Raw genomic sequence first — 57,671 nt, forward strand, 5'->3', positions numbered from 1 at the left:
CCACCGTAAATTCTTCCGTAGCGCTCCATTGACCTTCCTCATTTGGATTGGTTACCATGGATACATAGGTGTACAAATCTTTGTTGTACTTCCGCTGAATATCCGGGGAAGAAATAAGGCCCATGCGGGGATTGATCTGCGCCCGGGGAAAGAGCGTGAATACTTTTCCGGAAGGCTCACGGTATTCGATTTCGTAGTAGAAGTTTTCCGGGTAAATTTCGAGCGTATCACCGGATTTGTAGTACGTTTTATCATTCACTACAATATCTCTCAGCGCTACCGCATGAAAATCATTCTCAATAATTTCTACCCAACTCTTCGGAATGTACTCAGGAATATGCCGGGGTTCTACCCGAATGTCGCGCCACGTAAGCAGGTAGTCGCCCATTTGTAGCGGACGGTTGAGCCACAGCGTGACGTGTTCTTTGTTCTCTTTGTTGTCATTTTGGGTAAATTCTTCTGAACGTGAAATCATTAACCCAGAATTGTTCAGAGAAACAACGTTGGTATAGCCCGAAGAAAAAAGAATACCGATCAACATTAAAGCTACCCCGATGTGCGTAACAGCACCGCCGGAGAGTTTGTAATTGCCTCTGAAAATATTGAGCAAGATCGTTCCGTTTGCTACAATGGCAAACGTAGCGGCGGTGAGTAAAACTATGTAAGAAATAGAACGAACGCCGCCAACAGTTATGAAAATAGCACTCAGCAAAAGTGTAATGAGTAGGGGAGGGTACAGCGTGTGCAGCCGTCCTTCACCCGTACGTTTCCACCAGAAAAACTGCCCGATTCCGGTCAGAATGGTAATAAGTGCAAAAAACCAAAGCTGAAACTTGTTGTAATGTCCAATGGAATCCGTAGGCAACGCGAGATTCAGAACCATACCAAACGACTCAGCCAAAGCATTATACACCGGAATAGAGGTAGTTGCCAGAATCTGAAAGCCGGAAAGGCAAAGCAGGGTGGCGCCAATAAAAATCCAGAATTCCTGGGAATAAGTAGAAACTTCTTCTGCATCCGAAGGAAGATCTTTCCAGCGGTAAATCAGAAGTCCTACCGAGACAACTACGAACGTCATGAGGTAAATCAACAACTGTCCTGACAGCCCCAGATCCGTAAACGAGTGTACGGAGGCATTGCCCAACACGCCGCTTCGGGTCATGAAGGTAGAGTATAAAATCAGGACAAAGGTCGCAATAGAAAGAATAAAGGAAGTTTTGAGCGCCGTAGCGTTTTTGCGTCCAATGATCATGGTATGAATCGCTGCTACGAGAATTAGCCACGGAACAAACGAGGTATTTTCTACGGGATCCCAGTTCCAGTATCCGCCAAAGTTTAGAGTTTCGTAGGCCCAATAGGCGCCCATCAAAATGCCTACTCCCAAAATCAACGCTGACAAAAGTGCCCACGGTAAAGCCGGACGAATCCATTCTTTGGTTTTTTTGAGCCAAAGACCAGCCATTGCGAAAGAAAAAGGAATCAGCGTAGAAGCAAAGCCCAAAAATAACGTAGGAGGGTGAATGACCATCCAGTAGTTTTGAAGCAGGGGGTTAAGCCCGTTTCCATCTTTGGGGATAAAATCCGGATTTGTTTTCCACACCGGCAGTTCAGGCATTGATTCCCGAAGCAAAAGGAACGGGGTAGAACCGATTTTTAAATCTAACCCAGGAATCACCACTCCTAAAACCATAGAAGCAAGAAAGACCTGTACGAGTGCAAAAATCGCCATGACGGGCCCTTCCCATGAGCGGTTTGTAAAAATCAGGATCAAACCCAAAACTACATTCCAGAAAATCCAAAGGAGAAAACTTCCTTCCTGATCTTGCCAAAAACTCGATATTACAAAACCCGTAGGAAGCGACAGCGACGAATTATCCCAGGCGTAGTGGTACTCAAAATAGTGATTGCCGATGATCCAGTATAAACAAAAGACCACCACTCCAACGGAGATAGCGTGCAGAAAAAAGGAAAGGCGGGCAAATTTTTTCCAACTCGTGGCTTCGTCCAGGGGCGTGGAGGATAAGGCCGATTTGAAGTAGGCAAACGTAGCGACCATTGCCGATACAAATGCTACAATAACAAAAAAGTGCCCGGTATTTCCGTATGCGGTATGAATCATAGTTTAGAAGCTTGATATTCAGTGGTTTCTAGTTTTTCATTGTTATATTTGGAAGGACATTTCAGCAGAATTTTTTCTGCTTCAAAATGATCTTTTTCCATTCTGCCAATCACCACCACTTGCTCTGACTTTTCGAAGTCCTGTGGTTTTGGGCTACGATAGACTACTTTTTGTTCGCGGTTATTGTTGTCCAAAAGTGTAAAAACGAAATAATTCGGGTCTAATTCAGGCTTATAGGCCATGTCCAGAATTTGTCCCTGCTGATCTTTTTTCAATTTACCAACCACATGTATGCTCCCGTTGCTGCCATTCATGGCAAGTTCCTCGGCCTGCGAGAAATTAACATAAGTACTTGCGTCACCAGCCGTAGATACGATGATGGCAATGGCAATGGCAATGACGGCAATTCCGAAAATATGTATCTTTTTCATGATAACTAATTGATATTAAGTTCTTTTTCGATTTTTGAAAGTTTACTATCCAAACGGATTAAGTAAGTAATAATTCCTGCAAATATAAGCGCAATTACGCCCACAACTACCCAAATTTTCCCATCGGCCCGCATTTGATCGGCCATAGCTACGTCCGAGTCAACGGGCTGTTGGGCCAGCAGGTTTAGAGAAACCAGGAAAGTGAACAGGACACTGAGCAACAAAAAACGTTTCATATTCTATAAGGTAATCAATTGATCCGTAAAAAATCAGGTAAAAGTGTAAGATTTGGTTAGCTATTTATTCTTTCCAGGGGGCGTTCGGCCAGATTTTCCAGCTGCTTGCGATGCACCGCTTTCAGCCGATACCGAAGTTGAGTGATCCATAACCCTAACAGAATCCAACCGATACTAGCCGGATAAAATACCAAACGCATTTGGTTGTCCAAATCGTACGAACTGAACGCCGGGTTGCCACCGTTGCCAGGATGCAGCGAATCGGTGAGGCGGGGCAGAACAAAAATCAGGGGAACAAAGACAGCAAAAGCAAAAATATTGTAAACCGCTGAAATCCTGCCGCGCCGCTGCTCATCCTCAAAGGAGTTTCGCAGCAGTAAGTACGCAAAATAAATCAGCATTCCGACGGCTGCACTGTTGAGTTTAGGGTCGTTGGGCCACGGCTCACCCCAGGTAAAATTGGCCCAAAGGGATCCTGTAACACAGCCCAATACGCCAAAAAGAATTCCCGTTTTGGCAAATTCAGCACTCCGTTCATCGTCCTGAATGGCGTTTGATCGCAAATATCTTACTGAATAAATAACAGACAGTAACAACATGCTAATCATGGCAAACCACATAGTTACATGAAAATACAGGTTGCGGATACTTTCATTGAGGATAGGCTGCCGGGGGACTGTGCCGAGCAACCCCTGAAAAATAACGTAAAACATTACGATTACTGTCAGGATTTTCCACCAGTTCTTCATACAACTTTATCTGATATTCAGAGGTTTGGAGTTTTTGTATTTATTTAACTGCTTCATTTTTTTGACTATTTAGCTTCTCCACAAATAGGGAAAAAGTAAATAAGACAACATAATCACGATAGTATCAATTGCCAATAGCGTACTGATTTCGTCCATACTTACACTTCGGTCGAGTCCGTCCAGAGCATTTTTTGATAATTTTATAATCATTAAAAGCATGGGCAAAATGATCGGAAAACTCAAAACCGCCATCAGTGTACTACTATTTTCAGCTTTTGAGGCAATGCCCGCTACCATCGTGAGGGTGGAAGCAAAGCCAATTGACCCTAAGACAATACTCAGTAGATACATGCCGAGATCAAGGACCGGGTTCCCCATTACAAACACGTAGAAACCAAAACCAATTCCCGCCAATAAAAGCATCAATAATGAATTATAAATGATTTTTGACAAAATAATGGCTTGCGGATTTGCGAGTGTGTAGTAGTAGAGCAGCCGCCCGAGGCGCTCCTGTGCAAAACTTTTGGCGATGGCATTTACGGCCGTAAACAGCAGGATGATCCAGAAGAGCGTATTCCAAACGATTGGCGTCAAAAGATCGGGTCTTGCGTTAAAACTCAGGTAACACACGGTAATTGTACTGACAATGTATAGCAGCATTCCGCTTAAAGCATACCGTTGTCGCCATTCCAGCGCTATTTCCTTCCAGAGTAAGGTTCGTATTTCGTTCAATTGATGCCGTTCTGATTAGTAGTTGGGCATAAGCCCTGCCGAATTTTTTACACAAAAGGTTCTGATTTTTGTACAAAAGTACGGCATAAAGCCTTATGGTCTGAAAGAGTTGCTCAGCTTTTTATCAGACTTTCATCAGGAATAAAAAAACATGACCCAAATCATTTGATAATATCACGGGTATGCGCTTAATTTGTGTTTAATTATATTAAATCTAAATAAGAAATGGTAACCTCCCGGAACGTAGCTGACTTGAAAAAAGGCGAGATAGGCATCATTAAATCATTTAGTGATCGAGAAATGTCGCTCAAATTGCTTGAAATGGGTTTTTTGCCCGGCTGTGAAGTGCGTTTGGATGCGGTTGCCCCCTTTGGCGATCCTATCTGTGTACGCGTGGGAGGATGTTACTGCCTTTCTCTTCGCCGCAATGAAGCAGCAAGCATCGTGGTGGAGTAAATAAAGTTCTCCTTATTTTTATTTTAACTGGTCGCTCAATCACTTGAAATCCTCCCAAAATAAAATTGCCCTGATCGGCAATCCTAATTCAGGGAAATCTACCCTTTTTAATCAATTGACGGGTCTGCGTCAGAAAACCGGAAATTTTCCGGGTGTGACGGTAGAGAAAAAATTTGGTACTCTACGATATACTTCTCCGGATGGAAAGCAGGCCGATGCCACACTAATTGATTTGCCTGGGATATACAGCATTTATCCAAAATCCCGTGACGAACAGGTTGTCGTGGATATTTTGGCTAATCCCCAACATCCCGATTATCCCGATGCAGTCATCGTGGTGGTTGACGCATCTAATCTTCAACGAAACCTGCTTTTATTTACAGAAATCGCGGATTTGGGCTTGCCTATCGTTCTGGCTTTGAACATGCTGGATGTAGCCGAAAGCATGAATTTGCAGGTGAATGCCGTACAGCTTGCTATGCCCTTTGCCGTGCCCGTGGTGCGTATCAACGCCCGAACTGGCGAAGGAGTGCCAAATCTTAAAGAGGCGATCAATCGGGTATTGGGGCAGGAACAGGTTGCCATGAGTTATTTTTTGGATCCGTTAGAAACACAGGAAGGGCTGGTAGAAGAAGTAAAGAAAACCTATGCGCTTGAAAATAATTATCTGGCGATGCAGTACGTGTGTCAGCACGATGAGTTCACATTCCTGAATCGGCCTGAGCGGCAACAACTCGATGAATTGATTGAGAAATATTCTTTTGATAAAACAGATTTTTTAACCCACGAAACCATCACGCGCTACGAGCGTTTGCGTCCAATTGTCCAAAAAGCCCAAACCGTAAAAGGAGCAATTGATCAGCCAGCCTGGACCCGACGTCTCGACCGTTTTTTGCTACACCCAATCTGGGGCTATGTAGCTTTTTTGTTTGTATTGTTGGTTATTTTTCAAGCCGTTTTTGCCTGGGCACAATATCCCATGGATATGCTCGATATGGCGACGGCGGAGGCAATTGACTGGACAAAAAAAACATTGCCGGAAGGTGTTCTAAATGATCTGCTGACCGATGGTCTCATGGCTGGCATTGGCGGAGTAATCATATTCATTCCTCAAATCGCCTTTTTGTTTGGCTTGGTCGGGCTTCTGGAAGAATCCGGTTATATGGCCCGAGTGATGGTCATCATGGATAAACTGATGCGTAAGTTTGGCCTTAATGGCCGAAGCGTAGTGCCGCTAATTTCGGGGGTAGCCTGCGCAGTTCCGGCCATTATGACGACCCGGAGCATTAACAACCCGTACGAACGATTGCTCACGATTCTGGTTACGCCGCTCATGAGTTGTTCGGCACGACTGCCTATTTACACCATCCTGATTGCTTTGGTAGTTCCTGACGAAACTGTTTTGGGTATATTGAACTTACAAGGGCTGGTTTTGCTGGGGCTTTACCTGCTGGGTCTTGTGGGGGCTTTGGCCTCGGCGTGGCTCTTTTCGCTCTTCATTCCCCGCCGTGAGCCCAGCTATTTTATTTTGGAAATGCCTACCTACAAGCTTCCCCGATGGAGTCATATTGGGTATATTATGTTTGACAGTGTGAAATCGTTTGTACTGGAAGCCGGAAAAATTATCGTCGCCATTTCCATAATTTTGTGGGTGCTGGCTTCATACGGCCCCGGCGACCGAATGGATGTTGCGGCTGAACAAGCTTTACAAACGACAAGCAGCGCATCTGCTTCTATACAGGAAGCAGCCGTGGCCTCAGCCCGGCTGGAAGCTTCGTATGCCGGGCATTTCGGCAGATTTATTGAGCCCGCCATTCGTCCGCTGGGCTATGATTGGAAAATCGGAATTGCATTAATTACCTCCTTCGCAGCACGTGAGGTTTTTGTAGGCACAATGTCCACAATTTATAGCATCGGTGCCGAGGCAAGCGAAGACGCACTAACCATCCGAAAGCGCCTACAGCAAGAAAGGAACCCGCAGACAGGTGGACCTATGTACACCCCGGCAGTTTCCTTTTCTTTATTGATGTTCTATGTTTTTGCCATGATGTGCATGAGCACAATGGCAGTGGTCTATCGTGAAACACATGGCTGGAAATGGCCCATCATTCAGCTGATTTACACGATGTTTCTGGCGTACGGATCGGCATGGGCCACGTATCAACTGCTAAGTTGAGACATCAGTTCTACCACAAAACCCCTTTATCAATCAGCGGGTAAATAAACCGAAGGATAATGTAAGCGAAAATAAGTATGGCCAAACCGCTTAATAGCGTAGTTTGATCAAGGCTAAACCGTTGAGTCTTTTTGCTGGGAGCAAGGCCGCCCCAACTTTTGTGCGTAAGTTCTTTCATACGTGTTGATGTGTTAACATGGTGCTTGACTGTTTTTCATACTCTACAAATTTCGTGCTTAGCTCCCTGAAAAGCATGAGGGAAAGTACCTGTTTACATAAAACAGGTGATTTTACCTACACAAAACATGTACGAATAAAAGAGAAGCCTGGTTGCAGAAAGGTTGGAAGTATTTAAGAAAAAAATGGATTTGTATAAAAATGTGTACTCATTTCTACACCTGGTAAGCTACCATCCTAAATATTCCACAATATCAGAAGCAATCATCGATACCTCACAGCGGGCAGCAGCTGCTCTGTCGCCGGCTAAACCATGCTGATATACTCCAAAGCGGGCGGCGTCCTCGGGTAAAAAACCCTGCGCCAGTAAAGATGTAAGGATTCCGGTCAGTACATCCCCGCTGCCTCCGGTGGCCATGCCTGCATTGCCGGTAGCATTGAAATGAACCATTCCATCGGGAAGAATAACGGCAGAATGCGCGCCTTTAAGACACAGGACTAGCTGATGGGATTGGGCAAAATCCCGGGCAAGAGCTAATCTCTCAAAATCATTTTTGCTGGCCCCCGCCAATCGTTGAAATTCTTTGGGATGCGGGGTTAAAATAGTTTTTTCAGGAAGGTTTTTCAAGAGATCCGGATATTCCGACAAAATATTCAGCGCATCAGCATCCCACACCATCGGGATAGCCGATTGTCTACTCAGCGTTTCGAGCGCACGTACGGTTTGTGGATCTTTTCCCAGACCTGGCCCTACGCCAAGGCTGCTATATGGTTCCAAAGCAGGTAGGGTGGTCATACACTGTTCGTGAAGATCAACCGAGGTCATTGCTTCGGGAAGAGTAATTTGCATAATCTCGTAGCCGCAGCGAGGAGTATGTACGGTCAGGAGCCCAACCCCTGATCGGAGGCAGGCTTTACCGGCAAGAATTGCAGCGCCCATTTTGCCATAACTTCCCGCCAGCATCAGAGCATGACCAAAAGTACCTTTGTGCGAAAATTTTTGCCGATGCCGATTCAGTAATTGAGCTGCCGTTGCGTCAGTAAAGTAGTACTGCGTTGGCTCTTTCTGGATAAATTCAGGCGAAAGCCCAATATCCACGACCTGCCAATCGCCAACAAAAGGCGCATTTTGCGGCATCATGAAGGCTAATTTGGGCATTTGAAAACTAACCGTATGATCTGGACGGACGATAAGATCGGTAGGCTCATTTGGCGCATCGCAATAGAGCCCACTGGCGATGTCTACCGAAATAACCTGTGCCGGGCTGGTATTCAGGGCTTTGATTGCCTCTGCCAGGATTCCTGCCGAAATCGGCCTGGACAAACCCGTACCCAGCAAAGCATCCAAAAGCAAAACCTGAGTGGGGAGTGGGGGTATATCTTCTTTTTGTTTAATTACTTTTACAGAAAGAAATTCTTCCAATAGTGTCCGGTTTTTTTGAAAATCCACAGAGGCTGTTTCGGAGTATTCAACAACAAATACTTCTACGGAATACCCTTTTTGGGAAAGGATTCGGGCTATGGCCAAACCATCCCCGCCGTTATTTCCCTTCCCGCAAAACACAATAAATTTTTGACGATTATCATAGCGTTCGCAGATCCAGCGGATCAACGCGCGCGCAGCTCTCTCCATCAATTGGAAAGAAGAAATACCTTCATTCTGAATGGTGTAGGCGTCTAAGGCGCGGATTTGGGCGGCATTAAGAATTTTCATAGATGTAAAAATAGTGAATCCTTTTTTATACGGGAAAGTACTTTTATCTTTGCACTCGTTTTTTACAAAGCTGTTTTGAATGAAGGGGCGTCACCCCGTCCGCTGAAAATTAGCTATCATCATTTTTATACAATTCATATCGTCATGAGCGAACTTATTAAACTCGTTGAAGCTACGGTCGAGAACCGTAAAGCAGAGTATCCCAACTTTAAGGCGGGCGACACAATTAACATTCACGTAAAGATCAAAGAAGGTGCCAAAGAGCGGATTCAGTTGTTTCAGGGAACTGTGATTCAACGCCGTAACCTAAGCACTACCGGAGAAACTTTTACAGTGCGGAAAATCTCTAACGGAGTTGGTGTAGAGCGTATCTTCCCAATCCTATCTCCTTCCATTGCAAAAATCGAACTTATTCGTCGTGGTAAAGTACGCCGTGCCCGTTTGTTCTACCTGCGTGGTCGTCAGGGTAAGGCTGCACGTATTAAAGAATTGAAAACGACAAAGTAAACATACCTACTGTCCGTACGATTCATTGAATGGCCCTGTTCGGATTTTCCTGACAGGGCTTTTTTATTCCAACCAGCTTTCAAAAAACTTCCGCTCCGATGTCGACTACCATTCAATTTGTAAAATATCAGGGAACCGGCAATGATTTTATACTCCTTGATGACCGAAATGAAACCTTTCCGGTCTCTAAGGAACTAATAGCTCATCTTTGCCACCGACGCTTTGGGATTGGCGCCGACGGTCTCATTTTGCTTAAAAATGCCGAAGGATACGATTTTCGGATGGTTTATTTCAATGCCGACGGAGCCGAGGGGAGTATGTGCGGAAACGGTGGACGATGTACCGTTCGTTTTGCTCATGACCTTGGAATATTTGCCGAAAATACCCGATTTATAGCCGTTGATGGTGCGCATGAGGCAGTTGCAGATTCGGAGGTAATCAAACTCAAAATGAGCCCGGTAAAAGGCTTGCAAAAGCAGGAATCCTATGACTTTCTAAACACAGGTTCTCCTCATTACGTAACTTTCGTTGATGAAGTTGCCAAAACCGAAGTAGTAACCCTTGGACGAACGATCCGATACGGTGATATTTTTGGACCTTTGGGCGGTACGAATGTGAATTTCGTGGAGGTTGTTTCGGATAATCACCTGAAAGTCAGAACTTATGAGCGTGGGGTTGAAGACGAAACCTACTCCTGTGGAACCGGCGTCACGGCTTGTGCGCTATCCTCTCATGCACATTTTGGATGGCAGGGTCCGGTGACAATCGACACACCCGGCGGATCGCTATGTGTTACTTTTCAAGAAATTGCCCCGGAGGTTTACGATTCAATTTACCTGATTGGGCCGGCAAAACGGGTATTTAATGGCGAAGTGCAGGTTTCCTGAACCTTTCAAAATTTTTATTCTGCTTCCAGAATCCCGCCTTTCACGTGTAAAATAGTTTTGTCGCTCCATGACGCCACCCGTGTGTAATCCATAGCGGCTACTTTACTTCTAACGCCATTGGTACAAATCACAACAATGGTTTGGAACGGTTCCAGCTCGTGCCTCCGTTGCCGGATCTGAGAAAGCGGGATATTAATTCCACCTTCATTAAACTCTTCGAATTCCCAGGGTTCACGCACATCCACCAAAACTGTGTGCGGCTGGGTCAGAAGCATCTTTATTTCGGGAAGCAGGATGTCCAGATAAGTATGTTTATTCACGCAGAAGGTAATTTAAAGCTTCAATTTTTTTACTTCCTCACCGAATCTGAGAACTAAGGTATTCTTGTCAAATTTGGTGAATTAAAAACAAAAATAGCGCTTTCTCAGAAAGCGCTATTTTTTTCTACATATGAAACCTTAAACTTCCTTTTTTCTTATTGAACCGTCAAGATTTTAAACTCGGTTCTGCGGTTTAGCTGATGCTCGCTTTCAGTGCAGTTCTCTCCATCAGCGCATTCATTGACAGGTTGACTTTCGCCGTAGCCTTTGGCAACCAAGCGCATCGGACTCACACCGCGCCGCACCAGATAATCATAGGCAGCACGGGCACGACGTTCAGAGAGTTTGTTGTTGTAGTCATCACTTGCCCGGCTATCGGTGTGCGAGCGAAGCTCCACCGCCATTTGTGGGTATTTTTTTAGTAAAGAAACCACCCGATCCAATTCTTTGGCAGCGTCAGGACGGATGAAAAATTTGTCGAGATCGTAATAGATATTATCCAATCTGAAAACGTCTCCCTCGCCATAAATTCCGACATTATTTTCAACAATTTCTCCTTTTTTTCGGGTCCGAATCTGATTTTGATCGCTTGCGTAGCGGTCTTTTTCAGTTTTGATGGTATAATTTGAATTTGGATCCATGTCAAATTCATAGCCACCATCAGGTCCGGTTGTTACAGTTTTTTCCGAATTTTTCTTTTCATTTCTCAACGTAACTTTCACACCATCAGCGGGCTGTTGATCTACTTCCCGACGAATGACTCCTTTTACGATAGAGGTGTTTTCGTTGCGTTCAAGGTAAATAGCCAATCCCATGGTAGGGTTTGATGACTGGGTAAGCGTTGAGAACCTGAGGCTATTGGCTGCGTATCCTTCTTTTATGGCTTTAAATTCATACTCAGCGCCTGCGTCGAGGCACATACGAATGCTGCCATCCATGCCCGTTTGCTGCAATTCCTGATTTACTCCCCCTTTAACCACTCGTACATCAGCAGTTTCAATTGGCTCCTTTGTTTTGGCATCATAAACATAGATATTCAGCTGTTTACAAATGCGGCGGAAGCTGTAAATATTATCGTCAGAAGCCCCTCGCTTACGGTTAGAACTAAAATAACCGGACGTACGGCTTGCATCAGTAATAAACCCAAAATCATCCCGCTCGGAATTGATAGGAGCCCCCAGGTTTTGTACTCCCTGAAGAGCGATGTCGTCCTTCAATTCAGCCATGAAAACATCTAATCCCCCTAATCCTTCATGCCCGTCAGAGGAGAAATATAACAGGTTATTGGAATCTACAAAAGGGAACATTTCATTTCCTTCGGTATTAATTTCGCGACCCATATTGACAGGTGTTCCCCACTGACCATCTTTATAATCAACCACATACAGGTCTGTGCCGCCGTAGCCGCCTGGCATATCAGATACAAAATAAAGCTTGGAATCATCTGCCGAAAGAGCGGGATGACCACATGAATAGTCTTTGGAATTGAAGGGCAACTCTTTGATATTGACCCATTTGCCTTTATCATCCTGTTCAGCATAGAATAATTTCAATTTGCGAACACCTTCATTACTTTTCCCCGATTTGCCTTTGTCATCGTTGTTTCGGGTGAAAATGATGCGTTTTTGGTCCTTGAAAAATGTCATCGGACCTTCGTGATATTTAGTATTTAGTGTACGACTGAAAACCTCCGTTTTTGTAAGCGTTGCAGGTTCAGCAGTTGCAGATTTAGCATCTGTTTTGTCAAGATCACCGCCACCAAGTGTTGCTGTTTCGCTGGTTGGTTCGGGAGTACCTTTGAGCTGTGCCGTATCCGGGTGGAAGTACAGGTCTAAAAACGGTGTCTGATTGTAATTAAATACACGCTTCACAACTCCGGTCTCATCGCGGGCAGATACAAACACGAGCCCACTCTGATAATACATTGGGCTAAAATCAGCCTGACGCGAATTAAGTGGCAGGTAATCGACTTTGTAGGACGAAGAGTCCTGATAAAATCGGTCGACATCCATGTACGAAACCGTAAACTTTCGTCCCCTGAGGTCTTCCGCCTGCATTTCACCGTACTTCGCATACATTTTTTGCGATTCACGATATTTTCTATTGGCGGCAAGAGATTGGGCATAATACAAATATACCTCACTTGGAATATCGGTATACTTATTAATTAGCTCCCCGTACACGCGTTCTGCGTTGCGGGTATCCTGCAAGCGCCGGTAACTGTATCCAAGTTTTACGAGAGCTTCCCGGTTTTCCAAAGGGTCATTCCGCTTGTCGAGTCTGAGAAAGTCTTCATAAGCGCGCACGGCACTAATGTAGCTCATGTTATCAAACTGTTTGTTAGCGGTTCGAAGACGTGCGCTTTGTGCCATTGCTCCTAACGAAAGTAGTAACATGGACACTGCCAAAAGCAAAGTTTGTCGGCAGGTTTTCATAGTATAGTGTAGTTTCAAAAGGAAAACGTTTTTTATCTTTTCTTAAAACAGCAATTAAAATGCCAAAATTTATTTTCAGATAAAAATCCAGAAATCTTTATTTGAAAATACACCATTTCCTGAAATTGAATTTTATTAAATGTCTTACAATCAGGCATTTATAAATTTTATTTCAAGGATTTTTTTTGTATTTTTATTCACTTTAAATCGTTCATCTGACCGAAATCCAAGCACCCAAAGCACATCGCCCCGGTTATTTGTAAGTAGAAAACAATCCCTCTTGGCTAGAAGTGGTACGCGGCTGTCAATCAGTAAGTCGCTCACTTTCTTTCGCTTACCTTTCATGCCTAGCGGACAAAACCAATCGCCCGTTTGCCAGGGCCTGATCGTTAGTGGGAAATCAAGGAGTGAACGATCAAAGTAAGCGATCGACGGATCAGGATCAAAATTGAATGAATCTGAATAGGTATGCTCCTGCATATGAATTGTAAACTTTTCGGGTATCGATAAGGACGTCAATTCGCCTAATTCATAGGCTTCCTCATTGTATTTTCCCTTGCTTAATGTGTTGATAATTAAATATTTACGGTCTTTGATGAGCACATGTTCCGGGCTTAGAAATTTTTTGCCACTTTCTCCTTCGAGCGATGCCACAATTTGCTCAGTTTGGGCGTAATTAAATCCAAACGGTTCCAGTAAATAGTGCAGCTGAAAAATCGGTTCAGAAGCCTTTAAAAGTTCTGGTATAGGAATGTATGTAGTTCTATTTACCTGTTTTACTACATTCTTTTTCCACTCATAAAGTGATTTATCCAACAATCGATGCGCTGCCTGCAATCGCTGAGATGTTCGCTGAAATGTTTCTTCGAGCGACGGATTAATTGATTGTAGAACGGGTAGTACCTGATGCCGAATCAGATTTCGGCGGTAATGATCCGTGGCGTTTGAGCTGTCTTCGCGCCAGGAAATATTTTGCTGCTGAGCATAAGCAAGAATCTCCTGCCTTGAAGCAAAAAGCAATGGACGGATGGTGTGGCCCATGACCGGCGCTATGCCCGTCAAGCCGGCTAAACCTGTTCCTCGTGTGAGATTCAGAAGAACGGTTTCGATGGCATCGTCGGCATGATGAGCAGTAGCGAGATACTGATACTTAATCTGCTGCCGGAGTTCTGAAAACCAGGTGTACCGCAGGTCTCGCGCGGCCATTTGAATGGAAATTCCCTCTTCTTTTGCTTTGAGCTCAGTTTCAAAGTGAGCGACAAAAAGTGTGACACCGTGTTTATGAGCCCACTGCCTGACAAAAATTTCGTCGTCGTCCGATTCTTTTCCTCTAAGACCGTAGTTGCAATGAGCCAAAATGAATGGCAAATTGGCCTCTTTAAACAAAGTTGCCAACACTACCGAATCGACTCCGCCACTGATGGCAAGCAGTGTGGGAGCAGCGTGTAGCTCTAACTTTTGGGAGTTAATAAAAGTTAAAAAATCGTTTAGCATAGGCAGTGGCGTAGCGAACACCTAATTTTGTACGCAACCTGAAAGGGTATGCAAAGGTAGACAGAATCTATTAGTGGCAGAATCGATTAAAATATTTGTCAAATCAGTGCAACCCTTTTAAACTGGAAGTGCTCTTTATTGTCAGAAGTACAAAATGAAAAATACATATTTACTAATTATCGGCTTGTGCCTTAATTCGTTGCTTACTTGGGCGCAATCAGCCAATGAAAAGGTGGAATTACTGCCGGGCGCTGATAGCCTGACTTTGCTGAATGAAAACGGCATGGAAATCCGGCGGGTCATAAATAACGTACGTTTCCGGCATAAAGGCTCGATTTTGTATTGCGACCTTGCGGTCCAAAATGTGGCAAGTAATATGATTGAAGCCTATGGAAATGTGAAAATTGTGCAGGGAGACACTATCACCGTGACGGGCGATACTCTGTTTTACTACGGAAATACCCGACTTGCCATCATGAGTGGACGAAAGGCCGTCCTGACCGATAAAAAACGTACCCTGACTTCTTCCCGATTGGAGTACGACATGGCAAACGGATTGGCCTATTACCGAACTCCCGGCCGTACGGTTGATGCCGAGAGTGTATTGACAAGCAAAGAGGGAATTTATAATACGAGAACAAAAATATTCGATTACTATCAGAATGTTAAATTGGTTAATGAAAAATACACCTTAACAACGGATACACTTGTATATAACTCGTTGACGAAATGGTCCTATTTTAATGGGCCAACAAAAATTGTTAACAAAGACGGAACTTTGCTTGCGAAGCGTGGACAGTATAACACCGAAACCGGAGAGTCGAGTTTTAGTACCCGGACCACTGTTCAAAATGAAGGGTATACATTAACGGGCGATACGCTGTTTTACGATGGTCAAAAAAAGCGAGGTTTTGCACGGGGAAATGTAGAAATTTTTGCAGTAGAAGATCAAACGTTGCTTACAGGTGACGAAGGAGTGTATCGGGGAGAAGAAGGGTTTTCAAAAGTATATGGGCATGCGCTTGTCCGAAGTGTTGTTTCACTTGATACCTTATATATCCGGGCGGACACATTGTATTCAATTGAAAATAAGGTAGATAGTACAAGAAAATTGATTGGAGATAAGAATGTATATATTTTTAAATCCGATTTTCAGGGTAGGTGCGATTCGGTTTACTACAATACGGCGGACTCCACCATACAGTTTTTCAGGGAGCCGATTCTGTGGGGAGAAAGTTATCAAATGGAGGCCGATTCGATTAGCGCTTTTTTGGTAAATAATAAGATAAACAGAATGCTGCTGAAAGGAAATTCTTTTGTGATTTCAGAAGATACACTAATCAAGCAGTACAATCAGGTGAAAGGTCGGACGATTCAGGCGTTTTTGAATGACGCCGGAAAATTGAAACAGGTTTTAGTCGATGGTAATGGGGAAAGCGCCTATTATGCCATGGATGAAGAGGAAAAACTGATTGGTTTGAACCGGGTTGAAAGTGGAAAAATGAACCTGCTTTTTAAAAATAGCAGAGTGTATAGAATCACTTTTTTGGGTAGACCGGATGGACGTTTAATTCCACCACAAACCATTAAGCCTGCCGAAAGGCAATTGGAAGGTTTCAATTGGCGAGGTGCTGATAAGCCAACGTTGGAGCAAACCACCTGGAAAAAAGAAGAAGCCAAAGCAATTGAGAGTCAGAAAGATACTCCAAATGAAAAATCTCAAAGCCCGACAGTTGATGCGAAGCAGGTTTTAGAAAAACCTAAGCCTGGGAAATAAACCTTCTAGCATGATTTTTGTTAAACAAATACTTAAAGACGAATGGGAAAATAATCCGTTTAGTCAATTTTGAAAAAAAATAAAGATTCGTACACAATAAATTTTGAAAGTCTTATTTTTATTGTATATTTTTGTGTTAATCAGTCAGATTTAGACGAAATTCTGCTGAGCAAATCCTAGATTACCGCCATGAAGAGAACTATACTTTTTACATATATTTTATTAACACTGGGCTGGGGAGTTGCCCATGCACAAGCGCCTGCGAATCGCAGCCGATTGAACATGGCCTACCAAAAGCAACCTGCCAGCCTTGATCGTCCGGCATTGGTTCAAAAACCAGCTGTGATCGAATATAAGCCACTTGCCCTGCAAAAACCTTTGGCCCTGACCAATTATTACCGGGCTTTACTTTTTACCAATCCTGCGCAGTTAGCGCCCGCTTCGGCCGATAGTCAGGCATCTGCAAACAGTGCCCTGGTTGAGCGTTCAGAGCGCCGGACTCTTGGTTTTGAAGAAAAAAGCCGGGGAGTTGAAGAGCAATTATACAGCAGCGATCGAATCAACGTCTCGAATATTTACCCAAATCCTGCCAGTGAATATGCTGAAATTGATTATGCCGTTACTGCGCCGCTTCGTGATGCCAAAGTGATCATTTATAACGTCTTAGGTTCACAAGTTGCAGAGTATACGCTCGACAAGTCTGATCGTAAATTGCGGGTCAATACGCGAGAAATGCCAACAGGTGTTTACTTTTATCAACTATCAATCGAAGGTAAAAAAGTAGCCACCAAGAAAATGCTGGTTCGTCATCAGCAATAGCACGTATTCAGATACTTTACAGGCTACACTTTCGTTATGATTCGTGTAGCTTTTTTATTACCTTTGCGGCCCTATGCGACAAAAAACATCTTCCCTATATTTCCTCCTGTTACTTACTGTTTTGCTTGTTTCTTCCTGTGGCAAATTTTCGAAATTGCAAAAATCCGGGACGGACGATGAAAAGTACAAAGCAGCTCTTGACTATTATAAGGCAGCTGATTTTTACCATGCCGGTTTGCTGTTTGAGGAACTCATTCCACTACTGAAAGGCAGTACCGAATCAGAAATGGCTCAGTTTTACTACGCCTACACGCAGTATCATCAGCAACAGTACAACATGAGTCAGTATCTGTTCAAAAAATTCTATGATACGTATGCCCGAAGCGACTATGCGCAGGAAGCTTTTTATATGCATGCATTCTCGCTCTATAAAGATTCTGCTCCACACACGCTCGATCAGACAAGTACATTGACGGCTATCTCGGCTTTACAGGACTTCATCAATACGTACCCTGAAAGCGGTTTTCGTAAAGAGTGTACAGAATATATACTGGAATTGAGAAAGAAGCTGGAATTGAAAGCCTATGAAAAAGCCAAATTGTACTATAAAATCAGTGATTTTAACTTAGCTTCTCTTAAATCAGCCGTTATTTCAATTGATAATTTTAAAAGAGATTTCCCTGATTCTCAGTACAGTGAAGAGCTTTCCTACCTGCGAGTCGATGCGCAGTATACACTTGCCAAGAGTAGTTTTGCCGAAAAGCAAAAGGAACGTTACGAGGCAGCAGTTAAGTACTATCAGGAATTCGTGGATAAATATCCTCAGAGTGGGTATTTGCGGGATGCCGAAAAATTGTACAGCACGAGTCAGCAGGAACTGGAACGTATAGCTGTGCTTGAAAAAGATAGACAAATCAGGTTAGATAAAATACAGAGTAAAGAATCTAAGCCTGCTAAGGTTACTACTTCCGGAATTCAGAATTGAAAATTAAAATATAGCATTCATCAAATTAATACATAATCAGATAGTATGGCAACAAATCCGTCAATCATCACGCGTGACACCGACAAGATAGCCGCCGTTACCGGTAATTTATACGAATCGGTATCCGTAATTTCGAAACGTGCCCGTCAGGTTTCCAGCAAATTGAAAGAAGAATTGAATAATAAACTTGCGGAGTTTGCTTCTGGTGTAGATAACCTGGAAGAAGTATTTGAAAACCGCGAGCAAATAGAAATTTCGAAATTCTATGAGCGTATGCCCAAGGCAGGAAGCATGGCTATTGATGAATTTCTTGAAGGAAAAACATACCGTGCTTATCGCGAGGTTGAAGAAGGTAAATAACTTTTTTGCTGATGATCAATCAGAATAGCCATACAAACATTATGTTTTGTATGGCTACATTTTTTTTAAGCAGGTAGTAAATTTCAATCAATTTTTTAGCCGTGTATTTAAAAGGTAAGAAAGTTCTTTTGGGTGTAACAGGAAGCATTTCGGCCTATAAGTCAGCAATATTAACGAGATTGTTGGTAAAAGCAGGTGCCGAAGTTCAGATCGTTATGACCACTGCTGCTAAGGATTTTATAACTCCCTTAACGCTCTCAACCCTTTCCAGGCGTCAGGCACTGTCGGCTTATGTAGGTTTAGAAAATGACACCTGGAACAACCACGTAGAACTTGGCTTGTGGGCGGATGTTATGCTGATTGCGCCGGCTACTGCCAGAACTCTGGCCAAATGCGCCAACGGTCAGTGTGACGATTTACTTACTGCGGTCTATTTGTCTGCCCGGTGTCCGGTGTTTTTTGCACCTGCCATGGATGTTGACATGTACCTGCATGGGTCAACCCAGAAAAATATTCAGCAGTTGATGTCTTATGGAAACCAAATTATTTTACCCGGAGTTGGAGAATTAGCCAGTGGCCTGACCGGCGAAGGACGGCTACCGGAGCCCGAAATACTTATACAGGAACTCGAAAAATATTTTGCCGCAAAGTCGGTTGCTCGGGGAAAACGGGTGATATTAACGGCCGGACCAACGCAGGAAGCACTTGATCCCGTGCGGTATATCAGCAATCATTCAACCGGTAAAATGGGCTACGCCATTGCCCATGCTTTTGCGTTGGCAGGCGCAGATGTTACGCTCATTTCCGGTCCGGTAAGTATGCCTGCACCCGATTCGTCCATCAGGTTGATCAAGGTGCGTTCCGCGCAGGACATGTATGAAGCCTGCGAGGAACGTTTTGAGGCCTGCGATCTTGCCATTTTTTCAGCCGCCGTTGCCGATTATACCCCAAGGATGGTTTCGGATCGAAAAATTAAGAAAAAAGAAACGGAGTTTCAGCTGCAACTCACCAAAACCGTGGATATTGCGGCAACTCTGGGGCAGCGCAAAAAAGAGCATCAACTGCTCGTTGGCTTTGCCCTTGAAACAGACAACGAAATGGCTAATGCTGCCGATAAACTGCACCGTAAAAATCTGGATTACGTAATCTTGAATTCCATGAATGATACGGGCGCAGGATTTGCGCACGATACCAATAAAATTACCGTTATAGAAAAATCTGGCGTCATTCGCCAGTTTGAATTGAAATCCAAACAGGAAGTTGGGCAGGATATTCTTGAAATAATTCTTGAAAAATGGAGTGAACTATGAAAAAGTACGGAATAGTCTATGCGTGTATTTGCCTGATTTTTCTGGTGACCGAAGGGAAAGCACAGGAATTGAATTGTACAGTAAATCTCAATTTTGATCAATTGATCGCACAGCAAAAAACGGATGCGCAATCAATGGATCAGCTCAAAACCTATATCAGCGAGTTTGTCAATAACACCCGCTGGACCAATGAACAATTTGCCCCGGAAGAACGGATCAAATGCAGACTCAATATCAATCTTATACGCTCGTTAACACAGGGAAGTTACGAAGCCAATGCACAGTTGATCATCACCCGTCCGGTTTATAATGCAACCTACGAGACAGTTTTGTTTACATTCGTTGACCGGAATTTTAATTTTACGTTTCTTCCCAACAACCCGATGTTCTTTAATGAGAACAATTATACCGACGAGCTACCTTTTACTCTGGCTTATTATGCCTACATCGTGCTTACGCTTGACTACGATTCGTTTGGAAAACAAGGGGGAAATCCATATTTACAACGGGCATTTAACCTGGCAAATTTGGCTCGAAATGCATCGTCTTTTCAAAAAGCATGGAGTACTACCGGAGATTCGCGCAACAGATATTCGCTCGTCGAGAACCTGATGAGTCAACAGTTTATACCCTTTCGCGAGGGAATGTATACCTACCACCGCCTGGGGCTTGATGTCATTACGGTAACTCCCGGACTTACCCGAAAAAAGGCCATGGAAATGCTCACTACCGTAAAACAAGTGGCGCAGTTAAGGCCGGGTGCGGTGGTGATTAATTCTTTTTTTGATGCTAAATCCGAAGAGTTGTATAATCTTTTTCGGGAAGCTTCACCCGACGAACGTCAACAGGCCTATACGATGCTTTCATCGCTGGATCCTACCAAAACAGAACTTTACCGAAAACTGATTCAATAGGTTTTTGAATACAAAAATTTCATTTTAAACTCTTTTCCAAATGAGCAAGCGTTTGGTTCGACTGTTTTCTGCCCATTTACCGGATCAAATCAATACACTGACTGGCATTGACCTCCACGTGGTATTATATGATGGAAATACTGCTTTTGGACGATTGAAAAACCATACTCCTGAATCGTTTAATCTTGTTGATTTGCGCGGTTATATCCACAGTTTTGAATATGCCGAAGTTGAAGTAGTCATCTTTGAAAAGAGTAGTAAAAAGGAGCAACTACCCATGCTCTGAAATTTAACCTTGGTTTTTCCAGATAGCTGTCTGTGCAACGAACCACCTTCATTTCTGATTTGTTGAATTGTTAACTACCTTCGCAAAGCAATGTTAGGTAGCTCGAATCTATGCTCGCGAATCTTCTTATAAAAAACTACGCTCTGATTGAGCACCTTGAATTATCACCTGATTCTCAGCTCAATATAATTACCGGGGAAACCGGAGCCGGCAAGTCCATCATGCTGGGAGCAATTGGCTTATTGCTGGGAAATCGGGCCGATACAAAGTCTTTATACGATCCTACCCAAAAATGTATCATCGAAGGGGTATATGATGTATCAGGGTATGCACTTGAACATATTTTTGAAGAAGAGGAACTCGACTTTACAACGCATTGCATTGTCCGGAGGGAAATTAGCCAGGCTGGGAAATCCAGAGCGTTTGTCAATGACACACCGGTAAACCTTGAAACTTTACGCCGGGTTACAAGTCAACTTATGGATATTCACTCTCAGCATGATTCTATCATGTTGGGGAATAATGAATTTCAATTGACCGTAGTAGACGTTTACGCCCAAACCGAAGCGCTGTTGAAGAAATATCGCAGCGATTACAAAACATACAAGCAAAGTAAGGAAACCTACGAAACGCTCAAACAAGAAGCTGATCGGCTGCGGAGGGAATTTGATTACAATAATTTTTTGTATCAGGAACTTGCCGAGGCAGCCTTGCAACCGGAGGAGCAGGATCAGCTGGAACGTGAGCTTAATATTCTTGAAAACGCCGTTGAAATAAAGGAACGTCTTCAATTGGCCTATGAGTACCTGGATAATCCTGAGCAATCGGTACTTGATATGCTCAAAAGTGCCGTTGGAAGTCTTAGTCAGGCGAGCAGACTGGTGTCAGAATATGAGCCCCTGCGCGAACGCGCTCAAAGTACCTTGATTGAACTTCGGGATTTGGCCAATGAAATTCAGTCTGCAAGTGGTCAGGTAGAACTGGATGACGACCGCACAGTTTTGGTAAAAGAAAGGCTGGACCTGATTTATCAACTCCTGCAAAAACACCAAATGAAATCGATTGCTGAGCTGTTGACCTTGCAGCAGGATTTGGAAAACAAGGTGAGTAAGGTGATGAACCTGGACGAAGATCTGGCCAAAGCACTCCTAAAAACCGAACGAGCGCAGGAGAAGATGCTTCAAAGTGCCAAAAAACTTTCAGCAGTGCGACGATCGGTGACGACTTCTATTGAAAAAAATATTTGCGAAGGATTATCTGAACTTGGCATGCCCAATGCCTCACTCCGAATTGATGTAGTCGAAATTGCGCCTACGGCTGATGGAATCGATTTTATTTCATTCCTGTTTAGCGCCAACAAAGGCATTCGTCCACAGGAATTGCGAAATGTTGCCTCTGGTGGAGAGTTTTCGCGGTTGATGATGGTCATTAAGTATATTCTGGCGGATAAGCGCAGATTACCAACGATTGTTTTTGATGAAATTGACACCGGCGTATCGGGCGAAATCGCTATAAAAATGGGAAATATGATGCGGCAAATGGCTCATAATCATCAAATTATTGCCATTACTCACCTGCATCAAATTGCAGCACAGGGCGAAGCGCATTATTTTGTTTACAAAGATCATTCGTCGGAAAAGACTGTAAGCCGGATTCGTAAATTAACTTTTGAAGAACGCGTTCACGAAATTGCACAGATGATTGGCGGGAATAAACCCTCTGAAATTGTGATTCACAATGCCCGCGAAATATTACTTGGAACAGCTGACCAATCGAAAAAAAAGAATCAAACTAATTTATTTTAACCCTCAATAATAACCCCTCATGAAATTAAAAACCGGACTCAGCAGCTTGCTGATTTTCGTGGCAATGGCCTGCAATCAGGAAGCTGAGCAGGTAGCTTCGCTGGAAAAAGAAGTGTTGGCTATTCACGATGAAGTGATGCCTCAGATGACTGACATCATGAAACTGAAAAGACAGTTGTCTACCAAAATAAATGAGCTTGACAGCCTTCAACAGGAAGGTGTGAGCAGTACTACTTTCGCCGAACAACGCCTGAAAGCCCTCGATCTGAGCCGTAATCTGATACTTGCGGATAGCCTCATGATGCAGTGGATGTATACATACCGTGGCGACTCAGCAAAGGCTTTGCCCGCCAAAGATGCTTTGGGTTATTTTCAATCGGAAAAAGAAAAAATCTCAGAAGTAAAACTAAAAACGGATCAAAGCGTTCAGGCTGCAAAGGAGTTTTTAAAATAATAGTATTTTCATTATCAATAGATTATCATGCCCAAATCAAGAATAAAACATTCTTTATATTTACTCGTCTTCACTGGAATTATTTCCTGCCAAACATCCCCAAACAAACTACCAATTTTAGGCGAACGAGAGCCGATTACCAAAGAAGTGGATGGTAAAACGGTGGTTGATACGCTGTATCATACAATTCCGGATTTTGCTTTTGTGAATCAATTGGGGGATACCGTAACTCAGAAAAATGTAAAAGGTAAAATTTATGTTACTGATTTTTTCTTTACTACCTGTCCGACGATTTGCCCGGTGATGAAAAAACAGATGGTGAAAGTGTATGAAAAATTTAAAGGAAATGAGCAGGTAATGATTCTTTCACATACTATTGATCCCGACCACGATACGCCCGAAGTTCTGAAAACGTTTGCGGCTGACCTGGGAATTGAAGGTACGCAGTGGCAGTTTTTGACCGGTCCCAAAGAAAAAATTTATGAAATAGGGCAGGGTAGTTATCTCGTAACCGCCAAAGAAGATGCCGAAGCCGAAGGCGGCTATATTCACAGCGGAGCCTTTATTTTGATTGATAAAGAGCACCGCGTACGTGGCATGTACGATGGAACCACCGAAGAAGGAGCAGAGAAGTTGATGAAAGATATTGATATTTTATTAGCCGAATACAAATGAACAACGTTTGGAAAATCGCTACGGGACTTGTGTTCTTGTTGATTTTGGTTGCAGGATGTCAGGATTCGGAAAAACTTAAACGGGATCAATATTATTCGGAAGGATATCAATTGTATACGGTCTATTGTGCCAATTGTCATCAGACCGATGGAAAAGGGATGGCCAATTTGTATCCGCCAATTTTACCTTCCCTAAAATCCTACACAAAGAATGAGCTAATTTGTACCATCAAAAACGGTATGAAAGGGGAGTTGGTCGTTGCGGGTAAAACCTATAATCGCCCGATGCCTGCAAACCCAAAGCTAGCTGATATTGAAATTGCCGAAATTGTAACGTATATGTACAATACGTGGGGTGAAGAAACCAACTATACCCCGATTGATTCTGTAACAGCCGCGCTCAATGCATGTTCGGTTAAACCTTGACTTTGGTATTTTATAAATCAGGTTCAAAATCAAACGTTCCATACGGTTTCCGAATGCTCATATAGGAAAAATCCTGACTTGCATCAAGTCCTTTTCCTTTGGTGTAGGAGCCGGTAAGCAAATTTTCAATCAATACATCTTTTTCCGTAAATACCTTTTGAGTAGTAGGATTCCAGTATAATTCAGGAGTTTTAAGCCGCCGTCTTTCGATTTTGTTAACCACAATAACGTTGCCCTTTACGATGTATAAATTTTTCAATTGATCAAATCGGCCGGAATCTGACCGAAGCGTGGTCACAATTTGCTGACTCAAAGGGTCAAAAAAATTGATATTGACCGTATCCGGAAACGTTTTGTCTTCATTTTGATACCTGAGCTGAACAGGAGTTTTTACTTCAACACGCAATTGTCCGGCTTCACTATACAAAATCCTGACATCGTGAACTTCCTCAATCGGGCCCTTATAAAGTTCAGGATCTGCTTTTTTGTCGTCTTCACAGCTCCATAAAAAAACGACCAGTAAAAACACCCCCGTAACATTTCCTAACCAGGAAAAGCCACAGGTATGTGCAAAGCGGAATTTGAAGCCCTGGACCATACGAGTCAACCAAACGACAATTAGTTTAGATAGAAGAATCAGAGAATGTTTAATCAATTTTTTGTTTCTGAAACCAGATATCAGCCAATGTCAACCCAAGGATAAAACGCCCGTAGCGTTCTTGAATTGATTTGTTGCTCACCACGCCCCGCTGCCCGCCAATGACGGTTAAGGTAAAGGAATTTCCCCCCCGACCAATTGGAAAGGAGCCACCAAAGCTAAAATTGGTATCGTTCAATTCCATTCCATCCGGACTGAAAGGCATCTTTCCATGGCTGAAACCTGCCCGATAAGCTGCGAGGTCAAAGTACCTTGTTGACGTGATGCGGGGGATAAATTCAAGTCCTACGTGAACCCGCCCGGCGTTGGTCAGTCCGTCGTTGGTATTGGCAAAGCTGCGGTATTCTGACCAGTTTTGTTTTTCATAATCTACCGCTACTGTAAATTTGTAGGGCCATTCGAGGCTTACACCTACACGGTATTTAGAAGGCAGAGTGACACCGCCTTTGGTGTTATTGGTGAGCGTATCGGGAAGTCCAACGGGAAAACTATTGCTGCTTAATTCAAAACTTGTCGTTTGCCGAGAGTTCATTTCACTGCCCAACGCGTAGGTGGCACCGAAATTGAGATTCAGCTTATTGTCTTTTTTCAAAGGAAGCCGGACAGCTGTACCTGCTCTGAATCCGAAATCAGCGTAGCTGTTGCGCTCCACCCGGCTAACGAGGTAGTCGCGCCCGTCACCAATGAGAAGCTGCGATTCAGAAGCCCGGCGAACGTTTCCAAAAAGATAGGATGCTTCCAATCCCACGCTAACATATTTACCCAATTGAAAAGCGTTGGTAAAGGCAGCCTTGTTGATTGCTCCTTTTCCAGAGTAGTAATAGTACGTATCGTAGATAGTATCAGGAACTTTGGCGTTGGTCCGGCTTTCAAAGTCTACGAAACTGTAAGGTTTCAGGCTTATACCCAATGACCACTTGGGCGCTACCGGAAACGACAGAGCGAGATAGCCGATATTGGCACCAAAATCACGCTGAGATGCATTTTCTGATTTGATTTCTTTGTATTGTCCAATTGCCCCAAACTCGAATGTGGTGTAGCGATTGCGTACCCACAAGGCAGGGTTAAGGTTGTTGATGTGTATACCGTTGGAGCTACTTACGCCAGCTTCGCCCATCCCGAGGGTGGAGGCAAAAGCGTCGCTGTAAGGTTCACCAACTCCCAAAACTGTGTACGGCGAATTGCCTAATCCTTGTCCAGAGGCAACGGGTAAAAAGCTGCCGGAAAGTCCGGTAAGGAGCAATAAAACGGCGAGAAATTTATTTTTTTTGTAAAGAGACATTATATAGTAAAATACGGTTCAATCCAATTAATACAAGTTCTGGGATTACAAAGATGGGTGGTTTCAGATGACTTTCAAAAAAGGCAGCGTCACCTCCACATAGGACCACTTGACACGAAGGAGATAATTCTTTGTATGCGTCAACAATCCCATTAATTTCAGCAATTAATCCATTCAAAACACCACTTTCCATCGCGTGTTTGGTACTCTTTCCAATAAGAGCAGGTATTTCGCCGGGCTCAATTAAAGGAAGCCTTTGAGTAAACGAATGCATGGCTTTAAATCGCATACGCATTCCCGGTGAAATCAGCCCGCCTTCAAATTGGGCACGGCTATTTAAAAAATCATAGGTAATACAACTCCCCATATCAATAATTACCAAATCCTGCTGTGGCAACACACTCATAGCCCCCACCGCAGCGGCTATCCGGTCAGCACCGAGCGTTTGCGGAGTGTCGTATTTTTTCTCAACAGGGACGGGGGTTGTATAGTCGAGATTCAAAATCGGGACGTTTAGTTGGAGTGCCTGACGGAAATCTTCAGCGGAACGGCCAACGGATGAAAACAGAATGTTATCACCGGGCGATTCTCTGATTACTTCCAGCAATTCATCAAAGGACAGGCGGGTTTTATACCGAATCAGATTTTCACCCGAAAACCACCCAACCTTAGCATATGTATTTCCCGAATCAACGACGATATTCATGATTCCGCAAAATTCTTCTTTTATTCGCATAAAAACTAACCTCAAAGGGAATAGTATGGTTGAAAGTGTATTAAAATGGTTGCAACAAAGCTTTTTAGGGAATACCTGGGCGAGTTACTGCTGGACTTTGGCGGTTTTGTTACTAGGTTTTACTCTCCGAAAGGGAATTTCAATGACCCTTAGCCGTTTGGTATTCCGAATGGTACGCAAGGAGAGTGAGAACGTGCCCTGGTCTGAGTTTATGCGCCTGCTGCGCCCCCCGTTTGAATTTTTACTTTCATTACTAATTGTATACCTCGCCATTCAAAGCTTGTCGTTGCCCTCTGAATGGGGTTTTGAACCGGGAAAGAAGTTTGGCCTGGGAATGGTTGTTGAAAAACTATTTGCTATTGTCACAATAGTTGCAGTCACCTGGCTGGGCGTTCGTTTTATAAAATTCATTGGATTGGTGTTTAAACAAAAGGCTCTACTGACAGATTCAAAGCTGGACGATCAGTTTGTGCCATTTTTTAGAGACTTGCTCATTCTCCTGTTCGTACTAACGATGGGATTTGTGGCACTGAGTCGAATATTTGCCGTTGATGTACTGACCGTCGTGACGAGTTTAGGTATTGGCGGGTTAGCAATTGCCCTGGCGGCCCGCGAAACGCTGGAAAACTTGTTTGCTTCCTTTGCCCTCATGCTCGATCGCCCTTTCACCGTCGGAGACTCTGTAATCGTGGGTGGAATTGAAGGTACAATCGAAAAAGTAGGATTTAGAAGCACGCGGCTACGGACGTTTGAGGGCAGTTTGGTGACGCTCCCTAATCGCCTGCTTACGTCCCAATCGCTTGATAATCTTACCGAAAGACGTCTAAAAAGAGCCAAGTTTACAATTCAGATTGCGTATGATACTCCATTGGAAAAAATTAAAAACCTGGTGAAGCAGATACAGGAAGTACTCGATACACATTCAGAAACAAGTACAGAACAAGGAGTGGTGCGACTTGATACACTGGGCGAAAGTGCACTGGAAATTATGGTTACTTTCTTTGTGGTTACTCAATCGCCGCGGGAGTTTAACCGTGTAAAGGAAGAAATAAACATCAGAATTTTGGAAATAATAAACCAGGAAGAGGTTAGATTTGCTTTTCCGAGCAGAGAGTTGTATATTCGCAATGAATCCAGGCCGGATCCTCCACAAATTTAGCCCGTTTTTTATTGTTTCAATTATAGAAAAACGCTGGTTCTCATTGAAAAATGATTTTTTTGCAGTAACATTGCGGCCTATTCCAGCCCTATCAAATCAACAATTCTTTTTCGTTAGCAAACCAATTATCCGTTCCAGGACTTCCTCATCCTATCTTTTCTGAATGCATCATTGTTTATCATGACGTGACCCCTGTTATAATCACCCATTCATCGAATCAATCAAAACATCTTAATCGTTCTTAAACACTTATCAAGTAAAGTTCTGCTTTGCTTCTCATTTTTGTATGCTTACAATTGATGAACTTAATTTAAAACTCTTATCGGAGTTAAGGACTATTGCGGAAAAATTTGCCATAAAAGATTTCAGCAAGCTTCCCAAAAAAGACCTTATTTACAAAATTCTCAACCAACAGGCAATCATGCCTTCCGAAGAAACTTCTGATACGACGAAAGATACTCCAAAGAAAAAAAGAGCTCGCCGTCCGGCAGTTCAACCCAACGAAATTGAATTTCATACGCTTTCAGACACTGCCATAGAAAGCCCGGCAAGATCGGAAGAGGTGAAATCAGAACCTGAGCCCATAGCGAAGGAGGTAGATATGTCCAAAAAAAGTCGTCCGCCGCGTCGCCCGATAGGAAGAGTAGATAAAGCGCCAAGCGAACGGGATACTTCGGCAGAAGTAGGGGAAGATTTGGATCTTTCGGAAGATTTGGGAACGGTATCGCCCTCCACCGATTCGGATGAACAAAAGCCTGAGCCCGTGGCAGTGGTAGAAAATAAAGAAGAGCAACCCGTCAGGGAGCCCGAAAACAAACCGGAAAGGCATCCGGTAGCTCGTCAAAATGAGCAAGAACGGCCCACTCAGCCACAACCTCCCCGGGAAGATCATACCAATAAAATCAAGCGTAATTATAATAATTATGTCCGTGAGTTTGATGGTCTTATCATCAATGAAGGGGTGCTTGAAATTATGCAGGATGGTGGCTATGGCTTTTTGAGATCGGCAGACTATAATTATCTTGCCAGCCCGGATGATATATATGTATCTCCATCTCAGATAAAGTTGTTTGGACTGAAAACCGGAGATACTGTCAAAGGTCAGATTCGCCCACCCAAAGAAGGTGAGAAGTATTTTGCCCTCCTGAGGGTAGAAACCGTAAATGGAAAAACTACCGAACAAATTCGTGACCGTATTCCGTTTGAATATCTGACACCCCTTTTCCCTGAGGAACGGCTGAACCTCAGCACCCGCCCCGATCAGTTCTCTACCCGTATTCTCGATCTTTTTGCACCCATCGGAAAAGGGCAGCGCGGGATGATTGTGGCACAGCCCAAAACCGGTAAAACGGTTCTGCTTCAGGAAATAGCCAATGCCATTACACGCAACCATCCCGAGGTATTTCTGATCATTCTCCTGATTGACGAACGTCCAGAAGAAGTAACCGATATGCAGCGAAATGTACGTGCTGAGGTGATCTCGTCGACCTTTGATGAACAAGCCGATCGTCACGTAAAAGTGGCAAGCATCGTGCTGGAAAAAGCAAAACGTATGGTGGAGTGCGGACACGATGTCGTCATTCTTCTCGATTCTATCACGCGCCTTGCCCGAGCCTATAATACAGTGGTTCCGTCCTCTGGAAAAATCCTCTCAGGCGGTGTTGATGCAAACGCCCTGCACAAACCCAAGCGTTTCTTTGGTGCTGCGCGAAATGTAGAGAAAGGAGGTTCGCTTACCATCATCGCCACCGCACTGATCGACACAGGATCAAAAATGGATGAGGTGATTTTTGAAGAATTTAAAGGAACCGGTAATATGGAGTTACAGCTTGATCGTAAGCTGTCCAACAAACGAATGTTCCCTGCAATTGACGTTATGGCTTCAGGTACACGTCGGGAAGATTTGTTACTTGATAAAGAAACGCTCAAAAAAGTCTGGATTTTACGGAAACATATGTCAGATATGAATCCAATGGAATCTATGGACTTTTTACTGGAAAATATGAAAGGTACTCGTAATAATGAAGAGTTTCTGATTTCGATGAACCGATAAAATTTAGGTAGCTGTTGAGGCCTGCTTCAAAATTTGAAGCAGGCCTTTTTTGTGTGCAATTTTTTACAAAATTTATTCAAAATATTGTAAATGCGTGACATTTAGGCTGTTTATTGGTCTAAACATAGTTTTACTCAAACCCTCAAAACTATGTCAACCTATAAAATTCCCTGGTGGATTGCGCTTTTTGCATGGATCGGTCTGTCGACCTATTGGCACGTTTGCAAAATAAAAGAGCTTTGTGAAGCTCCGCTAATTTCAAAAGAAGTTCAGAGACCATCCCTACACATAGAAGATGGAAACGCTCTTTCACTTCATTCGGCAGGAACTATCGATTTTGCCAAAGCTTACTTTGAAGCAAATGTCAAACAGGTTCAGCCCGAACTGGATTCTTTGGTTCGTTATTTACGGGTTCATCCCCAAAAGCGATTATCTATTGTTGGGGCTTATGCAGCCCTTGAATCCAATCCTACGTCATATCCTGATTTGGGAATAGCCCGCGCAGAATACATCAAGCAACTATTTGTTAAACAAGGACTTCCTGATTCTATTTTCACAACGAGCAGTCGATTGATCGGCAATGCAGAAATCCGGGAGGATTCTTTGTTAAGCGGCGTTTCGTTTGGCTTTACCGAAGTCGTCCCTCAAACAGAAGATGCACTTGCGAGGGCGGAAGTTTTTGAAAGCGTATTTAAACCGCTTGACCTGTATTTTCCCTCAGGCAGCTCGGATTTTATTCGTACGGACGAAAATGCTGAGTTTATAAAGGAGGCCAAACGCTTTCTTTCCGAAAATCCTGATAAAAAATTGATGCTTACCGGCCATACCGATAGTGATGGTGACGAAGCCCGCAATGTGGTACTGTCAGAAAAAAGAGCCAATCAGGTGAAGAAAGATTTGGTAAAGGCAGGTTTGTCGGTATCTCAGCTCATGGTTGTGGCCAAAGGAGAAACTGAGCCCAAGGCTTCTAATGATACTCCGGAAGGCAAGCGTGCCAACCGTCGCGTGAGCATTGTTGTTCAATAATTTCTTCTTCCAACTCCAAAACATTCCAAAATATATGTTTGAATTAAATCCTCTTGCACAACCTGATGCCTGGTGGCAGCATATATGTATGCTGTTGGGCGCTGGCATAATCGGCTACATTATCGGGTATCGAACCAGTAAGGATCAGGCAAAAAATCTGGAAAATGAATTAAATTCAATTACTTCCGATTTGAATGATTGTCTCAAATCGGGAAGTTCTACATCTACTACCCATGATTCCAAAGAGTCGGCGTTAAGACTGACGGCAGAACCTGTGGTGGCAGATACAGAAAAGGTTCTGCCTGATGACCTGAAACTTGTAGAGGGAATAGGTCCGAAAATCGAAGAAATACTAAATGAAGAAGGTATCCTTACGTTCATGCAGTTGAGTCAGGCTAATCCTGAGGATATCGTGCAGATGCTCCGGAAAAGAGGCCCACGATTCCAAATGCATGACCCGGCCACATGGCCCCGGCAAGCCGGGTTAGCCGCTGCCGGAAAATGGGATGACTTGAAAATCTGGCAGGCCGAGCTTAACAAAGGCCGTACTTCCTAAATCACACGAATTTTTGTAGACTTTAACTGATTAAGCCAATGATATTTTTACAACTGAATCCCCTGAGTGGACCCGTGGCCATTACGGAAATGGTTCTATTACTTGCCGGTACTGCCCTAATTGGATGGCTTCTGGGGCGCTGGGTAATGGCTGCAAGGCTTGACGCTTTGCGGGAAAGTATAGAAGAACGAACAGGTGAACTGGACTTTTGCCGATCGACTCATGCCACCAAAGTGAATACCTTTCAATCAGCAAGATTGAAAACAGCGCCGTCCATAAACTTTGCCCAAACAAATATTCAGCCCGATGATCTGAAAATGATTGAAGGTATTGGGACTGCAATTGAGGCACTTCTTAATGCCAATGGTTTTCAAACTTTTGCTGACCTTGCGGAAGCAAAACCGGAATATCTTGCCGGAATCCTGAAAAATGCAGGTTCGCGTTTCCAAATGCATGATCCCGGGACGTGGCCTACGCAGGCAGCACTGGCACGAGACCAAAACTGGGTGGCTTTGGAGGAAATGCAGAGAAATCTTAAAGCAGGTAGAATATGAAATAGGTACACTAAAAAAGCGGTCAACCCAACTTGGGTTGACCGCTTTTTTAGTGTACTTAATCGAAAATAAGGTACTTAAAGCGTACTTACAGTTCGTTGAATGAAAGTCGTAAGCGCTTGTCCGCTTAGCATACCTTGTGAAAGCAGCGCCAAATCATAAGCTTGCTTGGCAAGCGCCTTCTGCTGAGTTTCATCGGCTGTTTCCAAAATTTTGGCCGTGAGCGGATGATTGGCATTCACCGACACGGTATACATCATGGGCATATCGCCAAACATCGAACGCTGTCCGGAAGTAGCCTGCATGTCGGTCATGCGGCGCATAAATTCCGGGAACGTAATCACTACCGGAAGTTCATCGGCGGGCATCGCTTCTACTTGCACAGTAGCAGATTTCGACTCCATTAACCCTTCAAATAATCCCTTTGCTTTTTCCTGCTGATCGGTAGAAAGTACGCTTTCGAGTGCAAATTCCTTTTCAATCAGTTTGTCAACCGTATCTGCATCTACCCGCTTGATGTTTACCTTTTCCAGCTTTTGTTCCAGCGTATTTATAAAATGAGGATCAATGACCGTATCCAAATACAGTACATCATAACTACGCTTCCTGGCAGAGTTTATAAACGAATCCTGCTTTTTGCTGTCGTTGGTATAGAGCCATATCTGCGTACCATTTTTATCTGTCTGATTTTCTTTGATGGCTTCCTGATATTCAGCAAAAGTGAAATATTTACCTTCGGTGTTTTTCAGAAGACAGAAGTCTTTCGCTTTATCATAAAACTTATCGTCGCTGATTGTGCCATACTTCACAAAAAGTCCGATGTCATCAAATTTCTTTTCAAAACCTTCGCGGTCATTTTTGAAAATATCTGCAAGTTTGTCAGCTACTTTCCGGGTAATGTAGCCGTTGATTTTCTTCACATTGCCGTCTGCCTGCAAGTAGCTTCTAGAAACGTTCAAAGGAATATCCGGTGAGTCGATTACACCGTGCAGCAGTTGCAGAAAATCGGGCACAATGTCCTTCACTTCGTCCGTAATAAACACCTGCCGACTATACAGCTGAATTTTTTCCCGCTGCATCTGAAAATCATTCTTCAATTTTGGGAAATACAAAACCCCAGTCAGATTGAACGGATAATCTACATTGAGGTGAATCCAGAATAAAGGATCTTCGCTGTAAGGATGTAGTTCTTTATAGAAAGCCAGGTAATCCTCATCCTGCAAATCTGCCGGATTTTTGGTCCATATTGGCGTCGGATTGTTGATTACTTTATCTTCAAACTCAATTTCAATTGGCAGAAACTTGCCATATTTTTCAAGAATTTCCCGAATCCTGAATTCACTTAAAAATTCTTCTGAATCGGGTGCAATGTGAAGAACAACGTCCGAACCACGGTCAGAACGTTCTGCCGGACCCAGCTCAAATTCAGTAGACCCATCGCATTCCCAACGAACAGCTTCTGCGTCATCTTTATAAGAGCGGGTGATAATTTCCACTTTTTCGGCTACCATATAAGCCGAGTAAAAACCAAGGCCAAAATGACCGATAATGCCTTTCTCGCTGCCAGCTTTATCTTTGTATTGCTCCACAAACTCAGCCGCGCCCGAAAATGCAATTTGATTAATATATTTCTTTATCTCGTCGGCCGTCATCCCAATTCCCCGGTCACTGACGGTGATCGTTTTGGCTTCTTTGTCCAGTTTTACAGTAACTTTCAGCTCGCCTAGTTCACCGTTATACTCTCCGTATGAACTTAGCTGTTTGATTTTTTGACTCGCGTCAACGGCATTTGACACCAATTCCCGAAGGAAAATTTCATGATCCGAATACAGAAATTTCTTAATAATCGGAAAAATGTTTTCAGTGTGAATGCTGAGAGTTCCTTTCTCTTGTACCACAGATTCCATACTTTTAATTGTCATTATGAATTTTGAAACAAATAATTTTTATCTGCAATACCTGTCTAAAATTTGCGTTCCAATACAAAAAAACGGCACTCCGCTGACAGATTGACAGGCAACCCGTACAATTCGCCAGTGGTTGATAGGTAAGCCACTTTTTTTAGTAATATTGTAGCTACGATAACCTCTGCAAGAAAATGAAATTAACCAAATCTCTGATTATTACTCTGATAGCTGGTTTTTGTCTGTCAGCCTGTGCGCCAAGTACAGTTCCTTTTACCAACTTTACGGTCTTTACTGAGCAGCTCCGCACCGACCTCGAAGGTGCCGGCATTCCGCTTTCAAAGGTGCAATTTTACAACGACAAGCCCGTAGCAATCAAGCGGCAGGGGATTAATGCCAACGATATAAATGTGGATGCGGAAGGGCAAATCAGCATTCAAAATGGCAAAACCGTTCAAACGATTAATGTGCGGCCGTTTACACCCGGAGTAGTGATGAGCAATGGCGGGGGATCCATCAATGTATCGTTTGATGATACCCAAAAAGACCGTCAAGGCATGCGGTTTATTCTTCAGGGAAATCAATATGTGCTCGAAACCATTGATGCCAACAAGATGTCTTATAATGACAATACGTTTGATCTTCAAAGTGGCGTAGGCGCCCGGTTGTTTGTAAGTAAAGATTTGCTAAACCAGGTGAATCGGCAAAACGAAACGCAGAAGGGGCGTAGGGTAGGACAATAAAGAAATAATTTTACGGTATCCGGCTGAGATAGAAAATGTTCAGCCGGATTTTTTATGCCTTATTTTTATAAAAACGGATCATTTCGCCGTAACCCATGTGTTGTGCAAGTGCTGTGACTGCCTGCGTAAGGCGTTTTACTTTGGTCTCGGTAGTTTTTGCGCTTTCAATCCATTTTGAAAAATAATTCTGATGCCCCGGGGGAAGGGAACGGAAATAAGCAAGTGCGCGCGGTTCGTCGTGCAGGCAATCGATCAAATCCTCCGACATGGGCAAAGGCGATGTGTCTACTTCCAGTTCCAGCGTAACAGTAGCATGTTCCTGTTTTTTAATTGCTCGCCGGATTTCGGCATTGGTTGGAAGTATGAACGATCCGTCTCCCATCGGAATAACGGCAAGCTGCCGAATTTGAAACGTATCAAGCAAACCTTTGACGCGAAAAGAGGTACGTATTCCGGGATTTAAGGTGTGTGCCTGTTCCGGCGAGATTTCAACGTATATCCATCCGGTTTTTTCACCTTTATCACGAAATTTTTTCAGAACAGCCTGGAACCGTACCATATTCAAAAATGAATTGGAATTGAAGTTTTATACGCTCAATCCATCCACAATTGCTTTAACAGCTGCTTCGGGAGTTGTGGGACGGAAGTTGAAGCGTTCCTCAAATTTACTGCTTTCAAATACATAATCGCGGTCATACTGATAGCTCATTTCACGGAATTCCTTTAAAACAGGAATAAAAATCCCTAACATTCCCAGAAGCCATTGGGGAAGAACCCGCACCTGAGGAGCCATATCCATTTGATTGGCAAACAATTGCACCCAATCTTTACCCGTAAGAGGCGTAGTGTCGGTGGGTAAATGCCACACCTGATTGTAGGCGTCGGGTGTGTTGCCCAAAATTGCGGTAGCCTTTGCGGCGTCGGGTGTAAATGTAAAATTGTGAAGCTTGTCGGCGCTGATAAACCAATCGGCTTTTTTGCCTTTCAGAAGATTTTTATATACCATCTCTACCAATACACTGTTTTTGGGGCCAATGAAATCAGCTGAGCGGGCTATCAACACGTCCAAATCGGAATGCGCCATTTCGTGTAGCAGCAATGTGGCAATTTCCTGCCGCACAGCTCCTTTTTTACTCACAGACCGCATCGGTGTTTCCTCAGTCATACGCCCCAGAAAATCAGGGTCGTACATATAAATATTATCAAAGAAAACCAGGCGCGCGTTGTGTTTTTTGCAGGAAGTAATCACACTTTTGATGAATGGCGGCCAAAGCTGTTGCCAGGATTTGGCGCTATACTCAAAGCCAATAGTGACATACACAACGGCAGAACCGGAGACTGCCCGGTCTACCTGTTTGGGGTCCGAAAGTTTGGCAGGGAAAAGCTCGTCATCAGCGTTTACTTTTTTTGGAGTTCGGCCAACTAATCGGATATGATTGGTGTACTTGGGCAGTTCTTTGGCGAGTTCGAAGCCAATCGAACCCCCAGCGCCTAATATCGTTTGCATCGTTGAGTAATTATCCGTAGTAGTGGCCATAAATGTACATATTTATGTTTAATTATAATAAAAATGTAATCATTTCAGGGAATTCGTGTACGAGAAGTTAGATCATTTTTTGTAAAATATAATCGTTCATGAAGAATCCCTCGCCAATTGGAATATCTTCTCTATCTACAACTGTAAATCCATTTTTCTTATAAAAATCAATTGCTTTATTTTGTCTATTTACGTTGAGAATCAAGGAATTGCAATTATTTTGTATTGAAATTTCAGTTATTGAAGCGATGAGCTTTTGACCGATGCCCTGTCCCTGAATATCTGGGAGAATGTAAATTTTGTGAATTTTTGTTTGAGGTAAATTCTTGTAAAATAATTCATAAGAGATAAAACCGAGGAGTTCTGAATCATTTTGTGCTACCAAAAATATATTGTTTTTTGTATCCACTTGTTCTTTAATTGAACCCAAAGAATACATCATTTCGAGCATAAAATACAGTTGTTTTTCGGACAAAATGGACCCAAAAGTAGCGGGCCATGTTCGGTAGGCTATGTCCCGAATGATCGGATAATCAGCAGGAGTAGCAGGGCGAATTGATATCATAACAGTACTTGAAACCTCTTTTTGTTGATCATTAATTGGAACTGAAATCTACACAAATGAAAATTGATTTTATAAAAAAAAGAACGTTCTGTTTTTATAAAATCAAGGGAGTTTCCCGGAAAATATAAAAACAAAACGTTCGGTAGCGTTGGATTTTTGATCCTATCTGATTGCCTCGGTTGTTCTTAAATAGGCGACAAGGTTTAGAATTTCGGTATCGCTCAACGACTCAAATAATCCGGTTGGCATCATGGACGCCGGTGTTACTTCCCGCGATTGAATATCGGTTTTATTTAGGATCACTGCTTCTTGACCTACTACCCGCAACGTAAGCTGCCGATCGGTCTCTTTGGCTACATTCCCAACGTGCGTACGTCCATCGCGGGTGGTTACGACCACCATTTTATAATCATCCTGAATTTCTCCACCAGGATCCAGGATATTGCTTAACAAATAGTCTACATTCGTTCGGTTGGAGCCCGTTATGTCGGGACCAAGTGTGCCTCCTTCTCCATACATTTTGTGACAGGGTCCGCAGGTATTCTGAAAAATCTGTTTTCCCTGTCTTGGATTGGCGGTCGAAAGGTTTTTTTCGGTTAGGAGTTTTTTGTATGAAATGTAGGCTGTTTGGTTAAATGCAACGTGGTCAATTGGGCCCCAAACCTCCACAAAGCCACTGCCAACTACCCGGCGCAGCTGATTTGCGACGTAGGGCGGTACATCTTTTTTTGCAATCGTTTTTCCGGCAAGTGCTTTTGTCAGTAACCATCCGTAGGCAGGTCGTGACGCCAACGTTTGAATCGCTTCGCGTTTTTCAGCAGCGTTCAGCGTGGGGTATTTATCCAAAAGCAATTTTCCAAAAGCCTCCCGATCATAACTAGCCATCGCCCGAATCGCTTCGATTCTGAGGGTTGACTCCTGAAAAAGAGAAGGTAACTCAGCGGCCAATTCGGGGCGTTGTCGGGCGCTCAGGTTTTGGAGTGCTTTGAGTCGTTGATCTGTCGGAGCAGTTTTGTTTTTGAGGGTAATTATCTGTTTACGAGCCGCTTCGGAATCACCAAAATGCGCCGACAATTCTCGGGCAATCTCCGCTGACTTGTTGTTTTGTTTGGCAAGATTTGCCTGGACCGGTTTCCAGTTAATGGGTGGAGAAACATCATAACGCCCTTCCAGCGCATCGCGCATGCCTTCCAGCAGGTGCAGCTGATTGGGCTGATTTTTGCTAATGGCAGCTACCACAAGTTCGGTTTTCTCAGCATCGACAAGCCGTCGGGCAATAAACTGACTGAGCATCGGAATCTTACTTTGGGAGGCCAAAGTCAAGGCTCGGGCCGGATTTTTGATTAGTAATGGTTCTATTCCAAACCAAATCATTTTTGGTAAATTATGATCTTGGGCATCTTCGGCATGCGTTACCAATCCTTCGGCAATGGACCACCTCGATTTTTCATCAACCCGGGTAAGTGCCGAAGCTAAGTACAGGCGAACAACAGGCGAAGCATCCTGCCGGGCCAAAGTAGAAAACTGCGAAAATGCCTCAGGATTTGCAGCCCGGTCTTCACACAAGAATTGAATTGCCCAGCTACGTACATAGGGATCCCGGTCAGCAAGTGCTTTCTGTAAATCGTTTGCTGTGAGGCCTTTGGTTATATGCAATGCCCAAAATGCCCGAAGTCGCCAGTCGGGATTGGTCTCTTTCGCAAAAAGAGTATGTAGGGCCTGATGAGTTGTTGCTTGTAGAGTATTTTTTGCTGCCCGGGCCTGCAAAAGTAAACGTGCCCGGCGCGCATGCCATTCGCTTGGGCTTGTTTGAAGGGCTACTAATTCCTGATCCGAAAATGCAGAAAGATTGGCATAGCGATTGGGCCAGGATTTGGCAGCAGAATTTTTTGGCATGATTCTGAAAATACGGCCCGTTTCCCGATTCACTACCTCCGAACCACAAATGTCGGCATCGTGCCAATCGAGCACATACAGGCCGCCTTCCGGGCCAACTTCCATACTGAAACCAACCCATTGTGCATTGTTGGCCATCATAAAATCTTCACCATGATGGGATGTAAAACCAGAACCTTTGGGCACGAGTACATCTGAAAGCACGGCGTGCTCGTGAATATTGGCCATGAAAATTTTACCTTTTTCAGACCCAGGAAATGCATCAGACTGATAGATACGTGCGCCACCATGTGCCGAACGGTGGCTGTGATCGGCAATAGTTTTTATATCATTATATACATACGGATTGAAATGTTGTCCACCCTGCCGATGGTAAATTCCGCCCGGAATCACATGCCACAGGTGAGGAATGACGCAGGCCGTGATGAAAAGCTGCCCTTTGGCATCGTGGTCAATGCCCCAGGGGTTGCTGAATCCATGCGCCACTACTTCAAAAATTTCTTTCGTGGGATGATACCGCCAAACACCACCGTTAATTTCGGTTCCTTCACCTTCCAGAATATCTTCGGGAAATGGGTCTTTGTGCGAGTATAACCTGCCTTTGCCGTTTGGTTTTCTGACTTTCGATGGCGTAGCAAATCCCTGCAAGCCATACAGCCAGCCATCGGGTCCCCAATGCAGGCTGTTGAGGGTTTCGTGCCGGTCGCGTATGCCCCAACCCGTAAGCTTTACCTCAATTGCGTCCAAATCAGCTTTGTCATCGTGATTGCGATCAGGAATAAAAAGTAAATTGGGGGGAGCGCCTACATAAACTCCATCAAAACCAACGGCCAAAGCAGCCGGAAAAGCAATGCCTTCCATAAATACTTTGCGTGAATCGGCCACGCCATCCTGATCTGTATCTTCCAGTATGACAATGCGGCTATCTCCTGAATTAGAAAACCCCTTCCCCCGATCTTCATAATCGCGGTTTTCAGCTACCCAAAGCCGGCCACGGTCGTCCCAGCAAAATGCCATAGGTTGCGTAATCATGGGTTCACCAGCCCAGGCATTTACCTGAAAACCCTCTTTTATGGTCATAGCGGCTACGGCTTCTTCGGGATTCAGGAATCGGGCGTCGCGGCCTTCTTTTCGAGCTAAGTCCCACAGGACAGCCGTAGAATAGGTAGAATTATTGCCTGTATAATTCCCCCAGGTTTTAGTCATTTCTACATCATTCAATTCGCCGGTATATACCACCAACTGATGCCGAACCAAATCCATACTGCCTTTGGGGATACTCAAATCTGTCAGGCGTTGCCGCACGGGACCCAGGCCAAGTTGCCCATCTACCCGCCAATGTTGCGGATAGCCTTTGTTGGTTGGGTGGTCAAAAATGGCGATATGCACCAAATCGTCGCGGCCTTCTACCTGCATTCCCACATCGGCCCACATGGCGCGCTGACCTTCGGCTTTTTCGTTACGCTGCCGGGCGGCATTCATGACTTCACCTTTGATTCCGGGTTTCCAGGGCATGCGTAAAAACAACCCGCCATAGTCATATTTTCCAATTGTTACATCTACGCGGGCTTCTCCGTTCCATTCCAGATCCAAAAAATACTTTCCGTCTTTTTCCAGCATCGACCAGGTTTGGGTTTCGGTTAGAACAGCTTTTCCTTCGGCATCCAGCAAATCATACACCGTTTGCCATTTTACCTCGGTTCCTTTTTCCTCCAAAACCGTAAGCGACACCCGCCGCCAGTAATCACCCTGTGGATTATGAAAATAGTCACGGCCATTTACACGCGTATAGCCCCAATAAAGGCCCGTCTGATGCTTATGGTGGCCGGGGCTGTACTCGGTTAAAATGCCTTTGCCATCGGGTGCAACAATCGGGTGTAGGTACGGGCGAAAGTCGGCTTTGGCAATTTGAGTTAACATGGGAGTTTTTTCTCCGGCGCGGAAAATTTCCAGTTTTCCTGTTGCGGTATCGGCCTGTATGTGCAGAACCGTTTCTTTGAAAATGGAGGTATTTTTATTCGAATTCGTTAAGAATAGAGGCGAAAAACTCAGTTGAAAAAAAAGAAGCGTTAGGATGCTGGTAGTAAATCGTAGGTACATAATTGAGTGCGTTTGTAAGCTAAACCTTATAATCAAAAAAGTGCTGGGTTTTATGTATTTACCTATGGCTTAATGCGCTACAAATGGTTTTACTTTTTTATTTAAAAATAGAATAAAAAAAGCTTCCGAACAGTCGGAAGCTCAAAGGTATGTGTGTAAGTTAAAGTAGGGGCTCGTCCAGATACTGCCCCGGTAGGGGATCAGGATCAAGTTCGGGAATGCCCGGATCTACCGGCTCGTACTCAGGCACCGGATCAAATGGTGGAGTTTCAGGCTCGGGTGGTATAATTGGCGGGTTTTCCTCCGGTGCGATGGGTTCCGGTATTTCAGGTTGATTAGGCAAAATCGGATTTTCGACTGGATTTTGCGGTGACCCGATTTCGTCGGGTCCGATATTGGTTTGAGTACTCATATGGATTGCGGTTTAGTACATAAAAATATCATGAGAATGACTGATAACAGCACTAAAAGAAACGTGCCTTTTATTCCTGAAAAAAAATGAAACCCAAACAGGATATTTTTTGATCGTTCTCTGATTAACTAGATATTTGGAATTTCCAACGTTCTCCACTTTCCCAGGCTGTGGCAGAATTTCCGTAGGCAGAATAGCCTTTGGCACTTTTCAATAGAAGAGCCAAATGCATCAGATTGTAGGTCATGAATGTAGTGTTTCGATTTGTAAAGTCATTTCCTGCAGCCTTCGCTTCTTCATCAAGATAACTTGGGCCGGGACCAACTTCACCGACCCAGCCACAGTCTGCCTGCGGTGGAATGGAGTATCCCAGATGCTGCAATGCATATAAAATTCCCATGGAACAGTGTTTGATACCATCTTCGTTTCCTGTTACGACGCATCCGCCTACTTTGCCATAATAAATATATTGTCCTTTTTTGTTGGTCATAGCGCTCATGGCGTACATTCGTTCGAGCAGGCGCGAGGCTACCGACGACTTTTCACCCAGCCAAATGGGCGTTCCAATAATGAGAATATCTGCTTTCATCACCGTATCAAACAGATCGGGCCATGAATCTGTCTGTATCCCGCCGGGCTCCTGCGTCATATCAGGCTGAATACCTGGTGGAAGGTCCATATCTACCACCCGAATGAGCTGGGTTTTGACACCTTCTCTTTCCATTAGTGCACGGGACACCTCCATTAAACCTTCGGTATGGCTTTTTGTGGGAGATTTTTTAAGTGAACAATTTAAATACAGTGCGCGCAGATTGCTAAAATTGGAGGTTGGTTTTTCGGTCATTGGTTTGTTTTTGGGATGAAGAACATTTATTTACCCAAAAAACTTTATGCCAAAACCAAATAAAACTACCTCGGAACAAGTTACTTATCAAGGCGAAATGTATAACAGTATTACAATTTAGAATTCTCATTCATAAACTACAAATTGAACCAATAGGTCAATTTGGCTACCAATACTCGATTTTTTACCATAAAATTATCCGAAAAATAATTATCAGAATACACCAGAAAAAAGTCTGAAACAGGCCGGAAGCGCCACTGCAACCGACTGTTAATGTTGACATTATTTGTAAGATTATTGTATTGAAAAAAGGTAGTCCAGAATAGACTTTTGGAAAAAGTAACATCTGCACGAGGGCCGATCAGAAACAAGTTGCCTTGTCCTTCGGAGGATGTGACGCGACTCAGGCCGTAATTCAGCGTGAGTGTGCCGTAGGGCTGAAAACGATAAATCAATGCGCCGGTCAAACTGGCTATGCTACCATTAAAATTTTGACCAACTACCCCCTGCATTTCCAAAGAGATTTTCTTGCGACGATCTGAAATAAAATCAAAACGAGCCTGCGTGTAGCGGTAGTCGGTACCTTGTCGAAGCGGACGATTGCCACTCCGGGTAGGGTCAAAATCTGCCAGCAGAATGGTGTAGGTATGAGCCACCTGCCAGACGAGTGTAGCGCTGCTCTGAAACGTAACGTCACCAATGAGCCCAAAGGCCTGATCTGTCAAACCAGAGTTGAACTTGCGGTATTCTTCGTAGCTCGTGCCTAAGCTAAATCGGTTGACGATTCGGTTGCCGGGATAAAAATTTAGCTGAAAGCGGGGATTGACCCTGAATACATTTCGACGGGGCACCACGCCAACTTCGGCTTCAAAGTTTTCACCGATGTAGTAATGGTTCCACACAAATTGGTAGCGGTACATATTGCGCGTAAGCGAAGCGCCCGTACTTAGCTTGCCCGAGCCGACAGCCGGACTAAATGCCTGATGGTAATAAAGCTTTCCGAGCCATCGGTTATCTGGTGAAGCCATATTATATTCCAAACCTGCCACGCGGTTATATCGATTTTGGGAAACAGTTGGGTTAAAAACCTCTTTGTTTATAAAAAGCGCCGTGATATTGGACCGGCTAAAAACCTTTTGCTGCACTACTGCTACCGTGGTATTGGCATCCGAAATCCCGCGCTCGGCATCGCGGGCGGTTTGTACATTGAGCAACCCGATACGCAGATTGTTACTTACTTTGCCATTAAGTCGGAGTCCCGACAAAATCCGGATGGGTGTGTAGGTGCCGGTGGTGGTGTCAAGTTCGAGACCAACCCGGCGGGAGTAGAAGGGTGTAAAATTCTGATTTCCAAGGCCTGATAAGTACGTCTCCTGACTGCCAAAGGTTCCGAAAAGGTCGGAGTTTTCCAGAAAAAATTGTCGTTGTTCGGGAAAGGAAAGTGAAATATCAAACCGGGTCAGATTTTGAATTTGTCGGTCGGCTTCAACGGTCGAAAAGTCAGGATTAATGGTAGCATCCAGAATTAGGCCAGGCGTAATGCCCACTTTTAAATCTGCCCCAATCGAATTCTGTGGAGATCGACCTTTGGGTTCTTTCAAAAAATCAGTGGCCTGACCGGCCCGGACATAAGGTATTACCGCAAGGTTCATTCCCGGTTTTTTCAGGGGCTTCTCAAACTCCATCGGACCGGTAAAGGCCAGATTAAAAAATAGTTGATTTTGCGGAATCCGCACCCAGCTCGACTGTTCGTTGGTCTGTGAATCAAATCGGTAGCACATAAAATTCCAGGCGGCACTACCTTCCATGTACCGCACCGTCCGAAACGGAATCTTCACCTCGGTAGTCCAGTAGGTATCATATATTTTTGAATCGCCTTCCCACTTATTATCCCAGAAAGTATTGAAAAACTGCGTGTCTGAGCCACCATTGGAAATAAGCGCTTCCCGCATGACGCCAAAGGGATTCATACCAAATAGAAAAGCATTGGTTTTGTCCTGAAAAGTGTCAAAAATAAAACTAATGTTATCGTTTCCTGTGGCACGGTAGTCACGCCGGAAGGAGGGAACAATAAATTTATTTCCGGTTGTATAGCACTTGGCAGCTACATACAGGAAATTCTCATCGTAGGTCATGTATAGCTCCGTCCGGTTTTGTGCACGAATAGAGTCAAGCGGGAAATACTGCCAAAATTGATCCGTTACCTGGTAATTTGCCCATTCATTCTCATCCATTTTTCCATCAATTATAAGTGGGGAGCTCGTAGCCTTTAACCTAAGAGAAGGCGTAGGGTAGGGGTCTTGGGCGACTGCCGATTTGGGGAGCAACCAACTAATAAAAAGTACTGAAAGTGCGCATAGAGAATTTTTCATTCAGGCTCGATTAGGTAAGAATATAAGTAGGAGAAAGCTCGCAATTTTTTGTCAGGAGGGTAATCTGAGAATCGTTGCAAAGGTAAAATAGAAAAGCAGGCAGGGATAGGAAAAAAGATAGAATTGCAACAATTTCTTCCAAAAAACAGTACGCAAATGTGCAAGTCATCGTTTTGAAAATAAAGATTTAGCCCATGATAAAATTTGAGGTAAAAAAATGGATTGCTTTGTTCCTGCTCTTTGGTGTTGCAGCAGGTTGTTCTTCAACTAAAACGGTGCCTTATACGTCCAAATGGAATGCCCCATTTACGTATGTAGACGAGGCCGCTCCTGATCAACAAGACCCCCGCTCGCGGTTGCGGTATGGAGTTATTAATGATGATTCTTTTCTGTACATTACCCTGAAAACCCGTGATCCGAGAACGGTGGAAAACATCCTGACTAGTGGATTGCGGCTGTCGTTTACACCTCATACAAAACCACGTAGTTCTTTTTCGCTGCTGTTTCCGGTCGTTAGCCGCGATGACCGTCGGGCACTCCGCAAAATGGATATTGATTTACCTACGAGTCTCGGTCTGAGCCGGATGCTGGAAGCGTTTAATAAAGAAGCTCTCTGGAAAGATCGGGCCGGAGAGCGGTTCGTTAACCTGGTTACTACCGAAACCGGCATGCGCTGTACGATTTCTCTGGATGAAAATCAGGAACTAACTCAGCAATATACCATCCCGTTTGCCTTGTTGGGCGTGGATGCCCGGCAAGCTTCTGTGTTGGATATTGGCATAAAAACCGAAGGTACATCCGGTCAGTCGGGTGTATCGCCCCGCATAAGTGTTGGTATGGGCGGCATGGGTGGTTTTGGTATGGGCGGTGGCGGGGTTGGCATCGGAATGGGCAACGGCAACCGAACTGTCGATGACCGAGCCGTGGATATTCGTCTGCAGGTAGCGCTTGCTAAAAATAGTTTTAGCCAGGATTTACGGTAAATGCAATCCTTCAACGGGCAGTTGAACTGTCCGTTGAAGGATTGTTTCTAAAAAACATGTAGCTGGCAAAAACGCTTATTCAGGTTGCAAAAGTTGTTGCAACTCAATGAGTGAATACTCGGTGATCAGTTTCAGACGTTCGTACCCTTTTCTGATTTCGTCAATCGAGGAACCGGATGCGCCTTGAAATTCAATTAGTTTCAAAAGTCCGTTTTCCTGAATACCCATCATGGCATAGGACGATTTTAACTTGTGAGCTACGTCCTTAATGGTAGCGTGCTCGGCACTTTGAATAGCTTTTTCCATAATACCCATTTCGATGGGAGCCTGCTCAAGGAAAAGCTCAATCATTTCCTGTTCAAATTCTTTGCTGTCATCCGAAATTTGTTTCAGATAGGTCAGGTCCACGAATGGACCGCTGGGGTTGATAGATGCTTCTTGCATTTCGTGTAAAGGTATTGCCAAATCTACAATTTTATTGAACAATTCGGATGGAGAAAAAGGTTTTGGAATGTATTCATTCATGCCTACGGCAAGACATTTATCCCGCTCTCCGACAAGTGAGTGTGCGGTCATCGCAATAATCGGCACATTACTGCGGAGTATATTCCGAATAGCCTCAGTGGCCTGATATCCATCCATTTCGGGCATTTGCAGATCCATTAACACCAAATCATACTCCACATTTCGGATTTTTTCTACCGCAATTTTTCCGTTCTCTGCGAGCTCCGGTACAAAACCAAAATTGCTCAATACCTTCATAGCGAGCCGCTGATTGAGTACATTGTCTTCTACTAACAGGATTTTTAGTTTCGAATCGCTCGTCAAAACCTTGGGCGCATGTTCACTTTTACGTTTAATCTGCGTAGTTGCCTTTTTTAGAGGCAATTTAAAAATAAAAGTAGATCCTTCATTCGGTTTACTCTCGACCCAAAGTGTTCCTTTTTGTAGCTCAATTAACAACTTTGAAATGCTTAATCCCAGCCCCGTGCCGCCATACTTTCGGGTAGTATCGGTATCTGCCTGCGTGAAACGTTCAAAAATACTTTCCAGTTTTTCAGCCGGAATACCAATACCTGTATCTTTTATGCTAAACAGAAAAGTGTGCTCAGTTTCCGTTTCCTGCAAAAGATCGACTTGTAGATGTACAGTTCCATTTTCAGTAAATTTCAGGGCGTTGTTTACCAGATTTAATAGAATTTGGTTGAGTCGGGTTGGATCCCCAACCACCTGCTCGGGCAATCGTTCATCGAGCGTATAGTCCAAATCCAGATTTTTTTCCGAAGCTTTTTGACTTAGAATTGCCTTGATATTCTTTACGAGTTCTTTCAGGTCAAACGGTATCTCTTCAATCGTCAAATGACCGGATTCGATTTTTGACAAATCCAGAATATCGTTGATAATACCCATCAGGTTTTCAGCTGCCATGTGAATACTCTGCGTGAAATCCTGCTGATCCTGAGAAAGTTCGGTGTCTTTAAGTAGATTCGAAAACCCGATGATGGCATTCATGGGTGTTCTGATTTCATGGCTCATATTGGCCAGAAAAATATCTTTCGCACGTGCGTTGCGCTCGGCTGTTTCTTTGGATTTGTGCAGCTCTTTTTCAATCTCAATGCGTTTGGTCAGATCGGCTCCGTTTCCAATTACATACTGTGTTCCATCCATAAACTCCGAAAGCACATTGGTATACATCCATGTTTTCTCGATTCCGTGCTTGTCAATTACCTGCATTAACCCTTTGCTGCTTCCCGTAGTTTTGATTTGTCTGAGATATAATTGAATATCAGGATGGTATTTGGGTTGAATTATATCAAATAAACTCCTTTTTTTAAATTCACTCATTGTGTAGCCCAACAGTTCCACACCGGCAGGATTAACGCTTAAAAAATTTCCTTCGAGATCGTGTGTACACATCAGACTGGGAGAATTTTCAAAAAATACCCGGTGCCGACGTTCGCTGATTTGTAACTGAATTTCGGTTGCTTTTCGCTCACTAATATCTTTTGCTATAACTAAATAGCCGGTTGTTTCTCTATCGGTATTTTCAAGGCGAGAAATCGAGATTTCAGCTGCGAGCTGACTGCCATTTTTTCTCAGGAAAGTAAATTCATCCGTATAGGCTGCTCCCGAGGTAGTTCGGGTTGTTAAGGCTTCAAAAGCAGAATGAAGAGGTAGTCCGTGCGAACTATTTAGAGCATCCATCAGCTGGGAAATCTCCCTGGGTTCGAAGAAATCAATGATATGCAGGCTATGTATTACTTCCGAGGGTTTATACCCCAGCATTTGCTGTGCGCCCTTATTGAAAGTCGTGATGAGCCCTTCGATGTTGGTCGAAATAATGGAATAGTCTGTTCCGTTCAGGATTTTCTTCTGAAATTCCGAAACATCGCGGAGTACTCTCTGAATGCGGGTAAATGCCGTCGTATCGCGCCCAATGGCGTAAATACTGTCTTTATTTTCATCCAGAGTGGCTAGCCACTGAATGTATTTATAGTCTCCGCGTGAAGTTTTGAACCGGGTCGTAATGTTCAAAGGATTACCGGTTTCAACCAGTTCTTTGACCTTACCTGCTGTTTTTTCTACCTCCTCGGGATGGATAAAGCTGTAAAATGTATTCTCTTTCAAGATGGAATGCGACCACCCCAATACCCGTTGAAACGCAGGATTAATCTTACGAAAATAGCCGTCCGCACCAGCAATGCAGATCAAATCCTGAGATTCAAGAAATAGAGTTTCGTAATTTTGAAGTTTCAGACGTTCCTTGCGGGATACAATATTTGCAACTACCTCCTCCGCCAGCATGGATAAAACAGTCCGTTGGTCAGAGCTTAGCTTGTGTGGAACGTGGTCAATGACACAAAGAGAACCGAGGGCAAAGCCGTTTGGATCAATAAGTGGCACACCCGCATAAAAACGAACGTGTGGCGGGCCCTGTACCAGTGGATTGTTCCTGAACCGATCATCTTCCCAGGCATCAGTAACTTCAAATAAATTGTCGCCAAGTATGGCGTATTGACAAAAAGAATCTTTGCGGGGTGTAAACTCCTCATCCAGGCCAACTTTGGACTTGAACCATTGCCTGTCTTCATCCAGCAGGGTTACCAGCGAAATAGGCATGCCACACACGATTGATGCTACTTTGGTCAGCCGATCAAATTCTTCTTCGGGCAGGGTGTCCAATATAGTATAATCTTTCAAAGCCTTTAAGCGATTTTGTTCGTTTGCAGGCACAGGTAGATTAGCCATTTAGTAGTCAAGTGGGTTAAAAGATTGTATGGCAAATATACAAATAGCTATTCTGTAAATTTGTGTTACAATAAAAATCTGGGAATTATATAACCAAAAGTAGGTTATAATTTAGATAATTTGGTGAAAAAACCGCTAACAGATTGACAAAATTAGGTGGGGATTGCGTCAAATGGGGACTGTGGTTTTTACGTTTGCAGGGAGGAGTAAAACAAAAATACTCAAATTTTCGTATTCGTGTCACGTTTTGAGCCACTTTTCCCCAAAATCCAAATGGAGATTTAAGTATACAAATTTAAGTTTATTATGGTTATAAAAAACCTCGAAATAAAATATAAAGAGAAAGAGTAGGAGAAGGGAAACAGGGAGCGGCTTGGATAGTCGGAAACCAAAAAAAGCACACCCGAGGGTGTGCTTTTCGAAATGATCTATGGGGTTCGATCAGATAACTTTTACGTTAACTGCGTTTAATCCTTTTTTGCCATTTTCTACTTCGTAAGACACTTTGTCATTTTCGCGGATATCGTCAGCTAGACCTGATACGTGTACGAAAATGTCCTGATCACCATTGGATGGGGAGATGAAACCAAATCCTTTGGTATCATTGAAAAATTTTACTGTTCCTTCTTGCATTGTATTGATTTGTATAAATAAAAACTGAGTACAAAGGAACAGCATTGTCTGCTGGAATCCTAATGTATTTAAAAGTATTAACCATTTATTTACTCAGAGTTTACTTTTTATAGCCTTTGGGGCTTCCTATGGCACTTTTTAGTTATGAAAATTTTTAGAGAAATTCCAATTCCTGATCCCTGTTTTATGGATTTACATTTTGTGAGCGATCTGACGGAACCACCTACCTGATTATTCAAAAAAAACAGAGCTGTACTTGGATTGTGAATATATTCCCCACTATTCAGATTTGCTTCCAAAATGTGTAGATATTTTATGTAGTTTTTGTAGAAACTCCCCGTCATCGGTGCCTGGTATTGACTTTGTAGGAGTGCTGGAAACTACTTTTCACTCTAACCATACAATACAATGGGAAATCTGTTATATACGATTGCCGTGATTTTAATAATCCTTTGGCTGATCGGTTACTTTGGTTTTGCCAGTTTTGGGCTTGGTAACATTATTCATATTCTATTGGTCATTGCGGTCATCGCCGTTATTCTACGTCTGATTCGTGGAGATCGGGTGGTGTAGCAACGCTAATTGAACAAACAAAACAGCCGATGCACTCCGAGAAGAGAAGCACCGGCTGTTTTGGTAAGTAGTCAGGTGAAAGCGTTAAAGAACGGGGCCTTCGGTCACCGTTTTTGTATTGTCATCGGGATGGCGATCCACCAATTTATTGATGGGGTCCACGCCTGCTTTTACAGGCTTTCCATTGACCACAATTTTGACCGTATTTTCCTTGCTCGTTACTTTATGTTTTTTCAGGTAGAGCAATTTATCTTCTCCATCTTTACCTTTCGTATAGATGCCTACGTCATACCACTGCGTATTGAGTGGCATAGGTTTTTCGTTTCCGGCGCTGTCGGCTCTGAAAATCTCTGAGGTAAATTTAACGGTTACTTCATATTGATTGTTACTTTTTTTGACATAGCTCGCGTCCGTGGTTTTGTTTTCGTAAAGGGTAATATGCTCAAACCAGTCGTCAATCAGGAATTTTAGCGAATCGGGCGTTTCTGCTCGGAAATAGCTTATCAAATCGCGGCTTGTCGGGTAGCGTTTGTGCTTAGAGTCCGGACCGGGATATTGCCATTCTGCCAGAAAGTTTTTCAATGCCCGGTTTACGTTTTCTTCCCCAATGTAATCCTGCAAACCAAACATTATAACCGAACCTTTGCGGTAATGAATGTACGCCTGTCCTTCGGTGAGGGCCATCGGTTGCTCTTTTTTACGCTCCATAGCTCGTCCCTGCAAGTAGCTGTTCATTTCGTATTTCAGAAACTTTTGCATCAACTCAGGCGCTATCGTCTGTTTCATGACCATTAGTGCCGAATACTGCGACTGCGATTCTGAGAGCATGGCATTCCCCTTCACACTTGCTTCGGGTACCTGATGTCCCCACCATTGGTGCGCTACTTCGTGCGCCGTTACGTAGTAGGGCATATCCAGGTCTTCTTCCGGATCACTTATTTTTTGAATAAAACCGATGCCTTCCGAAAACGGTACTGTATTCGCAAACGACTGCGCAAAGGAAGCGTACCTTGGAAACTCCATGATTCGCATCTGCCGGAACTGGTACGGGCTGAAATTTTTTGAGTAATAATCCAGCGATTTCTTCATGGAAGCCATCATTTTATCCAGATTGTACTCGTGGCCTTTGTTGTAATAAATTTCCAGCTTTACAGTTTCACCCGAAGTGTTTTTCCAGGTATCACGCAGTACTTCATAGCGGGCTGACACGATGGCGTAGAAATTGACCATCGGGACGTCCATTGCGTAGTGAAAATATTTCCGGCCTTTTTCTGTCCATTCTTTTTGCAAATACCCCGGCGCTATCGCTATCTGATCGGCCTCGGTACCAATGACCATCTGAAACCGGATGTAATCGGCATCATCGCCAAACAGACTTTGACTCAATCCGCGCGGATCGGTCTGCTCCATCATGCGTTCTTTCTCGGGCAATTTATACTTCCTGCGCAAATCATCGCTTCCAAGTTCTACCTCGGCAGCGTAGCCAAGCGACGGAAAGTAGGAATTGTTAAAGAATGTACCATTCTGTACAACGTCCGTGTTACCCATGCCGGCAGTGAATCCTTCGGTGGTAAAATTGACTTTAAATTCAATTTTGAGCGAATCGCCGGCTGCAAGTGGTTTGGCCAGGGTGTAGATAGTGTAGCCAAAGTCCTTCCAGGTCTGTTTGATTTTGGCCTCGCCGCTGCTAAACCGCAGGTAATCCGTTTCTACTTTTTGCTGATAATTTTCCTGAATATGAATCTCAGCAATCGGTTCCTGCGTTTTGTTTTTTACCCAATAAAAACCTTCGGCCATAAAATCCCTCTGAGATGGATACAACTCCACTTTCAAATTTGATTCTACAATTTTGGGCTGAGGAAAATGCTCATATTTCTTTAACGTTTTTTCATAATCTACCGAGAGCTGCTCCTGTTCTTCCTGCGTACGGTACGTATTGATTTTGTTTGTATTGTAGTACACAAAAAATCCAGTTCCTCCAAAAAGCACCACAGAAGCCAGTAAGCCTATCAGAATAGGACGCGAAAGTCGATAACGAGTCAGGCTCACACGGGTTTTCATCAGTGTATCGGTGCCCCGAACCGCAAACAAAACAGCCATCACAAACAGCAGCGCTACAAACCCAAACCAATAGAGCTTTAAATACGAGAAACGCGTAAAAAAATGTCCGTATCGGTTCATGTCGGAGTAGTCGCCCAAACTGCCGCTATTGAACATAAACAGCGGGTGCTGAATGCCCATTGCCCCAATCGTGAAGGTGATGATGAAGAAAACGAACATCAGTGAGTAGCCCACAAATTTGTTGTTGGACATCACCTGCACAAAAAACGAAAGCAAGGTATAGGCAATCAGGAAAAACAGGGTGGAGGTAAAAAGGCTTTTCAGGTAAAGCCCAATTTCGTAATTATAGTAACCCAAAGCCGTTTGTACGCCCATTCCGACTAAAATAAGGATGAGTAAAAGAGCGCAGTATACCAGAATTAAGCCAACAAATTTGGCCGTGAGATTAACCCAATCGGGCACCGGCAGGGCGTCCATGATGAGATTCATATTGACTGCCCGCTCCCGCCAGATAATTTCGCCTGAATAAAAAATAGTGATTATCAGAAAGAAAAGATCAAATTCATTAAGCAGATTAAGTACGTTGGCTGTGATAGGGTAGGAACTCGTTCCGTACATGTCGTCAAAATAAAACGAGCTGACAATAAGGTTGATGAGCCCCACAGCGACAATCCCTACAAACGGTACATCTTTAACAATCATTCGTGCGTAAAATGTAGCTTGCTGCCACAACATGCCCGCATAACTGCCGGCATTTAATACCTGCTTTACAATCGGGATTTGAATGGTTTGAGGGTTGAAACTGGTTTTTTCAGCTACAATAGCTTTGGCTTTGCGCCATCCTTTGCGCACTACGCTGAAACTGAATCCAAAGTAAGTGCCAAGTAATATAAGGCCGGAAATACCCAACCAAAGCAACCGATTGTATAGAATAACTCCCTCCAAAGGTACCATTTGGGTATTCTTCTGAGCCGGTGACCAGTATTCGGTATAAATCTGGAAGGCCCGGAATCCGAAAGGATCGAGCATAGCGGCCAGCGTTTTGTTATCAATATCTTCAAGAATCGTATCGGCAATTTGGTACAAAACAAGTAGCACAATTCCCTGAACATAAATTACAATCGTCTGACGGCTAAGTGTTCCGGCAGCAAAGTAGAGCGCCGCCTGAATGAAAAGATTGGTGAGCCCAAGCGTTAGAAAAGGCTGAATAAAATACCAAAATCGAAAGGGCAGCATTTCTTTGGCAGCCCAGGACGGCTCCCAGGGCAGGCTCTTGCCGGTTGCAAAGCCCAGCATAAATGCAATCCATACGGCGCTGAATACGAGGATAGTAACAATGAATGAGCCAAAAAAACGCCCGAACAAATAGGCGAATTTTGAGACAGGTGTAGTAAAGAGCAGCGAATCGGTTTTGTGGTCAAAGTCCCGCAGTACAGGCACGCCCATGATTGCTGACGTTATGAACGTAAGGGCGAAGGTCATAATGACCGTCATAAATGCCAGATTATAAGGAGAATTCTCCTTGATCTGTCCGCCTGCAACGCCCCCAATGACAACATATTTGGACGTAACGGCAAAAAAGCAAAGAAGAAAAATGATGGCAAAATATAGGTAGGTGGCAGGTCGCTTTTTGCGATAGGCCAACTCAAAGCGTAAAATTTCTTTTAGCATGGGTGTTTTGAATTAAGAAGAGTGAACAAAGGCTGAATTTTTGTAAAGGATAGGACCTTCAAGTTATATTCAGCTATGCGTCAACGGCCTGTTTACCAAATATATAAGAAAAATATACATCTTCCAGATCCCCTTCTATGGGCTCAAAGCCGAGTCCTGGGTTTTCGTCAGCCAAAATATGAATCACCGGCATACCACCTACGAGTTTTTCCGAAATTACCGTTTGTGTAGCCCGAAGCTCTTCCAGTTCGCTTTTGGGTACACGCTTTTCCCAGATTTTCCCTTCAATTTCTCCCAGTGCTTTCTTTGGACTTCCTTTATACAAAACCTGACCTTTGTTAATAATTGCCATGTCAGAACACAATTCCTTTACATCATCCACGATGTGCGTAGAGAGAATCACGATGGTATTTTCGCCGATTTCGCTTAGCAAATTCAGAAAACGATTGCGTTCGGCGGGGTCGAGGCCGGCAGTTGGTTCGTCTACGATAATCAGTTTTGGATTGGCCAGCAACGCTTGTGCAATGCCAAAACGCTGTTTCATCCCTCCGGAATAACCACCCAGATTTTTCTTGCGTGCATCGTACAGATTGGTTTTTTGCAACAAGGCTTTTACTACATCTTTTCGCTCACTTCGGTTGGTAATGCCTTTCAAAACGGCTAAATGACTGAGCAGGGTTTCGGCATCTATTTTTGGATAAACTCCAAATTCCTGCGGCAGGTACCCGAGCGTTTTACGCACTTCATCTTTTTGAGTCAGTACGTTGATATCTCCCAATTGAATAGTACCACTGTCGGGTTCTTGTAAGGTTGCAAGTGTCCGCATGAGCGACGATTTGCCGGCACCGTTGGGGCCTAACAGTCCAAACATGCCCTGACGGATCGTCAGACTGACATCCTGCAATGCCTGTACTCCGTTGGGATACGTCTTGCTTAGGTTTTGAATTTGTAATTCCATAGAGTAGGTGAGATTAAGTGAGTTTTTGAATCTTGAAACAAGATACCGAATCAGTGATCAATTGACAATCAGATTTGATTAACCCTTGCTAAAAAAGGATGAATGGCGAGAGTTTGCCTTTAATTCAAACAGAAACCAGTTGTAAAATAGCCAATCACTAGGTTGATAAAGGGGCGTTTGAGGCTCTACCTCTGAATTTGAGGAATTTAATAGTAAGCCAATTAAAAGTAAGGCTTTAAGCTTTTATGAAAAATTTGAAACAAAGACTAAAACACGGAGAAACCCTACATGGATGTTGGCTCAATTTGGGTAGTCCGCTTACTGCCGAAATTGTTGGACTTTCTGGTTTTGACTGGGTGTTAATCGACCTTGAACACGGGGCCGGTACCGAAAAAGATGTACTCGCCCAATTGCAGGCGTTGGAACATACCTCTACAAGCGCGCTCGTGCGGGTTGAAAGTTCAGAAAGTCAGCGTATTCATCGTGTGCTCGATATGGGAGCGGAGGGAATTATGTGCCCCAAAATAAATAATCCGGACGAAGCCCGTAAGGTAATCAGCGGTTTGCATTACCCTCCACACGGCAATCGGGGAGTTGCCAAAATGGTTCGGGCGAGTCAGTTTGGGGTCAATTTTGATGCGTATTACCAAGCTGCCCCGGATACTATTCTAGGAATCGTGCAAATCGAAACGGCAGAGGCGCTTAATCATCTGGATGAAATTGCCGCAATTGATGGGGTAGATGTCCTGTTTATTGGTCCGGCCGATTTGACAATGGAACTTGGGGTTTTTGGTCAATTTGATCACCCCATGTTTCGGGAAGCGGTTCAAAATATCGTTCAGGCTGCTCAGAAAGCAGGCAAAGCAACCGGGATATTATTCTTTAATCCAACTGACTACAAACGCTATCATGCAGACGGTATCCGGTTTTTGGCTTGTGGTGCCGATGCTACTTTTGTCGCAGATGGCGCTCGGGCTATAGCGGGGCGGTTGAAGGCTTTTAGAGATGAAGGCTCACAGGGCTGAACCTTTATCCACAGGGCTGCACCTTGTGCTGATTGATTTCGCCCTTTTAGGGCTGAGGGGATTTTAGTAGTTATATTTTGGTGAATTTACATTCAGGTTTTGCTCATGACTGATCCGCTTTTTATTTTACTCATTGGTGTTTTTCTGGTTGTGGGCGGAATCATTGGACTGAAATTACACCCGTTTCTGGCGTTGATTATGGGGGCGTTGGTGGTCGCTTTTCTTACTCCGGCTGATGCCGTTGAACAGTTTGGCCTTTCCAAAGGTCTTAGCGTTGAGGCCGCCAATGCGCTTTCCCGGAAAAGTATCGGCGAACGTTTGGCCACCGAATTCGGAAATACCTGCGCCCGCATCGGAATTCTGATCGTGATGGCAGCCATCATCGGTAAAAGTCTCCTGGAAAGCGGTGCCGCCGAACGGATCATTCGCTCCTTGCTCCGACTATTCGGAATTGAACAGGCACCCGCGGCCTTTCTGGTGAGCAGTTTTTTTCTGGGAATCCCGGTATTTTTCGATACTGTGATTTTTCTAATGATGCCTTTGGTAAAAGCCATGACACTTCGTCTTGGCAAAAACTACCTCCTGCTCGTGATGTGCATCATGGCCGGAGCAGCCATGGCCAATTCGCTGGTACCACCTGCACCCGGCCCGCTTTTTCTCATTAGCGAAATGCATATTCCGATTGGATTAATGATGATAGCTGGTGCCATTGTAGGACTTTTTACAATTACCTCCGGTTATTTTTTTTCAAAATGGGCGAATCAAAAATGGCCAATCGAAATTCGGGATTCGCTCGATGCACGCCTGGAAGATATACGAATCGTGGCTGCACGGGAGGATAAAGAACTGCCCTCATTGGGTTTATCACTTTTACCAGTACTTATTCCGTTAAGTTTTATTTGCGCGGATACCGCTCTTAGTGCCTTGGCCAAAGCAGGTATTGCGCCACTAGGTACATCCGATTATGCACAAGGCTTCCTTGCTCCTGTGTCTTTTTTTGGGGATAAAAATATTGCCCTTATTTCCGGGGCAATCGTCGCACTTCTGGTATTGATTAGTCAGAAGAAAACCAACAAAGAGGCTTTTGCGGCATTTGTTCAGGCCGCATTGCTCAGCGCTGGTGGCATTATATTGATCACCGCTGCAGGTGGTGCATTTGGCGGAATGCTTCAGCAAACGGGCATCAGTTTGCGAATCGCCGGCCTCACGGCTGGCTATCAAATGGCTCTTATTCCTCTGGCATTCTTAATCTCTGCCGTCATTCGCACAGCGCAGGGTTCGGCCACGGTAGCGCTTATTACCGTTTCAGGGATTTTGTCAGGTATGGCCGATACTGCAAATCTCGGCTTTCATCCGGTGTACCTTGGACTAGCAATTGGGTGTGGCTCAAAGCTCGTGCCCTGGATGAATGATTCCGGTTTCTGGATTATCTGTAAACTCAGCAATCTGACCGAACGCGAAGCCCTCAAAACCATTACACCACTCCTGGCTGTCATGGGATTAACAGGTTTAATCGTCATTATGATTGGTGCAAAACTTTTTCCTTTGATTTAAAAAAAACATTCAGCCCTGTGAATAAAAGGGTGATAAATTATGAAAAAAAAAACAGGCCCACGCATCAAAGAAATGCACATTACCCCCATTGCCGTAACGGATCCACCTTTACTAAATGCGGCAGGGTTACACGCTCCCTATGCACTCCGTACAATCGTTGAACTGATTACGGACGACGGCATTTCGGGACTAAGCGAAATTCCCGGGACCAGCGCCATAGATGCTGCGCTATACGAAGCCCGACCGCTTTTGATAGGGAAAGACATTTTTCAGCTAAATGAAATCCGACAGATTCTTGTCAGTCATTTTGGTACAGAATCTATG

The 57,671-nt window shown here is 43.9% G+C and carries 51 protein-coding genes (2 of these 51 only partly in view); 26 read left to right on the top strand and 25 right to left on the bottom strand.

Features of this window, described 5'->3' with window-relative positions:
• The 5 genes from ccsA (EZE20_RS04475) to EZE20_RS04495 all read right to left on the bottom strand — a co-directional run.
• Window positions 1–2,119: the 5' portion of a cytochrome c biogenesis protein CcsA gene (gene ccsA, locus EZE20_RS04475; protein WP_132114907.1), read on the bottom strand. It extends 476 nt beyond the left edge of the window; only the first 2,119 of its 2,595 coding nucleotides appear in the window; it begins with the start codon at window positions 2,117–2,119; its stop codon lies off the left edge, out of view.
• Entirely contained in the window at window positions 2,116–2,550 is a 435-nt protein-coding gene (locus tag EZE20_RS04480; protein WP_132114909.1) for a cytochrome c maturation protein CcmE domain-containing protein, read from the bottom strand. The genes ccsA (EZE20_RS04475) and EZE20_RS04480 overlap by 4 nt, the downstream gene beginning before the upstream one ends.
• Window positions 2,551–2,555: 5 nt before the next feature.
• Window positions 2,556–2,786 (bottom strand): CcmD family protein, encoded by a 231-nt coding sequence (locus tag EZE20_RS04485; protein ID WP_132114911.1) that lies wholly within the window; start codon window positions 2,784–2,786, stop codon window positions 2,556–2,558.
• A 56-nt stretch (window positions 2,787–2,842) separates the two neighbouring features.
• Window positions 2,843–3,535 carry a cytochrome c biogenesis protein CcsA gene (gene ccsA / locus EZE20_RS04490; protein WP_132114913.1) on the bottom strand — a complete coding sequence of 231 codons (693 nt, stop codon included), beginning with the start codon at window positions 3,533–3,535 and terminating at the stop codon, window positions 2,843–2,845.
• A 69-nt stretch (window positions 3,536–3,604) separates the two neighbouring features.
• Window positions 3,605–4,267 (bottom strand): heme exporter protein CcmB, encoded by a 663-nt coding sequence (locus tag EZE20_RS04495; RefSeq protein ID WP_132114915.1) that lies wholly within the window; start codon window positions 4,265–4,267, stop codon window positions 3,605–3,607.
• Window positions 4,268–4,492: 225 nt separating this feature from the next.
• Here EZE20_RS04495 and EZE20_RS04500 point away from each other — a divergent pair, with 225 nt between their 5' ends.
• On the top strand, window positions 4,493–4,723 hold the full coding sequence (locus EZE20_RS04500) for a FeoA family protein (RefSeq protein ID WP_132114917.1): 231 nt from the start codon (window positions 4,493–4,495) through the stop codon (window positions 4,721–4,723).
• A gap of 43 nt (window positions 4,724–4,766) precedes the next feature.
• Window positions 4,767–6,899, top strand: a complete 2,133-nt coding sequence (gene feoB / locus EZE20_RS04505; RefSeq protein ID WP_132114919.1) for a ferrous iron transport protein B — start codon at window positions 4,767–4,769, stop codon at window positions 6,897–6,899.
• A gap of 10 nt (window positions 6,900–6,909) precedes the next feature.
• Here feoB and EZE20_RS23955 read toward each other — a convergent pair whose 3' ends face one another.
• Window positions 6,910–7,077, bottom strand: coding sequence for a hypothetical protein (locus tag EZE20_RS23955; protein WP_165933403.1), 168 nt, complete (start codon window positions 7,075–7,077; stop codon window positions 6,910–6,912).
• Between the two features lie 228 nt (window positions 7,078–7,305).
• Window positions 7,306–8,790, bottom strand: coding sequence for an NAD(P)H-hydrate dehydratase (locus tag EZE20_RS04510; RefSeq protein WP_132114921.1), 1,485 nt, complete (start codon window positions 8,788–8,790; stop codon window positions 7,306–7,308).
• A 144-nt stretch (window positions 8,791–8,934) separates the two neighbouring features.
• On the opposite strand from EZE20_RS04510, the gene rplS reads away from it, so the two are divergent.
• Together rplS and dapF are read left to right on the top strand one after the other, a co-directional pair.
• Window positions 8,935–9,297 carry a 50S ribosomal protein L19 gene (gene rplS / locus EZE20_RS04515; RefSeq protein ID WP_132114923.1) on the top strand — a complete coding sequence of 121 codons (363 nt, stop codon included), beginning with the start codon at window positions 8,935–8,937 and terminating at the stop codon, window positions 9,295–9,297.
• 98 nt (window positions 9,298–9,395) lie between these two features.
• Entirely contained in the window at window positions 9,396–10,184 is a 789-nt protein-coding gene (gene dapF / locus EZE20_RS04520) for a diaminopimelate epimerase (RefSeq protein WP_132114925.1), read from the top strand.
• Window positions 10,185–10,198: 14 nt separating this feature from the next.
• On the opposite strand, the gene EZE20_RS04525 is transcribed toward dapF, so the two are convergent.
• The 3 genes from EZE20_RS04525 to tilS all read right to left on the bottom strand — a co-directional run bounded on the left by EZE20_RS04525 (window position 10,199) and on the right by tilS (window position 14,433).
• Window positions 10,199–10,504 (bottom strand): rhodanese-like domain-containing protein, encoded by a 306-nt coding sequence (locus tag EZE20_RS04525; protein WP_228713530.1) that lies wholly within the window; start codon window positions 10,502–10,504, stop codon window positions 10,199–10,201.
• 155 nt (window positions 10,505–10,659) lie between these two features.
• Entirely contained in the window at window positions 10,660–12,939 is a 2,280-nt protein-coding gene (locus EZE20_RS04530; RefSeq protein ID WP_132114927.1) for an OmpA family protein, read from the bottom strand.
• A gap of 150 nt (window positions 12,940–13,089) precedes the next feature.
• Window positions 13,090–14,433, bottom strand: coding sequence for a tRNA lysidine(34) synthetase TilS (gene tilS, locus EZE20_RS04535; protein WP_132114929.1), 1,344 nt, complete (start codon window positions 14,431–14,433; stop codon window positions 13,090–13,092).
• A gap of 154 nt (window positions 14,434–14,587) precedes the next feature.
• On the opposite strand from tilS, the gene EZE20_RS04540 reads away from it, so the two are divergent.
• From EZE20_RS04540 to EZE20_RS04590, 11 genes are all read left to right on the top strand, one after another.
• Window positions 14,588–16,210 carry an OstA-like protein gene (locus EZE20_RS04540; protein ID WP_132114931.1) on the top strand — a complete coding sequence of 541 codons (1,623 nt, stop codon included), beginning with the start codon at window positions 14,588–14,590 and terminating at the stop codon, window positions 16,208–16,210.
• Between the two features lie 189 nt (window positions 16,211–16,399).
• The gene (locus tag EZE20_RS04545; protein ID WP_132114933.1) at window positions 16,400–17,029 is read left to right on the top strand and encodes a T9SS type A sorting domain-containing protein; all 630 of its coding nucleotides are present in this window, start codon (window positions 16,400–16,402) and stop codon (window positions 17,027–17,029) included.
• 73 nt (window positions 17,030–17,102) lie between these two features.
• Window positions 17,103–18,014, top strand: coding sequence for an outer membrane protein assembly factor BamD (locus EZE20_RS04550; RefSeq protein ID WP_132114935.1), 912 nt, complete (start codon window positions 17,103–17,105; stop codon window positions 18,012–18,014).
• A gap of 45 nt (window positions 18,015–18,059) precedes the next feature.
• Window positions 18,060–18,374, top strand: coding sequence for a DNA-directed RNA polymerase subunit omega (locus EZE20_RS04555; RefSeq protein ID WP_132114937.1), 315 nt, complete (start codon window positions 18,060–18,062; stop codon window positions 18,372–18,374).
• Between the two features lie 101 nt (window positions 18,375–18,475).
• On the top strand, window positions 18,476–19,684 hold the full coding sequence (gene coaBC, locus EZE20_RS04560; RefSeq protein WP_132114939.1) for a bifunctional phosphopantothenoylcysteine decarboxylase/phosphopantothenate--cysteine ligase CoaBC: 1,209 nt from the start codon (window positions 18,476–18,478) through the stop codon (window positions 19,682–19,684).
• Window positions 19,681–20,598 (top strand): type IX secretion system protein PorD, encoded by a 918-nt coding sequence (porD, locus tag EZE20_RS04565; protein WP_132114941.1) that lies wholly within the window; start codon window positions 19,681–19,683, stop codon window positions 20,596–20,598. The genes coaBC and porD overlap by 4 nt, the downstream gene beginning before the upstream one ends.
• A 40-nt stretch (window positions 20,599–20,638) precedes the next feature.
• Complete coding sequence (locus EZE20_RS04570) at window positions 20,639–20,884, top strand: hypothetical protein (protein WP_132114943.1); 246 nt, start codon at window positions 20,639–20,641, stop codon at window positions 20,882–20,884.
• 110 nt (window positions 20,885–20,994) lie between these two features.
• Window positions 20,995–22,689, top strand: a complete 1,695-nt coding sequence (recN, locus tag EZE20_RS04575; RefSeq protein ID WP_132114945.1) for a DNA repair protein RecN — start codon at window positions 20,995–20,997, stop codon at window positions 22,687–22,689.
• 19 nt (window positions 22,690–22,708) lie between these two features.
• Window positions 22,709–23,143 carry a viral A-type inclusion protein gene (locus EZE20_RS04580; RefSeq protein WP_132114947.1) on the top strand — a complete coding sequence of 145 codons (435 nt, stop codon included), beginning with the start codon at window positions 22,709–22,711 and terminating at the stop codon, window positions 23,141–23,143.
• A 27-nt stretch (window positions 23,144–23,170) separates the two neighbouring features.
• Window positions 23,171–23,818, top strand: a complete 648-nt coding sequence (locus EZE20_RS04585) for an SCO family protein (protein ID WP_132114949.1) — start codon at window positions 23,171–23,173, stop codon at window positions 23,816–23,818.
• Window positions 23,815–24,243 (top strand): c-type cytochrome, encoded by a 429-nt coding sequence (locus EZE20_RS04590; protein ID WP_132114951.1) that lies wholly within the window; start codon window positions 23,815–23,817, stop codon window positions 24,241–24,243. Before EZE20_RS04585 ends, EZE20_RS04590 begins: the two co-directional genes overlap by 4 nt.
• 10 nt (window positions 24,244–24,253) lie before the next feature.
• On the opposite strand, the gene lptC is transcribed toward EZE20_RS04590, so the two are convergent.
• From lptC to EZE20_RS04605, 3 genes are read right to left on the bottom strand one after another with little or no spacing between them, the layout of a single operon-like run.
• A complete protein-coding gene (lptC, locus tag EZE20_RS04595) occupies window positions 24,254–24,841 on the bottom strand; it encodes an LPS export ABC transporter periplasmic protein LptC (protein ID WP_132115124.1) in 588 nt (195 codons plus the stop codon).
• Window positions 24,842–24,890: 49 nt separating this feature from the next.
• Window positions 24,891–26,183 carry a hypothetical protein gene (locus EZE20_RS04600; protein WP_228713532.1) on the bottom strand — a complete coding sequence of 431 codons (1,293 nt, stop codon included), beginning with the start codon at window positions 26,181–26,183 and terminating at the stop codon, window positions 24,891–24,893.
• On the bottom strand, window positions 26,161–26,889 hold the full coding sequence (locus EZE20_RS04605; protein ID WP_132114952.1) for a type III pantothenate kinase: 729 nt from the start codon (window positions 26,887–26,889) through the stop codon (window positions 26,161–26,163). Before EZE20_RS04605 ends, EZE20_RS04600 begins: the two co-directional genes overlap by 23 nt.
• On the opposite strand from EZE20_RS04605, the gene EZE20_RS04610 reads away from it, so the two are divergent.
• The 5 genes from EZE20_RS04610 (at window position 26,888) to EZE20_RS04630 (ending at window position 32,267) form a co-directional block, all read left to right on the top strand.
• Window positions 26,888–28,078, top strand: a complete 1,191-nt coding sequence (locus tag EZE20_RS04610; RefSeq protein ID WP_132114954.1) for a mechanosensitive ion channel family protein — start codon at window positions 26,888–26,890, stop codon at window positions 28,076–28,078. The genes EZE20_RS04605 and EZE20_RS04610 overlap by 2 nt on opposite strands.
• Before the next feature lie 286 nt (window positions 28,079–28,364).
• Window positions 28,365–30,131 carry a transcription termination factor Rho gene (rho, locus tag EZE20_RS04615; protein WP_132114956.1) on the top strand — a complete coding sequence of 589 codons (1,767 nt, stop codon included), beginning with the start codon at window positions 28,365–28,367 and terminating at the stop codon, window positions 30,129–30,131.
• A 150-nt stretch (window positions 30,132–30,281) separates the two neighbouring features.
• Window positions 30,282–31,157 carry an OmpA family protein gene (locus EZE20_RS04620; protein WP_132114958.1) on the top strand — a complete coding sequence of 292 codons (876 nt, stop codon included), beginning with the start codon at window positions 30,282–30,284 and terminating at the stop codon, window positions 31,155–31,157.
• 34 nt (window positions 31,158–31,191) lie between these two features.
• Window positions 31,192–31,713, top strand: a complete 522-nt coding sequence (locus EZE20_RS04625; RefSeq protein ID WP_132114960.1) for a hypothetical protein — start codon at window positions 31,192–31,194, stop codon at window positions 31,711–31,713.
• 38 nt (window positions 31,714–31,751) lie between these two features.
• On the top strand, window positions 31,752–32,267 hold the full coding sequence (locus EZE20_RS04630) for a hypothetical protein (RefSeq protein ID WP_132114962.1): 516 nt from the start codon (window positions 31,752–31,754) through the stop codon (window positions 32,265–32,267).
• A 77-nt stretch (window positions 32,268–32,344) separates the two neighbouring features.
• Here the strand turns inward: EZE20_RS04630 and htpG are convergent, their stop codons facing one another.
• Window positions 32,345–34,174 (bottom strand): molecular chaperone HtpG, encoded by a 1,830-nt coding sequence (htpG, locus tag EZE20_RS04635; protein ID WP_132115128.1) that lies wholly within the window; start codon window positions 34,172–34,174, stop codon window positions 32,345–32,347.
• A gap of 191 nt (window positions 34,175–34,365) precedes the next feature.
• Between htpG and EZE20_RS04640 the strand changes: the two genes are divergently transcribed.
• A complete protein-coding gene (locus tag EZE20_RS04640) occupies window positions 34,366–34,914 on the top strand; it encodes a hypothetical protein (RefSeq protein WP_132114964.1) in 549 nt (182 codons plus the stop codon).
• Window positions 34,915–34,966: 52 nt separating this feature from the next.
• On the opposite strand, the gene EZE20_RS04645 is transcribed toward EZE20_RS04640, so the two are convergent.
• The 7 genes from EZE20_RS04645 to EZE20_RS04675 form a co-directional block, all read right to left on the bottom strand.
• Window positions 34,967–35,473: a YdeI/OmpD-associated family protein gene (locus EZE20_RS04645; protein WP_132114966.1), complete on the bottom strand. Its 507-nt coding sequence runs from the start codon at window positions 35,471–35,473 to the stop codon at window positions 34,967–34,969.
• A gap of 27 nt (window positions 35,474–35,500) precedes the next feature.
• The gene (locus EZE20_RS04650) at window positions 35,501–36,421 is read right to left on the bottom strand and encodes an NAD(P)H-binding protein (RefSeq protein WP_132114968.1); all 921 of its coding nucleotides are present in this window, start codon (window positions 36,419–36,421) and stop codon (window positions 35,501–35,503) included.
• Window positions 36,422–36,518: 97 nt separating this feature from the next.
• Window positions 36,519–36,902, bottom strand: coding sequence for a GNAT family N-acetyltransferase (locus EZE20_RS04655; protein WP_228713534.1), 384 nt, complete (start codon window positions 36,900–36,902; stop codon window positions 36,519–36,521).
• Between the two features lie 276 nt (window positions 36,903–37,178).
• Entirely contained in the window at window positions 37,179–41,012 is a 3,834-nt protein-coding gene (locus EZE20_RS04660; RefSeq protein WP_132114972.1) for a PVC-type heme-binding CxxCH protein, read from the bottom strand.
• Between the two features lie 160 nt (window positions 41,013–41,172).
• The gene (locus EZE20_RS04665; RefSeq protein ID WP_132114974.1) at window positions 41,173–41,424 is read right to left on the bottom strand and encodes a filamentous hemagglutinin; all 252 of its coding nucleotides are present in this window, start codon (window positions 41,422–41,424) and stop codon (window positions 41,173–41,175) included.
• 124 nt (window positions 41,425–41,548) lie between these two features.
• A complete protein-coding gene (locus tag EZE20_RS04670) occupies window positions 41,549–42,268 on the bottom strand; it encodes a flavodoxin family protein (RefSeq protein WP_132114976.1) in 720 nt (239 codons plus the stop codon).
• 137 nt (window positions 42,269–42,405) lie between these two features.
• Entirely contained in the window at window positions 42,406–44,640 is a 2,235-nt protein-coding gene (locus EZE20_RS04675; RefSeq protein WP_132114978.1) for a DUF5916 domain-containing protein, read from the bottom strand.
• A 194-nt stretch (window positions 44,641–44,834) separates the two neighbouring features.
• Here EZE20_RS04675 and EZE20_RS04680 point away from each other — a divergent pair, with 194 nt between their 5' ends.
• Window positions 44,835–45,623, top strand: a complete 789-nt coding sequence (locus tag EZE20_RS04680; protein WP_132114980.1) for a hypothetical protein — start codon at window positions 44,835–44,837, stop codon at window positions 45,621–45,623.
• Window positions 45,624–45,698: 75 nt separating this feature from the next.
• On the opposite strand, the gene EZE20_RS04685 is transcribed toward EZE20_RS04680, so the two are convergent.
• Together EZE20_RS04685 and EZE20_RS04690 are read right to left on the bottom strand one after the other, a co-directional pair.
• Entirely contained in the window at window positions 45,699–48,872 is a 3,174-nt protein-coding gene (locus EZE20_RS04685) for a PAS domain S-box protein (RefSeq protein ID WP_132114981.1), read from the bottom strand.
• Window positions 48,873–49,313: 441 nt separating this feature from the next.
• The gene (locus EZE20_RS04690) at window positions 49,314–49,505 is read right to left on the bottom strand and encodes a cold-shock protein (RefSeq protein WP_132114983.1); all 192 of its coding nucleotides are present in this window, start codon (window positions 49,503–49,505) and stop codon (window positions 49,314–49,316) included.
• Between the two features lie 408 nt (window positions 49,506–49,913).
• On the opposite strand from EZE20_RS04690, the gene EZE20_RS04695 reads away from it, so the two are divergent.
• On the top strand, window positions 49,914–50,078 hold the full coding sequence (locus tag EZE20_RS04695) for a lmo0937 family membrane protein (RefSeq protein ID WP_132114985.1): 165 nt from the start codon (window positions 49,914–49,916) through the stop codon (window positions 50,076–50,078).
• An 84-nt stretch (window positions 50,079–50,162) separates the two neighbouring features.
• Here EZE20_RS04695 and EZE20_RS04700 read toward each other — a convergent pair whose 3' ends face one another.
• A complete protein-coding gene (locus EZE20_RS04700; protein ID WP_132114987.1) occupies window positions 50,163–53,810 on the bottom strand; it encodes an ABC transporter permease/M1 family aminopeptidase in 3,648 nt (1,215 codons plus the stop codon).
• A 73-nt stretch (window positions 53,811–53,883) separates the two neighbouring features.
• Entirely contained in the window at window positions 53,884–54,768 is an 885-nt protein-coding gene (locus EZE20_RS04705; protein ID WP_132114989.1) for an ABC transporter ATP-binding protein, read from the bottom strand.
• Window positions 54,769–55,013: 245 nt separating this feature from the next.
• Here EZE20_RS04705 and EZE20_RS04710 point away from each other — a divergent pair, with 245 nt between their 5' ends.
• The 3 genes from EZE20_RS04710 to EZE20_RS04720 all read left to right on the top strand — a co-directional run.
• Window positions 55,014–55,793 (top strand): HpcH/HpaI aldolase family protein, encoded by a 780-nt coding sequence (locus EZE20_RS04710; RefSeq protein WP_132114991.1) that lies wholly within the window; start codon window positions 55,014–55,016, stop codon window positions 55,791–55,793.
• 105 nt (window positions 55,794–55,898) lie between these two features.
• Window positions 55,899–57,347 (top strand): GntP family permease, encoded by a 1,449-nt coding sequence (locus EZE20_RS04715; RefSeq protein WP_132114993.1) that lies wholly within the window; start codon window positions 55,899–55,901, stop codon window positions 57,345–57,347.
• Window positions 57,348–57,386: 39 nt separating this feature from the next.
• Window positions 57,387–57,671, top strand: the 5' end (the start) of a protein-coding gene (locus tag EZE20_RS04720) for an enolase C-terminal domain-like protein (protein ID WP_132114995.1). Its footprint extends 1,020 nt past the window's final position; only the first 285 of its 1,305 coding nucleotides appear in the window; the start codon lies at window positions 57,387–57,389; its stop codon lies off the right edge, out of view.

Source organism: Arundinibacter roseus (assembly GCF_004348825.1).
In the GTDB taxonomy this organism is placed as follows: Bacteria; Bacteroidota; Bacteroidia; order Cytophagales; family Spirosomataceae; genus Arundinibacter; species Arundinibacter roseus.

What these genes read in the sequence shown, in the direction of transcription:
- EZE20_RS04480 (WP_132114909.1), bottom strand. Translation starts at nt 2,550, where the DNA reads ATGAAAAAGATACATATTTTCGGAATTGCCGTCATTGCCATTGCCATT.
- EZE20_RS04485 (WP_132114911.1), bottom strand. Translation starts at nt 2,786, where the DNA reads ATGAAACGTTTTTTGTTGCTCAGTGTCCTGTTCACTTTCCTGGTTTCT.
- ccsA (WP_132114913.1), bottom strand. Translation starts at nt 3,535, where the DNA reads ATGAAGAACTGGTGGAAAATCCTGACAGTAATCGTAATGTTTTACGTT.
- EZE20_RS04500 (WP_132114917.1), top strand. Translation starts at nt 4,493, where the DNA reads ATGGTAACCTCCCGGAACGTAGCTGACTTGAAAAAAGGCGAGATAGGC.
- EZE20_RS23955 (WP_165933403.1), bottom strand. Translation starts at nt 7,077, where the DNA reads ATGAAAGAACTTACGCACAAAAGTTGGGGCGGCCTTGCTCCCAGCAAA.
- EZE20_RS04510 (WP_132114921.1), bottom strand. Translation starts at nt 8,790, where the DNA reads ATGAAAATTCTTAATGCCGCCCAAATCCGCGCCTTAGACGCCTACACC.
- rplS (WP_132114923.1), top strand. Translation starts at nt 8,935, where the DNA reads ATGAGCGAACTTATTAAACTCGTTGAAGCTACGGTCGAGAACCGTAAA.
- dapF (WP_132114925.1), top strand. Translation starts at nt 9,396, where the DNA reads ATGTCGACTACCATTCAATTTGTAAAATATCAGGGAACCGGCAATGAT.
- EZE20_RS04530 (WP_132114927.1), bottom strand. Translation starts at nt 12,939, where the DNA reads ATGAAAACCTGCCGACAAACTTTGCTTTTGGCAGTGTCCATGTTACTA.
- tilS (WP_132114929.1), bottom strand. Translation starts at nt 14,433, where the DNA reads ATGCTAAACGATTTTTTAACTTTTATTAACTCCCAAAAGTTAGAGCTA.
- EZE20_RS04540 (WP_132114931.1), top strand. Translation starts at nt 14,588, where the DNA reads ATGAAAAATACATATTTACTAATTATCGGCTTGTGCCTTAATTCGTTG.
- EZE20_RS04545 (WP_132114933.1), top strand. Translation starts at nt 16,400, where the DNA reads ATGAAGAGAACTATACTTTTTACATATATTTTATTAACACTGGGCTGG.
- EZE20_RS04550 (WP_132114935.1), top strand. Translation starts at nt 17,103, where the DNA reads ATGCGACAAAAAACATCTTCCCTATATTTCCTCCTGTTACTTACTGTT.
- EZE20_RS04555 (WP_132114937.1), top strand. Translation starts at nt 18,060, where the DNA reads ATGGCAACAAATCCGTCAATCATCACGCGTGACACCGACAAGATAGCC.
- porD (WP_132114941.1), top strand. Translation starts at nt 19,681, where the DNA reads ATGAAAAAGTACGGAATAGTCTATGCGTGTATTTGCCTGATTTTTCTG.
- EZE20_RS04570 (WP_132114943.1), top strand. Translation starts at nt 20,639, where the DNA reads ATGAGCAAGCGTTTGGTTCGACTGTTTTCTGCCCATTTACCGGATCAA.
- recN (WP_132114945.1), top strand. Translation starts at nt 20,995, where the DNA reads ATGCTCGCGAATCTTCTTATAAAAAACTACGCTCTGATTGAGCACCTT.
- EZE20_RS04580 (WP_132114947.1), top strand. Translation starts at nt 22,709, where the DNA reads ATGAAATTAAAAACCGGACTCAGCAGCTTGCTGATTTTCGTGGCAATG.
- EZE20_RS04585 (WP_132114949.1), top strand. Translation starts at nt 23,171, where the DNA reads ATGCCCAAATCAAGAATAAAACATTCTTTATATTTACTCGTCTTCACT.
- EZE20_RS04590 (WP_132114951.1), top strand. Translation starts at nt 23,815, where the DNA reads ATGAACAACGTTTGGAAAATCGCTACGGGACTTGTGTTCTTGTTGATT.
- lptC (WP_132115124.1), bottom strand. Translation starts at nt 24,841, where the DNA reads ATGGTCCAGGGCTTCAAATTCCGCTTTGCACATACCTGTGGCTTTTCC.
- EZE20_RS04600 (WP_228713532.1), bottom strand. Translation starts at nt 26,183, where the DNA reads ATGTCTCTTTACAAAAAAAATAAATTTCTCGCCGTTTTATTGCTCCTT.
- EZE20_RS04610 (WP_132114954.1), top strand. Translation starts at nt 26,888, where the DNA reads ATGATTCCGCAAAATTCTTCTTTTATTCGCATAAAAACTAACCTCAAA.
- EZE20_RS04605 (WP_132114952.1), bottom strand. Translation starts at nt 26,889, where the DNA reads ATGAATATCGTCGTTGATTCGGGAAATACATATGCTAAGGTTGGGTGG.
- rho (WP_132114956.1), top strand. Translation starts at nt 28,365, where the DNA reads ATGCTTACAATTGATGAACTTAATTTAAAACTCTTATCGGAGTTAAGG.
- EZE20_RS04620 (WP_132114958.1), top strand. Translation starts at nt 30,282, where the DNA reads ATGTCAACCTATAAAATTCCCTGGTGGATTGCGCTTTTTGCATGGATC.
- EZE20_RS04625 (WP_132114960.1), top strand. Translation starts at nt 31,192, where the DNA reads ATGTTTGAATTAAATCCTCTTGCACAACCTGATGCCTGGTGGCAGCAT.
- EZE20_RS04630 (WP_132114962.1), top strand. Translation starts at nt 31,752, where the DNA reads ATGATATTTTTACAACTGAATCCCCTGAGTGGACCCGTGGCCATTACG.
- htpG (WP_132115128.1), bottom strand. Translation starts at nt 34,174, where the DNA reads ATGGAATCTGTGGTACAAGAGAAAGGAACTCTCAGCATTCACACTGAA.
- EZE20_RS04640 (WP_132114964.1), top strand. Translation starts at nt 34,366, where the DNA reads ATGAAATTAACCAAATCTCTGATTATTACTCTGATAGCTGGTTTTTGT.
- EZE20_RS04645 (WP_132114966.1), bottom strand. Translation starts at nt 35,473, where the DNA reads ATGGTACGGTTCCAGGCTGTTCTGAAAAAATTTCGTGATAAAGGTGAA.
- EZE20_RS04650 (WP_132114968.1), bottom strand. Translation starts at nt 36,421, where the DNA reads ATGCAAACGATATTAGGCGCTGGGGGTTCGATTGGCTTCGAACTCGCC.
- EZE20_RS04655 (WP_228713534.1), bottom strand. Translation starts at nt 36,902, where the DNA reads ATGCTCGAAATGATGTATTCTTTGGGTTCAATTAAAGAACAAGTGGAT.
- EZE20_RS04660 (WP_132114972.1), bottom strand. Translation starts at nt 41,012, where the DNA reads ATGTACCTACGATTTACTACCAGCATCCTAACGCTTCTTTTTTTTCAA.
- EZE20_RS04665 (WP_132114974.1), bottom strand. Translation starts at nt 41,424, where the DNA reads ATGAGTACTCAAACCAATATCGGACCCGACGAAATCGGGTCACCGCAA.
- EZE20_RS04670 (WP_132114976.1), bottom strand. Translation starts at nt 42,268, where the DNA reads ATGACCGAAAAACCAACCTCCAATTTTAGCAATCTGCGCGCACTGTAT.
- EZE20_RS04675 (WP_132114978.1), bottom strand. Translation starts at nt 44,640, where the DNA reads ATGAAAAATTCTCTATGCGCACTTTCAGTACTTTTTATTAGTTGGTTG.
- EZE20_RS04680 (WP_132114980.1), top strand. Translation starts at nt 44,835, where the DNA reads ATGATAAAATTTGAGGTAAAAAAATGGATTGCTTTGTTCCTGCTCTTT.
- EZE20_RS04685 (WP_132114981.1), bottom strand. Translation starts at nt 48,872, where the DNA reads ATGGCTAATCTACCTGTGCCTGCAAACGAACAAAATCGCTTAAAGGCT.
- EZE20_RS04690 (WP_132114983.1), bottom strand. Translation starts at nt 49,505, where the DNA reads ATGCAAGAAGGAACAGTAAAATTTTTCAATGATACCAAAGGATTTGGT.
- EZE20_RS04695 (WP_132114985.1), top strand. Translation starts at nt 49,914, where the DNA reads ATGGGAAATCTGTTATATACGATTGCCGTGATTTTAATAATCCTTTGG.
- EZE20_RS04700 (WP_132114987.1), bottom strand. Translation starts at nt 53,810, where the DNA reads ATGCTAAAAGAAATTTTACGCTTTGAGTTGGCCTATCGCAAAAAGCGA.
- EZE20_RS04705 (WP_132114989.1), bottom strand. Translation starts at nt 54,768, where the DNA reads ATGGAATTACAAATTCAAAACCTAAGCAAGACGTATCCCAACGGAGTA.
- EZE20_RS04710 (WP_132114991.1), top strand. Translation starts at nt 55,014, where the DNA reads ATGAAAAATTTGAAACAAAGACTAAAACACGGAGAAACCCTACATGGA.
- EZE20_RS04715 (WP_132114993.1), top strand. Translation starts at nt 55,899, where the DNA reads ATGACTGATCCGCTTTTTATTTTACTCATTGGTGTTTTTCTGGTTGTG.